The sequence below is a fragment of the Coleofasciculus sp. C1-SOL-03 genome (genome assembly GCF_040220555.1).
GTDB lineage: Bacteria > Cyanobacteriota > Cyanobacteriia > Cyanobacteriales > Coleofasciculaceae > Coleofasciculus.
Genome location: NZ_JAVJUO010000077.1, coordinates 1 through 57,671, shown reverse-complemented (window position 1 = coordinate 57,671; position 57,671 = coordinate 1). Strand labels below are relative to the sequence as shown.

At 45.9% G+C, this 57,671-nt stretch carries 49 protein-coding genes (1 of these 49 running past the window's edge); 22 read left to right on the top strand and 27 right to left on the bottom strand.

Annotated features, from left to right (window positions below):
• From tilS to RIE73_RS13300, 6 genes are all read right to left on the bottom strand, one after another.
• On the bottom strand, positions 1–309 hold the start of the coding sequence (gene tilS, locus RIE73_RS13325; protein ID WP_446401632.1) for a tRNA lysidine(34) synthetase TilS. Its footprint begins 702 nt before the window's first position; 309 of the gene's 1,011 nt are visible here — the first part of the coding sequence; it begins with the start codon at positions 307–309; its stop codon lies beyond the left edge, outside the window.
• A 153-nt stretch (positions 310–462) separates the two neighbouring features.
• Positions 463–1,491 (bottom strand): KGK domain-containing protein, encoded by a 1,029-nt coding sequence (locus RIE73_RS13320; protein ID WP_446401631.1) that lies wholly within the window; start codon positions 1,489–1,491, stop codon positions 463–465.
• Positions 1,492–1,613: 122 nt separating this feature from the next.
• Positions 1,614–2,687: a c-type cytochrome biogenesis protein CcsB gene (gene ccsB, locus RIE73_RS13315; protein ID WP_446401630.1), complete on the bottom strand. Its 1,074-nt coding sequence runs from the start codon at positions 2,685–2,687 to the stop codon at positions 1,614–1,616.
• A gap of 434 nt (positions 2,688–3,121) precedes the next feature.
• Positions 3,122–4,858 (bottom strand): DUF3352 domain-containing protein, encoded by a 1,737-nt coding sequence (locus RIE73_RS13310; RefSeq protein ID WP_446401629.1) that lies wholly within the window; start codon positions 4,856–4,858, stop codon positions 3,122–3,124.
• Between the two features lie 452 nt (positions 4,859–5,310).
• Positions 5,311–6,483: a molybdopterin-synthase adenylyltransferase MoeB gene (gene moeB / locus RIE73_RS13305; protein WP_446401628.1), complete on the bottom strand. Its 1,173-nt coding sequence runs from the start codon at positions 6,481–6,483 to the stop codon at positions 5,311–5,313.
• A 209-nt stretch (positions 6,484–6,692) separates the two neighbouring features.
• On the bottom strand, positions 6,693–7,199 hold the full coding sequence (locus tag RIE73_RS13300; protein ID WP_446401627.1) for a Mov34/MPN/PAD-1 family protein: 507 nt from the start codon (positions 7,197–7,199) through the stop codon (positions 6,693–6,695).
• 195 nt (positions 7,200–7,394) lie between these two features.
• Here RIE73_RS13300 and RIE73_RS13295 point away from each other — a divergent pair, with 195 nt between their 5' ends.
• The 3 genes from RIE73_RS13295 (at position 7,395) to RIE73_RS13285 (ending at position 11,063) form a co-directional block, all read left to right on the top strand.
• Entirely contained in the window at positions 7,395–8,540 is a 1,146-nt protein-coding gene (locus RIE73_RS13295) for a hypothetical protein (RefSeq protein WP_446401626.1), read from the top strand.
• 218 nt (positions 8,541–8,758) lie between these two features.
• A complete protein-coding gene (locus RIE73_RS13290; protein WP_446401625.1) occupies positions 8,759–9,160 on the top strand; it encodes a hypothetical protein in 402 nt (133 codons plus the stop codon).
• Between the two features lie 310 nt (positions 9,161–9,470).
• Entirely contained in the window at positions 9,471–11,063 is a 1,593-nt protein-coding gene (locus tag RIE73_RS13285; RefSeq protein WP_446401624.1) for a hypothetical protein, read from the top strand.
• A gap of 62 nt (positions 11,064–11,125) precedes the next feature.
• On the opposite strand, the gene RIE73_RS13280 is transcribed toward RIE73_RS13285, so the two are convergent.
• The 10 genes from RIE73_RS13280 to RIE73_RS13235 form a co-directional block, all read right to left on the bottom strand.
• Positions 11,126–11,323: a hypothetical protein gene (locus tag RIE73_RS13280; RefSeq protein WP_446401623.1), complete on the bottom strand. Its 198-nt coding sequence runs from the start codon at positions 11,321–11,323 to the stop codon at positions 11,126–11,128.
• Between the two features lie 125 nt (positions 11,324–11,448).
• Positions 11,449–13,044: a hybrid sensor histidine kinase/response regulator gene (locus RIE73_RS13275; RefSeq protein WP_446401622.1), complete on the bottom strand. Its 1,596-nt coding sequence runs from the start codon at positions 13,042–13,044 to the stop codon at positions 11,449–11,451.
• Positions 13,045–13,290: 246 nt separating this feature from the next.
• Entirely contained in the window at positions 13,291–14,790 is a 1,500-nt protein-coding gene (locus RIE73_RS13270) for a glycosyl hydrolase family 57 (protein ID WP_446401621.1), read from the bottom strand.
• A 131-nt stretch (positions 14,791–14,921) separates the two neighbouring features.
• Positions 14,922–15,422 (bottom strand): hypothetical protein, encoded by a 501-nt coding sequence (locus tag RIE73_RS13265; protein ID WP_446401620.1) that lies wholly within the window; start codon positions 15,420–15,422, stop codon positions 14,922–14,924.
• Positions 15,423–16,205: 783 nt separating this feature from the next.
• Positions 16,206–16,712: a type IV pilin-like G/H family protein gene (locus RIE73_RS13260; protein WP_446401619.1), complete on the bottom strand. Its 507-nt coding sequence runs from the start codon at positions 16,710–16,712 to the stop codon at positions 16,206–16,208.
• Positions 16,713–17,556: 844 nt separating this feature from the next.
• Complete coding sequence (locus RIE73_RS13255) at positions 17,557–18,615, bottom strand: chemotaxis protein CheW (RefSeq protein ID WP_446401618.1); 1,059 nt, start codon at positions 18,613–18,615, stop codon at positions 17,557–17,559.
• Complete coding sequence (locus RIE73_RS13250; protein ID WP_446401617.1) at positions 18,612–19,724, bottom strand: CheR family methyltransferase; 1,113 nt, start codon at positions 19,722–19,724, stop codon at positions 18,612–18,614. The genes RIE73_RS13255 and RIE73_RS13250 overlap by 4 nt, the downstream gene beginning before the upstream one ends.
• Before the next feature lie 18 nt (positions 19,725–19,742).
• Positions 19,743–20,810 carry a chemotaxis-specific protein-glutamate methyltransferase CheB gene (gene cheB / locus RIE73_RS13245; protein ID WP_446401616.1) on the bottom strand — a complete coding sequence of 356 codons (1,068 nt, stop codon included), beginning with the start codon at positions 20,808–20,810 and terminating at the stop codon, positions 19,743–19,745.
• A 90-nt stretch (positions 20,811–20,900) separates the two neighbouring features.
• Positions 20,901–25,082, bottom strand: coding sequence for an Hpt domain-containing protein (locus RIE73_RS13240; protein WP_446401615.1), 4,182 nt, complete (start codon positions 25,080–25,082; stop codon positions 20,901–20,903).
• A gap of 172 nt (positions 25,083–25,254) precedes the next feature.
• Entirely contained in the window at positions 25,255–27,147 is a 1,893-nt protein-coding gene (locus RIE73_RS13235) for a methyl-accepting chemotaxis protein (RefSeq protein ID WP_446401614.1), read from the bottom strand.
• Between the two features lie 1,212 nt (positions 27,148–28,359).
• Here RIE73_RS13235 and RIE73_RS13230 point away from each other — a divergent pair.
• The 4 genes from RIE73_RS13230 to msrA all read left to right on the top strand — a co-directional run bounded on the left by RIE73_RS13230 (position 28,360) and on the right by msrA (position 30,555).
• Positions 28,360–28,713 (top strand): hypothetical protein, encoded by a 354-nt coding sequence (locus RIE73_RS13230; protein WP_446401613.1) that lies wholly within the window; start codon positions 28,360–28,362, stop codon positions 28,711–28,713.
• Positions 28,714–28,897: 184 nt separating this feature from the next.
• Positions 28,898–29,464, top strand: a complete 567-nt coding sequence (locus tag RIE73_RS13225) for a Uma2 family endonuclease (protein ID WP_446401612.1) — start codon at positions 28,898–28,900, stop codon at positions 29,462–29,464.
• A 238-nt stretch (positions 29,465–29,702) separates the two neighbouring features.
• Entirely contained in the window at positions 29,703–29,963 is a 261-nt protein-coding gene (locus RIE73_RS13220) for a hypothetical protein (RefSeq protein WP_446401611.1), read from the top strand.
• A gap of 133 nt (positions 29,964–30,096) precedes the next feature.
• Positions 30,097–30,555: a peptide-methionine (S)-S-oxide reductase MsrA gene (gene msrA / locus RIE73_RS13215; RefSeq protein ID WP_446401610.1), complete on the top strand. Its 459-nt coding sequence runs from the start codon at positions 30,097–30,099 to the stop codon at positions 30,553–30,555.
• Between the two features lie 254 nt (positions 30,556–30,809).
• Here msrA and RIE73_RS13210 read toward each other — a convergent pair whose 3' ends face one another.
• Entirely contained in the window at positions 30,810–32,480 is a 1,671-nt protein-coding gene (locus RIE73_RS13210) for a Ppx/GppA phosphatase family protein (protein ID WP_446401609.1), read from the bottom strand.
• Between the two features lie 152 nt (positions 32,481–32,632).
• Between RIE73_RS13210 and RIE73_RS13205 the strand changes: the two genes are divergently transcribed.
• The 3 genes from RIE73_RS13205 (at position 32,633) to RIE73_RS13195 (ending at position 34,986) form a co-directional block, all read left to right on the top strand.
• Positions 32,633–33,517, top strand: a complete 885-nt coding sequence (locus RIE73_RS13205; protein WP_446401608.1) for a 4-hydroxybenzoate solanesyltransferase — start codon at positions 32,633–32,635, stop codon at positions 33,515–33,517.
• 166 nt (positions 33,518–33,683) lie between these two features.
• Positions 33,684–34,016, top strand: coding sequence for a hypothetical protein (locus RIE73_RS13200; RefSeq protein ID WP_446401607.1), 333 nt, complete (start codon positions 33,684–33,686; stop codon positions 34,014–34,016).
• 184 nt (positions 34,017–34,200) lie between these two features.
• Positions 34,201–34,986 (top strand): DUF3891 family protein, encoded by a 786-nt coding sequence (locus RIE73_RS13195; protein ID WP_446401606.1) that lies wholly within the window; start codon positions 34,201–34,203, stop codon positions 34,984–34,986.
• A 254-nt stretch (positions 34,987–35,240) separates the two neighbouring features.
• On the opposite strand, the gene RIE73_RS13190 is transcribed toward RIE73_RS13195, so the two are convergent.
• From RIE73_RS13190 to RIE73_RS13170, 5 genes are all read right to left on the bottom strand, one after another.
• Complete coding sequence (locus RIE73_RS13190; protein ID WP_446401605.1) at positions 35,241–36,308, bottom strand: TIR domain-containing protein; 1,068 nt, start codon at positions 36,306–36,308, stop codon at positions 35,241–35,243.
• Between the two features lie 80 nt (positions 36,309–36,388).
• The gene (locus tag RIE73_RS13185) at positions 36,389–37,864 is read right to left on the bottom strand and encodes a TIR domain-containing protein (RefSeq protein WP_446401604.1); all 1,476 of its coding nucleotides are present in this window, start codon (positions 37,862–37,864) and stop codon (positions 36,389–36,391) included.
• Between the two features lie 181 nt (positions 37,865–38,045).
• Positions 38,046–38,432 (bottom strand): type II toxin-antitoxin system HicB family antitoxin, encoded by a 387-nt coding sequence (locus tag RIE73_RS13180; protein WP_446401603.1) that lies wholly within the window; start codon positions 38,430–38,432, stop codon positions 38,046–38,048.
• On the bottom strand, positions 38,398–38,673 hold the full coding sequence (locus RIE73_RS13175; protein WP_446401602.1) for a type II toxin-antitoxin system HicA family toxin: 276 nt from the start codon (positions 38,671–38,673) through the stop codon (positions 38,398–38,400). Before RIE73_RS13175 ends, RIE73_RS13180 begins: the two co-directional genes overlap by 35 nt.
• A complete protein-coding gene (locus tag RIE73_RS13170) occupies positions 38,661–38,816 on the bottom strand; it encodes a hypothetical protein (RefSeq protein WP_446401601.1) in 156 nt (51 codons plus the stop codon). The genes RIE73_RS13175 and RIE73_RS13170 overlap by 13 nt, the downstream gene beginning before the upstream one ends.
• Positions 38,817–38,823: 7 nt before the next feature.
• On the opposite strand from RIE73_RS13170, the gene RIE73_RS13165 reads away from it, so the two are divergent.
• From RIE73_RS13165 to RIE73_RS13145, 5 genes are all read left to right on the top strand, one after another.
• A complete protein-coding gene (locus tag RIE73_RS13165; protein ID WP_446401600.1) occupies positions 38,824–39,168 on the top strand; it encodes a hypothetical protein in 345 nt (114 codons plus the stop codon).
• Positions 39,165–39,593 (top strand): HNH endonuclease, encoded by a 429-nt coding sequence (locus RIE73_RS13160; protein ID WP_446401599.1) that lies wholly within the window; start codon positions 39,165–39,167, stop codon positions 39,591–39,593. Before RIE73_RS13165 ends, RIE73_RS13160 begins: the two co-directional genes overlap by 4 nt.
• Before the next feature lie 123 nt (positions 39,594–39,716).
• Positions 39,717–40,343 carry a heme-binding protein gene (locus tag RIE73_RS13155; RefSeq protein ID WP_446401598.1) on the top strand — a complete coding sequence of 209 codons (627 nt, stop codon included), beginning with the start codon at positions 39,717–39,719 and terminating at the stop codon, positions 40,341–40,343.
• Positions 40,344–40,607: 264 nt separating this feature from the next.
• A complete protein-coding gene (locus RIE73_RS13150) occupies positions 40,608–41,381 on the top strand; it encodes a class I SAM-dependent methyltransferase (RefSeq protein ID WP_446401597.1) in 774 nt (257 codons plus the stop codon).
• A gap of 83 nt (positions 41,382–41,464) precedes the next feature.
• A complete protein-coding gene (locus RIE73_RS13145) occupies positions 41,465–42,133 on the top strand; it encodes a uridine kinase (protein WP_446401596.1) in 669 nt (222 codons plus the stop codon).
• A gap of 123 nt (positions 42,134–42,256) precedes the next feature.
• Here RIE73_RS13145 and RIE73_RS13140 read toward each other — a convergent pair whose 3' ends face one another.
• Both RIE73_RS13140 and RIE73_RS13135 read right to left on the bottom strand, forming a co-directional pair.
• Positions 42,257–42,880: a hypothetical protein gene (locus RIE73_RS13140; RefSeq protein ID WP_446401595.1), complete on the bottom strand. Its 624-nt coding sequence runs from the start codon at positions 42,878–42,880 to the stop codon at positions 42,257–42,259.
• Between the two features lie 163 nt (positions 42,881–43,043).
• Positions 43,044–43,664 (bottom strand): DNA-3-methyladenine glycosylase family protein, encoded by a 621-nt coding sequence (locus tag RIE73_RS13135; protein ID WP_446401594.1) that lies wholly within the window; start codon positions 43,662–43,664, stop codon positions 43,044–43,046.
• Between the two features lie 273 nt (positions 43,665–43,937).
• On the opposite strand from RIE73_RS13135, the gene RIE73_RS13130 reads away from it, so the two are divergent.
• The 7 genes from RIE73_RS13130 to RIE73_RS13100 all read left to right on the top strand — a co-directional run bounded on the left by RIE73_RS13130 (position 43,938) and on the right by RIE73_RS13100 (position 51,800).
• On the top strand, positions 43,938–44,435 hold the full coding sequence (locus tag RIE73_RS13130) for a TIGR00725 family protein (RefSeq protein ID WP_446401593.1): 498 nt from the start codon (positions 43,938–43,940) through the stop codon (positions 44,433–44,435).
• Between the two features lie 264 nt (positions 44,436–44,699).
• The gene (locus RIE73_RS13125) at positions 44,700–45,299 is read left to right on the top strand and encodes a superoxide dismutase (protein WP_446401592.1); all 600 of its coding nucleotides are present in this window, start codon (positions 44,700–44,702) and stop codon (positions 45,297–45,299) included.
• A gap of 116 nt (positions 45,300–45,415) precedes the next feature.
• Entirely contained in the window at positions 45,416–45,625 is a 210-nt protein-coding gene (locus tag RIE73_RS13120) for a hypothetical protein (RefSeq protein WP_446379114.1), read from the top strand.
• A 400-nt stretch (positions 45,626–46,025) separates the two neighbouring features.
• Positions 46,026–46,889 carry an Npun_R2479 family HD domain-containing metalloprotein gene (locus RIE73_RS13115; protein ID WP_446344811.1) on the top strand — a complete coding sequence of 288 codons (864 nt, stop codon included), beginning with the start codon at positions 46,026–46,028 and terminating at the stop codon, positions 46,887–46,889.
• A gap of 320 nt (positions 46,890–47,209) precedes the next feature.
• The gene (locus RIE73_RS13110) at positions 47,210–50,425 is read left to right on the top strand and encodes a TIR domain-containing protein (RefSeq protein ID WP_446401591.1); all 3,216 of its coding nucleotides are present in this window, start codon (positions 47,210–47,212) and stop codon (positions 50,423–50,425) included.
• A gap of 30 nt (positions 50,426–50,455) precedes the next feature.
• A complete protein-coding gene (locus RIE73_RS13105; RefSeq protein ID WP_446401590.1) occupies positions 50,456–51,184 on the top strand; it encodes a DUF928 domain-containing protein in 729 nt (242 codons plus the stop codon).
• Positions 51,185–51,212: 28 nt separating this feature from the next.
• Positions 51,213–51,800 carry a Uma2 family endonuclease gene (locus RIE73_RS13100; protein ID WP_446401589.1) on the top strand — a complete coding sequence of 196 codons (588 nt, stop codon included), beginning with the start codon at positions 51,213–51,215 and terminating at the stop codon, positions 51,798–51,800.
• 3 nt (positions 51,801–51,803) lie between these two features.
• Here RIE73_RS13100 and RIE73_RS13095 read toward each other — a convergent pair whose 3' ends face one another.
• From RIE73_RS13095 to RIE73_RS13085, 3 genes are all read right to left on the bottom strand, one after another.
• Positions 51,804–54,572, bottom strand: coding sequence for a CHAT domain-containing protein (locus RIE73_RS13095; protein ID WP_446401588.1), 2,769 nt, complete (start codon positions 54,570–54,572; stop codon positions 51,804–51,806).
• Between the two features lie 37 nt (positions 54,573–54,609).
• Positions 54,610–54,834 carry a DUF433 domain-containing protein gene (locus RIE73_RS13090; RefSeq protein WP_446401587.1) on the bottom strand — a complete coding sequence of 75 codons (225 nt, stop codon included), beginning with the start codon at positions 54,832–54,834 and terminating at the stop codon, positions 54,610–54,612.
• Between the two features lie 82 nt (positions 54,835–54,916).
• A partial coding sequence (locus RIE73_RS13085) for a beta strand repeat-containing protein (protein ID WP_446401586.1) occupies positions 54,917–57,671 on the bottom strand: 2,755 nt, incomplete at its 5' end.

Genomic DNA, 57,671 nt, shown 5'->3' with positions numbered 1-57,671 from the left:
CGCGGCTCCCTCACTCTGAGTCACATCCGTCGCGACTTCCAGATAAAAAGGAATCGCCCAACTCTGAGCCAGTTGTTGAATGTGATCCGCCAACCCTTGATCAGCGGGCCAACAGTGATCACAATGGGCGATCGCTAATTGCCATTTCCACTTTGGCTGCAAATCTAACAGCAGTTTCATTAAACAGAGGGAATCTTGTCCCCCCGATACCGCTACCAAAACAGGACGACTTGGCGCTAATAGCTGCCTTTGCCGTAGCGTCTGATGAAGACGGGCGTGAAGTAGCGTCCAATCTGAACGTTTAGACATTCTGATCACAGAAGGCTGCAAGGCAAGAAGCTGGTTACTGAATAGCAGCTACCTTGGCAGGTTAGAACATTCTTTACTGTTCCCTGTTCCCTGTTCCCTGTTCCCTATGGGGAGCAACTGATGTTCTTCGGTTTTCCACCAACCTACTGAACGTTACTGATTACTTTGCCAACCTTCTTGACTCATTTCTTGCCAAACATCATCGAGAAGGGAATCTGTCTCATTGTCCTCCTCTTCCTCTTCCTCTAAGGAGGAAAAATCACCTAAATCAAACTCATCTTCATCACTAGCAGAGGTTTCATTAAAATCGAGTTCCTCCTCACTTTCTGTGGAAATCGATCCCAAATCTAGCAACTCCTCGTCGTTGCTGGTGCTTTCCTCTTCCATCTCCAACTCTTCTTCGATGCTGCTGGAGAGTTCATCAAATTCATCATCAAAGCTCGCTGATGTCTCTTCCTCCTCAGCAATTTCATCGAAGTCATCACCAAAGCTGACAGGTGACTCTTCCTCCTCAGCAGGCATTTCATCGAAATCACTCTCAAAGCTGACAAGTGGTTCTTCCTCCTCAGCGGGAGACATTTCCTCAAAGTCGCTCTCAAAGCTGACGGATGGCTCTTCCTCCTCCTCAGTAGAGAGTTGATCGAAGTCGCTTTCAAAGCTAACAGGTGGCTCCTCTTCTTCTAGCCCCTCCATGGGAAAGCTTGTTTCCTCATCCATGAAGTCACCGAGGCTGTCTTGCTGTTGATCCTCAGCAGATAATTCATACTCATGATCCGCCTCATCTAGACTCATCGACGGCTGTTCTACATCAAAGTCCTCATCCATGCTGATTGAGGACTCTTCCTCAGCCAACTCATCCTCAGTCTCAGCGTCTCCACTGACGAGTGCTACTGGTGTCTCCTCCTCAGCCACCTGAGGACAAAATTCCAGATTGATTCTCACCTTGCCTTTTTGCCAGCCACCGGAACTAAATCGTAAGACTTCACAGGAGATACCCTCCTCACTAAACCAGGCATTTTTATCTTGAGTCCATTCACTCAATCCATGCTCAAGCTGCGTTTTGATCGCGTCCGCCAATTCGCTTACTCGAAAGGTACGATGCCCAATTAAGATTTGCGCTGATTCGTCAACGGATAAGACTTCACCACTAGCGAGTGGCTCAAACTGATTATCTACGCCCATTTTCCCCGATTAACGTTCTACTTTTGTGCTTAATCATGATGTACAAATTGGGTCATTCCCTGGATCACCTGGATCACTAGGAGTAAGCGATTTGGTCGTCGCGTTGATCAGTCCTGGAAGTCCTAGAAGAACCAGCCGTAGGAATGCAATCCTTTACCCAATAGATTCACCCCAAGATAACAAATCCAGACTACAACAAATCCTGTTGCCGCTAAAATTGCCGGTCGGCGTCCTTGCCACCCTCGGGTAATGCGAGCATGAAGGTAAGCGGCAAAGACGAGCCAGGTAATTAATGCCCAGGTTTCTTTTGGGTCCCAACTCCAATAGGACCCCCATGCCTCATTTGCCCAAACTGCACCAGCAATAATGCCAATTGTCAGCAATGGAAATCCTAGCCCGATAATTCGATAGCTAATATTATCTAATGTATCCGCTAAGTTGAGGCGTTGGGGAGAAAGGGTGGGAACGCTAGCCAACTCAGGTGCTGAGGATGGGGTAGAGGAGACAGGATTCAGAACGGCTGTACTTGTCGAACCTGACCTGTCTTGCCAACTCATTGCCATTGCCCCACTATCGCCTCCCTGGGGCTGAAGGTTATCCTGATTCCGTTTAAGTTGATAGGATGCCGTCCCCGTGGAGTCTTGTTTACGGCGGAAGCCACCTGTACCCACGGAACTCCCACGCAGTTCAACATTTTGACCGCGAGTCACGACTAAAAAGGCGATCGCTAATAGTGATCCCACCATTAATGTGGCGTAACTGAGCATCATCACGCTGACGTGCATCATCAACCAGTTGGATTTCAGCGCTGGAACTAACGGTTCCGCCTTTTGCATATCAGATGGTAGTGACAGGGCGGCAAAGGCGGTAATTCCCATGGCGACAGGGGAGGTAACCACGCCCACCCAACGACTCGCGCTCATTTTCTCGGCTACCAGATGCATCGCGGTGATGCCCCAGGCTAAGAAAAATAGGGATTCATAGAGATTGCTTAGGGGAAAATACCCAGCACTCAGCCAACGGGCACCGAGTAAGGCTGCAATACACAGGTTAGCGATGATCATACCCGTTCCGCCCAAGGTGGGCAGATAGGGAATGGTCTTAAAGGCTGCACCAACCCAATACAGCAGCATGGTAACTAGGAGAACTGCAAATGAAATATTATCTAAGCTGTTTTGGAGTGAAACTAGATCCATAAATGCGCTTCTCGACTTAATCGTTTCGACATGAATTGCCGCGTTTCTATTATCCTATCGGGATTGCTGCCCTTAACGAGAGGCAAAAAAGATAATGATAACGATTTTTTGGATTATTAGTCATTGGTTCTTTGTCCTTCGTCATTGGTCCTTCGTCATTTAGTCGGGGCGGGTGTAGTGGCGTGGCACACCTTAATTGGTGGATTAGAATTGTAGGGGCGCAAGGCTTGCGCCCGGTTTAACCGTCAAATCTATCCCACAATTTGAGCTGTGTCAGTCCGCCATCGTGCGTTCCCGTTCGCGCAGCGTTCCCGTTCGCGAAGCGTTCCCGAAGGGTAGGGTAGGGTAGCGTAACGCACCATTTCCAACGATAGTCGTGAAACCCGCCCCTACGCAATTTTCCCATCTCCCCCATCTCCCCCATCTCCCCCAAATCAAGGAGAGGGTATCGGAGAAGAAGGAACTGGAACTGGATTGGACGGTAGCATTGTTTCTAGCTTGACAAATAGGTCAAAACGTGTATTTCGCTGATCTTCCCCGGCTGTCGTTAAACCGATCGCCCGGATTGCCTGCATCATCTCATCCAGTTGAGAGGGGAGTTGAGGCAGATTTAAATTATCTCGATTTAAGAGACGCTCCACCTCAATGTAAACTTGACCATTGTGGGGGCGGGGTTGTGTCGGGACAATTTGCTGAAACAAGGGCGTTTGAGTCAAGGGGGCTTGGGGTTGAGGGACAATGGCATTAGCAATGGGTGCGCCGAAGGTGAGAAAGGCGATATTTCCTTCTAACCAGCCGTGGGTGGCGGTAATGCCTCCTAGGGGGGATGTCCACCGCACGACGGGTTGACTGTTGAGTTGGGTTTTTTCCACTGTTAACTGATAACGAGTTTCCATCACTTGATCAAGCTGCTGGAAGGCTTGTTCTGTCGCCGCGCGATCGCTCGATAGAATCATTACAGTTATACCTGCGCCTAGCATGGGCGGCGGCTGGTTTTCTGGGGGTGTGAGCAACTCCTCCGTCGCGGGAATCAGGGCGATTACCCATTCTCCTGCCATCCAGGGTAATAAATCCTCCTGTACATCTACACCCAGGGTTGTCTGTATCCCGGCACTCAGATTCGCTGGGGGAATGGGGATCAGGGGATTAGCGGAGGCGTTTTGGGCGTAACTCTGCCACAATTGAGCAAAATTACTACCACTCACCATGAAGCGGGTATTGGCAGGGAGGCGTCTGGGTAAACGGCTACTGGTATTTTCAATTGGATCAGCGTTTTGGCTATTCGGTTTCAGCCAAGACATCCCCCGAAACCGTATCCCATCCGACTCCAAGGAAATACTCGTCACCAACCCTTGCAGGGGTTGCCTTTCGGCTAACTGTTCCGGTGAGAGCGATCGCGCCGAGTTGGCGGCGGCGGTGGCGGTGAACGTGGGTAGGTTTAAGTACACTTGAGCAAACGCCTGGGTGGTGTCAATTGTCGCTAAAGCCTCAATATATCCGGGTGTAGATGCTACAGAGGTTATTCCTTTATAAGTATCAATCACCTCCTCCATAGTTTGGGGATTTGATGTCACCACGACAAACCGTTCCAAAACCGTAACTGAATAGTTTTGGCGATTCGGCTTTTGAGTTTCGCGAATCTGAACGCCGCGATAGGTTCTCTCGCCAAACTGAGTTACTTTTTGAGTTTTGGTTTTCGCTAAAATTTCTTTAGCGTGGGCAGGATTATCAATCGGTAAGATAATTAAATCGGGGAGTTTGATAAACGGTAGCGTAACCGGAAATGTTTGCTCGGATTCCGTTTCTGGAGCAGATGTACTATCTCCCTGATAGGCAATCATCACCGTTTCCCCTAACCACGGCTGGATATCATCCTCGTAATCGTAGCCATTCTCGGTTAGCAGGCTTTCCTCAAGCTGGGCGAGTTGTCTGACAAACGCCGCTAGAGTATTGGGTGTGCCATATCGCTGCAATTGCCGCCATTTGCCGCTCTCTGTAGACACTATTGCTGTAATTAGGGTGTCTTGAGGAACCAGTTTTGTCCCGGCTGGTGCTTTTGCTAACCAGAGATTATGTTGTACGAACAGAGAATAGGCGATGACACTTCCGCCCATCAGGATAACAATTAGGGCTAATGTTACCCGTAGAACCAGTTTATTTTTTTTCAGCATGAATAGTCGTTATTTGTCATTTGTCATTCGTCATTGGTAAAGAGATAAATATAAAAGCTTGGACTTTATGCAGCAAGCCCTAAATAAATTAATCGTATTAGTAGCGAGCAAGATGCTCGTACTACAATAATTGTGCTGGGATTGACAATAACCTTTAAATGACAAACAACTTAACTTTGGGAAAATACCAATAATTCGACTAAACTCATTCTGTCCTAAGAAATTCAAGCTTTTCCGACTATTGCACCCAATCCCCTGTCCCCCATGTTTCGCCAGTTCATTGGGGTCTATGGTTCCCTACTGCCTATGGGTGTCAACTTAAGCCGAATGTCAATGACTGGTATGCTGGTGGGCAATGTGGTGGGCAATGCCCACCCTACGGTATATCAAATATTTCGGCGATTCCCTAATGCAAATTTTCAGTGCAATTAAGCTTAAGTTGACACGAATGTTTAATACTCCGGTACGGACGGGTCAATTTCCCGACTCCAAGCGGTAATTCCGCCTTTGATATTAATCCCTTCAATGCCGGATTCTTTGAGAATGCCCAAGGCTTTAGCCGAACGTCCTCCCATTTTACAATGGGCAATTAAGCGATGACCATTGAGGAGTTGCTTAACTTTTTCGACACCTGAACCCTGTTCAATATCCGGTAATGGGACTAAAACAGCACCGGGAATTTTAGCAATCTCGTATTCATTGGGATTGCGGACATCAACGAGGACAAAATCCTTGGTGTCACTATCCAACAATTGCTTGAGTTCTTGAACAGTCATTTCTTGAATTGCCATTAACCGTTGCGCCTCCTGTTCTTTGGCTTGGGGAATACCACAGAATTGTTCGTAGTCTACTAATTTTTCGATAACCGGGCGTACTGGATTAGGTCGCAGTTTCAGTTCCCGGAATGTCATATCCAGGGCGTTGTACAGTAATAACCGTCCACTCAGCGTTGTTCCCTTACCGAGGATAATTTTAACGGTTTCCGTGGCTTGGATGAGTCCAATAATTCCAGGCAAAATACCTAAAACGCCACCTTCAGCACAGGAGGGAACCATTCCGGGGGGTGGGGGTTCGGGGAACAAGTCGCGGTAATTGGGTCCATCTTCGTAGTTAAAGACGCTGGCTTGTCCTTCAAACCGCAAGATGGAACCGTAGACATTAGGTTTACCCAGGATCACACAGGCGTCATTGACGAGGTAACGGGTGGGAAAGTTATCCGTTCCATCGACAACCACATCATAAGGTTTCACGATATCCAGCGCATTCTCTGATGTCAGCCGGGTTTCATAGAGATCAACCTGACAAGAGGGATTAATTTCTAGAATTCGGGTTTTTGCTGATTGAATTTTCGGTTTCCCTACCCAGGAGGTTCCGTGAATCACTTGACGTTGTAGGTTGGAACTATCAACGATATCGAAATCCACGATCCCGATACGTCCGATTCCGGCGGCGGCTAAGTACAGTAAGAGGGGTGAACCGAGTCCCCCGGTACCGATACAGAGAACACTGGCTGCTTTCAGGCGTTTTTGTCCCTCTAGTCCAACGTCTGGCAGAATTAGGTGTCGAGAATATCGTTCGTATTCTTCTTTGGTTAGCTGGATTTCTTCCAGATTGGGATTTAACATGGCAATTTGGTATGATTAGCGATCAGCGATTGGGGATTAGGGATTGGGGAATTATTCCAGACCTAGCATACTACGTCTTGAAGTTCGTGTAGGGGCGGGTTTGACTATTATCGTTTATTGTTCACCTAGATGCGACTAAACCCGCCCCGACCAAGTTTTGAGTTAACTGCCTCATTTCCCTCATCTCCCAGACGCGCCATGGCACGTCTCTACAGTATCGCTTCCGTGAGAATCTCTTCCGGCTGAAACTGGTGATGATGATCGAGAGTCCAGCTTCTCAGGTCAGAAGCTATACCCTGTTGAACGGAAATTATAATATACGAATAACGCTGCCATGCGATCGCCCGATCAAATTCTGAGGGAATGGCGGGATGGTCAGGATGAGAGTGATAGATCCCAATGATATCTAATTCGCGATCGCGTGCCTGCTTCTGCACCTGCAACATCACCTCTGGGGCAATGCTAAACTGATTGCGTTTTGTCCCGGATTGACGCTGTGACCCGTTTACCCCTTGAAATGCTTCAGCCGCCTGAGTATCCCAAGCGTTTTCTGTGGGGATGACTTCAACCAGCGTTTTTACCTCTCCCTTAATTTGACCTAATAACAAACCACAGCATTCTTCTGGATACGTGGTTTCGGCGTGAGTGTTCATCGCCTGAACCTGATCAGCGTTAACCTTGACTAAATTGGTCGGGAAATGCTCTGGCTTTTCCATAGATTTCCAAGTAGACACAGCTTGATTTAATGTGAACAGGACAACAAAATCCTCGCTCTTAAGCGATGCAATCGGGACAGAGATCAATAAGAATTGTGTATATTTTGCCGTTTGACTTACCTCTAATAATCCTGGTTTACGCTAAACTGAAATCAGGTAATACTGATTTATAATACTTTTTAATCTATTTCAATTATGGCAAAAGCACTCCCACCCCAAAATCCAGCTTATACGGCTTTCCTCGAAGAGTTTACCAACTATACGACCGAGGCTTTACGGCATCAAAATCCGACAGTTAGTGATTCATTGAACCGGAGGCAGATTCCTCCTAGCCAGGTACGCCCTCTGGAGAGAGCTTACCAAATTTCCTTGAAACTCGGTAAGGATTTGCCGCTTACCCCCATCAAAAAACAGATTTTACAACAAATTGATGCCGTTGTCTATTTTCTCCGAGATTTTCATATTGGGGTACTGGGTCAGCGCACCAGTCTATTTCATCTTTATGAGGTTGAGATTCAAGTCGAATCCCATCTGCGCTATCAATTAACCTTTGAATCGGGCAAACTATTGATTCAAATCCCCTACTGGCAGATGGCAGTTTTGGATCGCTACCTGCCTGATCAGAAATTAAAATATCGCTGGCATCGCGGCAACCATTTACCCAGATTTTCGCACATTCGCAAAATTTGGTGGTTAGTTGATCCGATTGGAGAATTACGGTATAACCTCCGCTCCATGCTGGTGTTGGGGATTCAAAAGCAAATTTTGGGAATTGACGAGCTTTTTGTCAAATTCAATTTACTGGATAACGGGAACCAAAAACATCGAGCAGTTCAAGGTGATCCTCAAGACCAAACAGAACTTAAGAATCACGCGATCGCGTTCCTTAAGGCAACAGTCAAGGAAGAAAAGTTGGGCGTGAATCTCGATCTCGTGCTTGAGAATCAGGATGACGCTACAATCGCGCAGTTATTGGCAGTCTACAAGAAAAATTTGGCAGACATAGAACAGATGGAGGAATTAATTGAAACAGGGGCATTTACCTTACAAGAGAAGTTGAATGAAGAAGAATCGCAAGTCGATGTCAAGATGTTTGGCTTTGTCAATGTCGGCAACTATCATCGGATTGATGTGGCAGTCAATGTGAGTAAAGATTATCTGAAAAAATATGTGGATGTCATTCCTCGCAAAACTGATATTAAAGCCGTACAGTTTGGCTTTGTCAATGTTTACACGATAGATGATATTACCGTAAAACCAAATTTTCACGGGGCGCTGACGCTCAATTTTGAAACAGCGGCGTTGGAGAGGGCATTAAAGGAATTAGAATTAGTGCAGTAAGCTGTTCGGCATATAAACCTGAATGTCAATAATGGCGCAATCCTTGTCGTAGTAGTGTGAGCATCTTGCTCACTACTAATACCTAATTTAAATGCATAACAGCTTAGTCGATAATGTAGGGGCGGGTTTCACTATTATCATCTATGGCTTCATCCAAATGCGACTAAACCCGCCCCGATTAAATGACAGAGTTTAGAAATATATAGAACAAAAATAAAATGGAACGAGGTTTACTCTGGTTACCCTTACTCGCTGTATTTATTTGGCTAGCGTGGTCAGGTTGGAATGAATATCAAAAAGTTGAGGCATATCGTGTATGGGCAGAACAATTTGAACGGGCAAAATATGATATTTATGCGGTACTGGGACAAAAGGAGAAAAATCTGACCTGGGGCAAACCAACTCGTTCGGGTCCGGTGGAGTTAGACACTTTTTCACTGAATGATGTCCAAAGTATTAAGTTGGTAGTCGATGGGCAACCTGTTCCCTTAGAAAATCCACCCAAAAAAGGTCGCGCGATCGCACTAGAATTTCTCCTGCCAGAATCTACAATTCAAGTGCCGTTTACTGAAATCCCTCTAGCCGTGGAGTGGGGCAATTTTCTCCGGAATTATAAATAGAGGCTGCTGAATAAGGCTTGTGGTGAGGAGAGGGAATAGGGAATAGGCTTTCTTGCAATGGTTTCAAGTCTCTGTTGAGGTAAAATTTGGCGCTTAGGTCGGCGAAAATCCTAAGATTGATCATGTCCTGACTATTGCCCAATGCTTGTATCAATATTTGTTAATTTTTTCCGGTTGCCCATTTCCTGTCTGGTGACGTAGCTTACTTCTCAAGGAAAGCGAGTACGACCAATGACCAATGACCAATGACCAATTGGAACGTTAATCCCAGAAATTCGTCTTGAGAAATAATAGTTCTGATACTTTTTCGATGAAACCTATTTTACCTATTATTACAATTATCGGATTACTCCAGAGTTGCACCGCCCCGGTGAACTTTTCCTCTCAAGCGATCGGCAATCCCGCTAATTGCCCTAGGCAAACGGAACCCATACCGATCGCGTCGCCTCAGAATCAGGGACGGTATCAGCAATTTGACTATCATATTCGCGATATTATTACCGATGCGGATACAATTACATTCCAAACCCAGCAATATGATATTGTTTTCTGCCGATTTGATCGCACTTGGACGGTAGAACCGGGAACCTTAGTCAGTGAAGCCGAGACAGCCGAGAATCCGGAACAATTCCAAGAAAACTTGCAAAATCCTCCGTATCAAACCATTGACCTAAACGGACAATCCTATCAATATCGCGTCATTCTCGAACCCAATCCTTTTGGCAACGAAGCCCAACAAATTGAACCAGAAACCGTTGTTTTTGAACTGATTCCTCCCAACAGCGAAGAACCCCAACGCCACCCCCTCTATACCTTAGACCAAGTGAGGGAGGCTGAAGTTGGATTTTCCTTGGGAGTCCCGCGAATTACCTCTGCCCTCAGTTATGCCGATCGCCTATTTTGGTCAGTCGCTTCAGAACAAGGGGAAGGATTTAGTGGTATCGCCACGATGGTGGGTTACAATCCCGACATGAATGAGGTAGTGGTGATTCAACCAGACGAAATTCAAGGGCAACAAATTACTGATTTCGTCATCGCTGGTGATCCCAGTAATCCGGTGTTTTGGCTGGGAACTCAGATGAGTGGTGAAGGGAATCCCTATCTACCCGGAATGGGATTAGTCGCCTATCGTCCTTCTCCTCCTTCTCTAAAATCCGGCACAATCACCTCCTACACCGTCCACAATAGTCCCATAATTGGCGCAATTCCCGATCAACTCCACTTACAAGGCGATCGCCTCTGGGTGGGAACCGGAAATGGGGTTTGCCAAGTTCGTTGGCAAGGGGTCAATAATCCCGGAAATTGGTCTTGTTGGCGATTTGCGGCAATGGCAAAACTGCCGAGTCAGGGATTGCCGATTTACCGCCGTTTATTAGCGGAGACTCCCGCCGCGACTCTTGACCCAGATCAGGGGGGAGATACGGTAGAGGTGCTATGGTGGTCACCGTTGGACTACCAAAGCCAAGAAGGACGGTATGAGGTCAGATATGAGGATGGCTTTACCGTCAGCTTAGATCAGGGGGTGAGTTCTTGGTCCGAGAGGTATGGATCAGCATGGCAACCTCGCCCCTGGCAACCGCCTCTATACTGGGTTGGACACGAGTGGCATTGGCATGGCGATCGCTTTGTACGCGGGTTTGATCAAGTTGCCCTGAATTTCTTTGGCGGTGGATCTTTGGGAATTGTATCTGATCAGGATCAATGGACAGGGGAAAAACCTGCCAATATGAACGCCTTGCGGGGTGATTTAGAAGTATTGGAGTTAACCAAAACCACAACAAAGCTGAATTATTATTCAGGTTGGGTGGAGGACGAATTACTTAATCCTTATTTCACGGTTGTCCCCCATAATCGCCCCTTCAATCCTCGTCCCAATCCTTTGGATGAGATGGCACGATCATAATTAGGACACATCATTTATGTAGAGACGTTGCATGCAACGTCTCTACAATGATGCCGAAAGTCCTAATCGATGTGTCTACTGCTATAACGGTTGAGATTAGGAAGGATCAGGGAACAGGGAACAGTAATATCATGTTCGCCTAAACAGTCATTATTCCCTTGTACCTTGCAACCTTCCTCCTTCCCTTCTGCCCTCTGCCCTCTGCCTTGTCTCAACCGATAGTGTAAGTATTCCACCGGACATAATAAGTGGGTGGACACAATTAAAGTTAACGGTCGAGATTAGGGAACAGGGAACAGGGAACAGGGAACAGTAAGGGTTTGAGGGTGATTTACAAAACTTAATACAGTACCGTTTTCTTTTGTCCGACTACTTATCAATCTCTTCACTGATTGATGGGTAGGGTGACAGTAACGGTTGTGCCGACGCCGACTTCACTCTCAATTTGGATTTGACCGCCATGTAAGTCCACATATTTTTTGACAATGGCGAGTCCTAATCCAGTGCCACCAATGGTGCTAATATTACTCCCTCGGTAAAACGATTCAAATAATCGGGATTGGTCTATGGACGGAATGCCAATTCCTTCATCTTGAATCTGGACGGTTACATTATCTGAGTGACGGGATAACTTGAACGTAATCATGCCTCCTTTGGGTGAAAATTTGACAGCATTGGAGAGTAAGTGATTCAGTAATTTCCGTAACATAACCTCATCGAATATGCCGTTAATGGGAGGGTTTTCAACGGAAAGGTTGAGAGTATATCGCGGATCTAGATTAGATTGGAATTCGTCGATCACGTTATGACATAAATCTGCCACATCTAGGGGAATAGGATTAAACTTCAGTTGTCCGGCTTCCGATTGACCAATCAGAATCACATCATTCAGAAGTTGGGTAATATGATCGACACACCAGCCGATTTTTTGGAAATGTTTTAGCTTTTTGTCTTCCGTTAATTTTTTATCGTAAAGTTTCAACAATTCGCTAGAGGATTGAATCGTGGTTAGGGGAGTCCGGAATTCATGGGAAATGGTGGTAATGATGTGAGATTTCAGTTCACCCAGTTCTTTCTCTTTCTCTAAGGCTTGGCGAATCATCGCCTCGCTGCGCTGGCGTTCAATTATTTCTGTTTCTAGGCGGATTTTTTCTTTTTCTAAGGCAGCGGCATAGATCCGTTCGGTGATATCCTGCAAAATACCAGAAAGACCCGTAAATTTGCCGTTAGTAACCTGTGAGCCATGGGCATGAATTTCTAGCCAACGAGTTTCCCCGGTTTTGGTGACGTATCGGATTTCCCGGTGAAAACCAAGGTTTTTCTCGGTTAAGATAGATTGCCATAGTTCTTGCTGGAGTTGGCAATCATGAGGATGAACATAATCGAGAAAAGGCGTTCCTAAGGTTTCTTCTAGAGTAAACCCCATCAACTTTGTCCAAGCCGGACTGAGAAATTCCCAGTTACCATTGGGGTCAATTTGAAAAATAACTTCTTTAACATTTTCTACGACGGATCGATATTGTTGTTCGCTACGTCGCAGTGCCTTTTCTGCCCAACTTGCGGCGAGGAGACGGCGAATACGCTGGAGTAAGACGGGGACATGTAAAGGTTTAGTTACATAATCGATCGCGCCAGCAGCAAATGCCGAATCAATTGACTTTTGATCCTCAAGCCCGGTAATCATTAGCACCGGGATACCCAGCAACGCGCGATCGCTCTTTTGGGCGGGAGTCTGTGTCAAGGTTTGCAGGTTTTGGCAACAGGTAAAGCCATCCATCACTGGCATCAACGCATCCAACAGCACCATATCTGGCTGGTACTGCTGATACGCCGCTAAACATTTTGCTCCATCTTCTGCCTCGATTACCTGATATCCCTCTTTTTCCAGCAGTTGACGCAGCATCACTCGTGTGAAGCGATCGTCATCAGCAACGAGGATCAGTGGCGATTTTTGGGCATCATTCCCTGTTGCGGTTAACATCCTTGGACTCCTATTTAGCACGCAGACAAATCTGGACTCAGTATTCCCAAGGATGGTTTATCGGTAACATTCGCTTCGTAGAGACGTTTCGGTGGAACGTCTGGGAGATGGGGAAGATGGGGTTGTAGAGACGTAGCATGCTACGTCTCTACCTTACCTGTTCCCTGTTCCCTGTTCCCTGTTCCCTGTTCCCTGTTCCCTGACAAATGACAATCCCCACCGTTAACTTGAATTGTCCCCACCTACTTAACCCTTAATAACCGCTTCACCGCGTTGGTAAAGTTCACGGGCGTAATCTGTCCACATTCCTTGTCCCCAATAGCGAAAACAACTGGTCTCCAGTAACAACGTATACAATAACGCTTGCTGATAATCACTCCGCTGTGTCACTGATGGATCTTGCTGCACTAAGGGGTCATACTTCAGATGAAACGCCGCACTAAGTTGATTCATCGGTTCTAAGACATTTTCATAGCCTTTGACCCAACTTAAATCATTCGTCCATGATGCCCCATCAACATGGAATTGATCATCCGTGGCTGTCAACTCCGCGATCGCATTCGCGACGGCATCAGGTGTAACATTATCCAGATCGACTCGTTGCCAAATCTTATGCTGACCAACGGCTTGACAAGGGGGATACTCTTCTGGATTAACACCTGCTGCTTCTAGTAATTCTAAATACTCCGTCCCATTCATCGGCACAACACCCGTTTTTCCGCCGCCTTGGTCGCGAATTTCATAGTAAATGCGAAACAAATCACGGGGATATTCGTTCATCATCACGCCCCCATTTTCGCCATCGGCAATTTGGGTGACTAAGGAGGGAATCGAATGATTGCCAATTGACTGCTTACCCCGCCCCTTTGCTTCAAAATAGGGCTGCATTTGTGCCACTAATTTGGTATCTGACCCTTGTGTTTTAACCAAAATTGTGATATAAATTGTTTCCCCCTGAGAATTGCGAGCCACTAAACGATTGGGGACATATTTCTGATCCTGCGACAATCCCGAACCATCCAGATTTTCCAGAGAATGTTCCTGCACCATCAACCAGCGATAGCCACAGTCTTTCAGGGCTTTGATGTATTCATACAAACTATCGGGGTGATTGGGTAAATGCATCTCTGGGGGTGAGAAGCCTTTGACTCGCTTCAGCGCATCGTAACCAAACATAGCAGCAAAATGATGTTGCCATGCCTGAATATGCAGTTTAATATCAGGAATTGGGGTAGAGGGAACAACCGCATGACTCCACATTGTTCCTAGCCATTCCACATAAGGCTGATAAGCGCGATCGCAGGTAATCCGCTTAAGATTATTCAGGATATCCTCCCGCCCCATTTGCTGGAATGCCCACAACAAATTCCCCGAATAGTCCAGCATAATCCGAGGATTGCACCCCTCAGCCACCAGTTGGGGAATAAAATCACCCATACGACGATAACACCCGGCGAAGGGTTCGGCATTATGGTTATCCCCTTCCTGGGGATGTTCAAACATGTATTGGAGATTGCTAATCAATTCACCATTCGCCCCGGCGGGAACCGTGGGTTGGTGCATGTGTAAGGCGCAAGCGAATCCTGACGTAATATCCTCGAGGCGCAGATTGGTTGTCGGTAAAAATACAGGTTCGTCTTGTTGCACCACTTCCCGAATGTTTTCTTCCCACCCGCAAATATTGGGTAATCCTGATCGTAATTCCGCTAAAGCGGGTTGATTCGGGGTTGAGGTTACTGCACTCATGATCCTTTCCTCGATAATTGTGCTATTGCTAGCATACACAAGGGAGTTAGTCGTTGGGAATAATTTAAGCTTTTTTCTTCACTATTGCCTATTGCCTATTGCCTATTGCCTGGCGCGTAGCGCTATAGAGATTAATCAGCTAGTTTCTGTGGTGGCATACCCAGGAATTGGCGAATTAGGTTGACTGTCTCTAGCTTCTGCTGTAGGGGTTTCCCGTCTGATTTAATAGACAAATGTTTCCCTGATTTCAAAATAATCGCGATTTGATAGTTACTTGTCCGATCCTGATTCCAGCTTGTGGATTTCAGTTGCACCTGGAAAATATCACTCAGGGGATATAAGCTGAGTTTGGTTTTAAACAATCCCCGGCGTTTAATCAAGAGACTGTTTGTCTCTTTGTCAAAGTGATAGATAAAAATACGTCCGGCACAAACCAGTAATAGAATACCCGCCACTAGATTAAATGCGAATAAGGCATACAAGCCTAACATATAAACAATCCAAGGTAGGACTAAGCTGACGAGAACAATGAATAAAGGAACGCTAAACACTAAGCATCCAGAGAGTTGCCAAATAAAATAGGGGCGATGTCGAAGTTTCAGTTGGGTAGAGGTTTTTTCCAAAATAACCATAGTTCAATCCGTCATGGGAGTTCAGTCTAAATGTAGGGGCGCAAGGCTTGCGCCCTTAAGCTGAATGGCACTGACTTAAGCCGATTTCGTAGTAGGCACGAAGCGTGCCATAAGCGAGTCGAGCGCTGACTACAAACTCTAAAGTCAGTGATATTGCCCTTAAGCTGTCATGCATTTAAATTAGGTATTAGTAGCGATAAATTGGGTATTATTAGCGAGCAAAATGCTCGCATTACACGGCTTTCGCTATGATTGACATTAAGGTTTAAATACCGAACAGCTTATCTAAATACTTCATTGAAAGCATCCTACGCTACTTGCATCTGTTCCAGTTTTCCTACCCATGAGATTAGGTTTTAACTCTACACCTTGATTAAACCAGGTAACTATTGGAGATCATGACTGAGAACTCATCGACTTCTCATCGACTTTATTTTAAGATTCGTAGCGTTAGCGCCAGCGTAACGCACCTAGCCAGGTAGAATAGCTAACACACTCGACTGGATTGACACCGCTAAAAATGTGAAATAGATTTGACGTTTAAACTGGGCGCACGTCGTCATAAATTGGGCGCACGCCATGCGCCCCTACAATTTTAATCCATCAATTAAGGTGTGCCAGCCGTAGGGTGCGTTAGCCAAGCGTAACGCACCAGCCAAGGTAAAATTACATTTTATTTTTAGGATGTTATAACCATAACATAAGTTTCATATAAAGATAAAACCGTGAGGAATGCGATCGCACAAATCCTCAAACGGCTTTCCTATCAGCTACTATCCTTGATCAGCTTTTATTTCTAAATAAAATCGTTGTCCCTTCACCGCAAACCAGTTCACCATTTTGATAAATTGGCGATGCAGGCTTAATTGTACCCGGTGTATCAGCTTCACAGAGAACAATAACTGTGGTTATTTCATCTGATGCAGCATCAGAACCGACTTCAGTTGCGCTCCTGACCCAAACAGCACTAACATAACTAAACAGTGCCTCATGACGAGATATTCCATAGTTAAATGCAGTATTGTCAGTTGTCTGAGTTGAATAGAGATAGTGTGTCGTTTCAGTCTTGATACCCAAACCTAGATCAACAATGTTATCGCTAAATCTTTGTTCATCTACATAGTAATCTTTCTGGGCGCGGCTCATTGCAGCAACATAGTGTTTTGCTTCTATTTGTTTAACAGGAGGGTTTTGACTAAAAGGTTTAAAGTAAATAAACCCTCCGACAAGCAACATCAATGCAATAAAGCATCCTAAGCCAGTTGCATCTGTTCCGGTTGTCCTCCCCATGAGAATATATTTTAAACTCTACATCTTGATTAAACCAGGTAACTATTGGAGATCATGACTGAGAACTTTCAGAACTCATCGACTTCGTCGGGTGCGTTAGCGCCAGCGTAACGCACCAACCCAGGTAAAATTGCTAACACACTCGACTGGATTGACACCGCTAAAATTGTTAAACAGATTTGACGTTTAACCCTGAATTTCAACAGGCTCAATTGCCGCGAAGTCAAAGGGTTAAACCGGGCGCACGCCATGCGCCCCTACAATTTTAATCCATCAATTAAGGTGTGCCAACCGTAGGGTGCGTTAGCGCCAGCGTAACGCACCAGCCAAGGTAGAATAGCTAACAAACTCGACTGGATTGACACTAAAAATGTGAAATAGATTTGACGTTTAAACCGGGCGCACGCCATGCGCCCCTACAATTTTAATCCACCAATTAAGGTGTACCAGCCGTAGTGCCGTGACCCAACTAAAATGGTGCAATAGATTGGGTACGTAGTGAGGGATGCGAACCCTCTCCAGCTAGGCGGAGCGAGAACTAAAGTTCTCACTACAAACAAAGTCCTATTTTAGCTGTGTCAGTCCGCCATCGTGCGTTGAGTGAGCGCTCTCCAGGCGAGCCAACGAATAAACAATAGAGTTTTTGGTTACTCCCTGAGTAAAGTTCAATTTTTCCCGACACCCTACACCCTACACCCAGTAGTACCCTCAAGTCCCTTGTCACCCCCTCAGGGTCTACTTTCCTTCCTTGTCTCACCTGAACCCCAATCTGAAAAACCTACCCTTGTGAGCGACTTTGGACAATATTAGTACGGCTTTTGGCTTTCACTTCCTCTTGGAGTAATCAAACCACTTGCTCAACGATTAAGCCACCACTCAAGAAAATTTTCGCGAGATCCAGAATGCTGATCATTTTTTCCCCATAGACCGCTTCTCCTTGCAAATAGTCATGATTTATGCTTGTCGTTTCAGGAGTCACGGCGATAATCTGAAGCGGATTCAGCAGAAACATTGATTCACGCACATCATCCACAATCACACCCGCCAAAATCTCCTCCACCTCCACAATCAGCGCTTTGGAACTGCGGGTTATCGCGGTTAAGGGCAATTTCAACACTGGGCGAATATCGACTAAGGTGACAATTTCCCCGCGCAGATTCATGTTTCCCACAATATGAGGAGGACAACAGGGAATCGGTGTCACCTGTTGGATATCGGTAAACTCCCGCACGATACCTAAATCAATCCCCAATAACTGCTGATTTATGGCAATAATCGTTAACGGTTTGACACGGGTTAAGTCTTGACTCTCGAAGGGAAGCTTGAGATTATTGGCTCGTTCTCGGAAAACCTCTCGTTCTTCAGGTGTCGCATTGGGGGCAAATACAGCGTGTTTGCTGGGAATGTCTGCACTCGATTGACTCAAGTTCCTGTCTTGGCTGAGATAGTTCTCCACTAATTTAAACGTGTGGCTATCTATCGCACTTAACCAATTCTCTGGATCACTTAAAATAACGATATCACCTGCATGGCGGCTGAGTCCACCAATAACGCCGTTTTCGCTAACGGTTTGATTCGGCTCAAGTTCAGTAGTAATTTCATCCGGGGCGATTGCTAGGACTTCACAAACCTGATTGACGATAATCCCAACTTTGGTTTTTTCCCGTCTTAACACGATCACACTATCCGTTAAACGGTAGTTGGAGGAGTCTAAGCCCAAACTGCGATTAAAATCGATAACGGGTATCATTTCTCCGCGCAAATTGACCACGCCAATCATTTCACGCGGCGCTTCCGGAATGGAGACTAATTCTGGGAGAGGAAAGACTTCCTCTACGTAAGCTGTACTGATACCATACAGCCGATCATTTAAACCAAAACTAAAATAGGTGTTGTCTGTCATGGGGAGTCGGGTTCGATACTATTTAAGGAGGATTGAAGTTGTTTGATCAGTTCAGATGGCGTCAAATTGCCTAATTTTGGCAGGGGAGTATTGGGCGGTAACTGTTTGAGCAGATTTAAGGCGACATGCTGCATCTTAATCGTGTTTTTTTCTAAGTCATGTTCGATGGTTTCCGGATTAAAGGCTAAGGTGTAATCATCGTCGGTATCCCAAGTCAATGGACTGGGAACGTCGCCGACAGGGGTATAAACTAAACTCTCGGTTTGACGTTTATACACCAAGGATTCGGGAAAAACCGTGGTTTGAAACTGCTTGAGAACTTGACCATAGAGTTCAGAATGCCCAGTAATCAGATAGCCTAAGGGCTGAAGCCCATGGTAAAACTTATCCAAGACTTGGGCTATGGCGGCGGATTCAAAGTAGATAAAGACATTTCGACAAATAATTAAATCAAACTCCTGTAAATCTAAGTGAGGTTGGGGGAAAGGATCTTTGACTAAGTTTATTTGTTGCCATTTCACCAATGCTTTGATTTTGGGTTCGATGTGGTAGTGATTGTCAATGCCGTTAAAATAGTTCTGTTTAATCTTTGGATCAATACTTCTTAATGACCAAGCCCGATAAATCCCTTGTTTGGCTTTGTCTAGTGCCTCTTGATTAATGTCTATGCCAACAATTCGTAAATCCCAGGTTTCAAGGTCAGGAATTAATTCATTCAGCATAATCGCCAGGGAATAGGGTTCCTCTCCGGTTGAACATCCCGCACTACAAAGCCGCAGGGTTTTGTCCACCTGATGACGCTGAATCAGTTCGGGTAATATTTTAGTTTTGAGCAATTTACATTGTTCTTTATCCCGAAAAAAGTAACTTTCGAGATTGGTGAGTAAGACAACCAATTTTTTCCACTCTTGCTCGGCTTCTCTGGTTTGACAATTGAGCAGCAGGTAATAATCCTCCGGAAAGGTTAGTTTAATTGCTTTCATTCTGGCGAAGATTTTGTCTTGTAAATTGGCTTGATCTCGCTCTCGAATCACCAAACCCGTATGTTGAGCAATTAAGCGGATAAAGGATTGTTTTATTTTAGGACTTAACTCATTTGGTGTTGACACATTCATTACCTAATCAGGTTATCGTACAATCGACTCTTTTTGTAAAAGTTCCAGCAACATTGGCGCGATCGCCCTCAGAGGTAAGACTTCTCTAGCGCCCCCTAACTCAATCGCTTCCTTGGGCATTCCGAAGATGATTGAGGTGGCTTGATCCTGAGCAATCGTCAACCCTCCAGCTTGGGTAACGGTTAACATTCCTTTGGCGCCGTCTCTGCCCATTCCAGTTAATAATATGGCGGTCGTTTTCTTGGCATAAACGTTGGCGACAGACTCAAATGTTACCGTTATTGACGGGCAATGTCCATCGAAAGGCACGGTATTTTCGCAGACAAATTTGCCCTGACTATCTAATTCTAAATGATGTTGTTCTGGCGGAAAATAAATGATGCCTGGTTGCGGTCTATTTCCCGATTCGGCAATTCTAATCGGCAATTTACAGGTTGGCTCTAACCAATCAATTAAGCCCTGTAAAAATCCATTACAAATGTGTTGCACGCAAAGTATAGGAACCGAAAAATTGGCAGGAAGTTGGGAAAAAATTTCCTGCAACGCCGGAGGTCCACCCGTTGATGTGCCAATGGCAATGATTTTAGGCTTCGGGTATGATTTGGTGGGAGCCGTGGTCAGATTGTTCAGATTAACGGCTTGGCGTTGCAGCGAATAGCTACGTTTTCGTTTGAAAACTCTAACCCCAGAAATTACACTAATTTTATTAACTAATTCTCGTTTAAACTGTTGGTTTTCTGTGGTTAAGCCAGCCAATGGCTTGGGACAGATATCGACGGCGCCGGCTTCGAGGACATCAAAAATATGATGGGTATCTTCCTGTTGTACCGACACACTTAAGACTAAAATGGGTATAGGATTATGGCTCATGACCTCAGTGGTCAATTCTAAGCCATCCATCTGCGGCATGTGTAAGTCGGTACAAATTACATCGGGTTTAACTTGAGGAATTAGGCTCAAGGCTTCTAACCCATTTTGCGCTTCTCCAACCACCTCAATTTGGGGGAATTCATTGAGGATGCGTCTGAGAATAACTAGGGAGATTTTGGAGTCTTCTACTAATAGAACTTTAATCGTCATTTTTTTTATTGTTTGTTGATATCTTAAGGGTTTGTAGTAAGCGATTTAGCGCTTGTGGCACTAAAGTGCCGACTACTTACGAACGGTCAATTAAACCAATCGGCTGATGGTTTCTAATAGAAACGCTTGGTTAAACTTACCTTTAATAATGTAAGCATCTGCCCCCGCTTCTGCACCCCGTTGTTGATCAGCTTCTGAATCCAAGGTGGTTACTAAAATAATTGGTAACTCTTGATATTCGGAATGCTGGCGAATCGTGGCGGTTAGCGATAACCCATCTAAATGAGGCATTTCCACATCAGAAACTACGGCATCAAAATGACGGCTTTTAAGTTTGGTATAGCCATCTAATCCATCAACCGCCACCACAACTTCATACCCCGCCCCTTCTAAAAGTCGTCGTTCTTGTGTCCGCACCGGGAGAGAATCTTCGACTAAGAGAATTGTCGGTTTGGTTTGCAGAACCGTCTGAGATTTAACCGAAACCGTTGCTGGCGTTTGTTGTTGTCCCGATTTGACTAAATCTGCCGGATTGAGAATCATACAAACATCCCCAGTGGGGAGAATTGTTGCACCCAGAATATTTTTAACCCGCTTTAATAACACAGTTTGCGGTTTGAGGGGGACTTCTTGGGTATCTAAAAGCTGATCCACTAAAAATCCCGAAATTTCCTCACCAACTTTGAGCAAAATACACGATCGCAACTCAGATAGCGGCGTTTCTTTTTTAGCCGCCAAGGCGTAGCCGGGAGAATTGGTGAGTTCCAAGACATCGGCGAGATTGGCAATCGGAATCCTTTTCCCCATCCAATTCAATGTTTCCCGCCCATCAATAGTTTCTATTTCATCCGGGGAAAGGAGTAAACTGGTTTGGACAAATTCAATCGGGAGGGCTTGCACAATTCCTTGAACTTCGACAAATAAGGCATTAACAGTGGCGAGAGTGGTGCGAAGTTGGATGCGAAATGTACTGCCTTGATTCGGTGTTGATTCAATCGCGATCGCGCCTTTGAGTCGTTCAATGTTTGTCCTGACTACATCTAAGCCAATTCCGCGACCGGAAATTTCGGTAATAAAGCTGCGGGTGGAGAATCCGGGGGCAAAAATTAGGTCATAAATTTGACTCGAACTCATCCTCTCTAGTTCATCGGGTTGGTAAAGCTTCCGTTTAATTGCGGTTTGCTTAATTTGGTCGATATCCAGTCCTCGCCCATCATCAGCGACTTCAATAATAATTGTATTCCCCACCAGACTCCCCCGCAGCCAAATTTTTGCCACAGGTGGTTTCCCTAATTGTTCCCGTTCTGCGGGTGTCTCAATCCCATGATCGATCGCGTTACGAATTAGATGGGTTAAAGAGTCTTTAATATCTTCCAGAATATTTTTATCCGCCGTCGTCTCTCCCCCTTCAATAATTAACTCCACCTGTTTGGATTGTTTTCGGGCTAAATCCCGCACCATACGCGGAAATAACTGGAATATTGTAGATAGAGGTAATTGGCGTAGGGTTTGAATTCTCTCCCGTAAATCCTCTGCAATTAAATCCAGGTTAGAAGTATTTTCCTGGGTGGCGCTGCGTAAAGCGGTAATCTTTTCATCTAAGCGTTCTTGGAATGGGTTAACCTCTGTGGCTGTCGCCTCACCGGATTGACGATAAAAGGCTTTCCACTCTTGCCAAAGTGTAACTAATTCCTCAATTTCTGACGCGGCGTAAGCGATGCGAAGTTTAGTTACATTTAATTCCTCCGCTTGCGCCATTAACGCATCTAAATCACGAGTGGGAACCCGAATCGTATCAATCCGGTAGGTGTCACTCAGGGCTGGGGTTTTGGGGATTGGAGGTTGGGCGGGAGTCGGTACAGTATCAGGTAAGCTAGGGAGAGACACTTCCAGTAACTGGTTGAGAACCTCCCTGGTATTCACACCCTGAGGTTGACCCGTCACTGCTTCCTGTACCAGCTTACCCATCGCATCCAATCCTCGATACAAGCGATCGCTAATATCTGGAGTTAAAATTGTCGGCTGGAGTTTAATCCCGCCTAAAATCGCTTCAACATGGTGGATTAAGGCTTCCACGGGTTCAACGCCCGCGCTTCTAGAGTCGCCTTTTAAACTATGGGCTTCGCGCAGTAATGCGTCTAAGGTGGTTAGGTCATCCGGCTGCTTTTCTAATTGCAGTAATCCGGTTTCTAGTGTCTGTAACCGTTCCTGGCTAGCCAGTTTATATACCTTCCGCATTTCCTCATCGTCAATAAACGTGGCGCTGAGGGGAGGTTCCGACGGGACATCGGGTAAGCCGACAATCGTAACAGAATCCGGACGAGAGGATAATGGCGTCGGAGTTTCGGAGACAGGTATCACCGGGGGAGATTGGGTTGACACTTCAATCGCTTCGATTAATTGATTCAGCACTTGCGCCGTATCCACACCCTGAGATTGACCTGTTACCGCTTCCTCAACTAAGCGACGAATGGCTTCTAATGCATCATAGAGGCTTTCACTGACTTTGACGGTAAACCCAAGCTGGTGAGATTTGATCCGATCAAATACGTCTTCGATCTGATGGGTGAGGGTTTCCACGGATTCGACACCAACGCTACGGGAATCGCCTTTGAGACTATGGGCTTCCCGCAGTAATTGATCTAAAGTCGCTGTATCATCAGGATATTTTTCTAAATGCAGCAACCCGGCTTCTAAAATCTGCAACCGTTCACTACTGGCGAGTTGATACACTTGGCGCAGTTCATCATCGTCGATATAACTGTCTGCGAGTTGTGGCGGGGTGGGTTTAGTTCCGTTCGGGGTTATCGGTTCCAGGTTATCCGTAAAACCCATCCCTACCAGTTCTGCATCGTCTGAAACAGGAGACGCTACAGCCGATTCTTGACAATGTTCCAAGACTAGCATCAATTGTTCCAGCACTTCGGTCGTATCCACCGCACTGGGTTGACCCGTTATCGCTTCTTGGACTAATTTGGCGATCGCTTCGACTCCCTGATGTAAGATTTGGTTAATCTCTGGGTTAAAAGTAGGGGGGTGAGATGTGCAGGTTTCGATAATTTCTTCCAGAGGATGAGCCAGAATTTCCACCGTTTCCACGCCAACGCTGCGAGAATCTCCTTTGAGACTATGAACTTCCCGGCGTAATTCTTCCCAGATGGCTTGGTTGTCGGGATTTTGGGCTAAATCATGTAACCCGGTTTCTAGGCTGTGTAATCGTTCACCACTGGTGAGTTGATACACCTCTCGTAATTCATCATCATCGATATAACTGTCTGCAAGTTGGGGTGGGGGAGACGGTGGTGATGGGGCGAGTTTAGTCAGGTTAGGGGGTATTTGTTCCAAGTTATCGGTAAAACCCGCCCCTACAAGTTCTGTATCTTCGGAAACGGGAGACGCAACCGCCGAGGATTGGCAATTTTCCAGCACCAGCATCAATTGTTCCAACACTTCGGTGGTATCTACTGGACTCGGTTTACCCGTTACCGCCTCTTGGACGAATTGCGCGATCGCCTCTAATCCTTGATGTAAAGTTTGGTTAACCTGGGAGGTAAATGCTGTGGGTTGGGATTTGAGGTTCTCGATAATTTCTTCTAGGGGATGAGCCAGAATTTCCACAGTTTCCACACCAACACTACGAGAATCGCCCTTAATACTATGGGCTTCCCGGCGCAACTGTTCCCAGATAGCTTCATCATCTGGATGTTCTGTCAGATGATGCAACCCAGTCTCTAGGTTTTGCAACCGTTCACGACTAGCCAGTTGATAAACCTCTCGCAGTTCATCATCATTGATATAGCTTTGGGCTACTTCAGAGGATTCAGCGCTCATTTTCTTCCTCTCTAGACGTTCCAGCGAAACATCTTGATCTGCTGCATTTGCTGTTGATTCAACCGCCACTTGTTGAAATTGATCCAGTATTTCCGCTAAATTGACACCACTTGGCGTCCCGGTTACGGCTTCGACGACGAAAAGACGAATAGCATTTAATCCATGATCCAGACATTGACTCACCGACGGCGAAAAAACTAGCTTTTGGCGTTTAATCCGTCCCAGAGTAAATTCCATGCGATCGGCAAGGGTTTCGACAGCCTTAACCCCTAGACTTTTAGAATCTCCTTTTAAGCTGTGAACGTCTCGCAGCAACTGTTCTAAGGTTGCTTCATTCTCTGGATTTTTTTGTAGATGCTGCAAACCAACCGTGAGTTTCTCTAGACGTTCTTCACCCGCCGTTTTATACAACGTTCGCAGTTCTTCATCGTCTATGATCATGATTCGTCATTCGTCTTATGTCCTTTGTCATTCGTCTTATGTAAAGTCGGGGCGGGTTTAGTTACATCTGGGTGTAACCAAAAAGATAGTAGTGAAACCCGCCCCTACACAATCTCCCTCATCTCCCCCATCTCCCAGACGTAGCATGCTACGTCTCTACATCCCTGCACCGTTAAACCATCTCTTGCAATTCCAGAGAGGTTTCGTTCAGTTGCTGGGTACCAATCTTGGTTTGATTAATCCCTGTGGCGGTTTCTTTTGCTCCCTTATTAATGGTTTCCATCGCTTCGACGACTTGTTGAATCGCATCGACTTGCTGTTTCAAGTTCAGGGAGATTTGTTGGTTGTTTAACACCACTTTATCCACTGCATCGGCTACCCCGGTAAACGCTTCATTGGTTTTTTGAGCAATTTGCACACCGGATGCCACAGTTTTGGTTCCTTCATCCGTTACCATGACGGTTGAGTTAATCGCACTTTGAATTTCCGAAACCAAAGTCCCAATTTTATCTGCCGATTGTTGACTTTGATCCGCTAATTTACGAATTTCATTGGCAACCACCGAGAAGCCTTTCCCATGTTCGCCCGCACGCACGGCTTCTACCGAGGAATTAAGCGCTAACATGTTGGTTTTATTGGCTAATTCAGACACCAACTGTGAAATACTACCAATTTGATTTGCCTGTTCAGAAAGACGAACAATTTGCTGGGCGATCGCGCCAACTTTATTTTCCAGAGTGTACATCCCTTCCAGGGTTTCACCGACAGCTTGAGTTCCTCCCTGAGTCAGGTTTAGTGCTTTCTGGGCGGCGGCGACAGCAGCCTTGGCTTGTTCGGCGGATTGGCGGGAGGAGGCTTCTAGTTCATCCATGGTGGTAGTGGTTTCATTCACTGAAGCCGCTTGCTGACTCGCCACCCGTTCTTGTTCTTCTAAGGTGGAAAAGATTTCTTGGCTAGCGGTGGAGATACGAGTCACAATTTGTTTAATTAAATCCGCCAGTTGACGAGTTCGGAAAACGCCTACAGGTAGCACGGCGGCGAGAGAGATTAAAATAATCAGCGTCGCCACCACTTTAAACGCCGTCACCGAGGCAAAAATAGTGCTTTTCGGAACAGTACGGATCGCGACTAAAAAGCCAGGTTGATTCGGTGCTGGATCAACAGTAGCGTAGCTGATGAGTTCATTGCTTCCTGTCCCGATTAATCCCTGTCCACCTTGGAGAATTTGCTCCACAATTTGGTCAGGATAATCCTTCGCCAAGGTTTCATTTGTATCGATGTCAAAGCCCCATTCTTTCTCATCATCGGGATGAGAGAGATAGTAGCCATCTGCATTCACCAATAGGGCGGTTTCTCCCTGACTTAATTTCGCCTCTTCGATATATCGCAGGAACTTTGTGGCAAACACATTGGCAATCACAATCCCCTGCTTATTCCCGGCTGCATCAGCAACAGGTGTGGCGTAGCGAATCACGGGTTTAAACGGGGTTTCGATTTCTCCGCGTTCTTGGTTCAAGTTAACCGGGGAGACATAAACCTCTCCAGGTTCCAGTTTCATGGCTTCAACAAAATAGCCGCGATCGCCTTTATTTTGTAAGTCGGCTTCCGGGATAACTGTTGTCGTTGTTCCATCGGAATCAACCCTGACTATTTCCTGACCCTCTTCATCAATAAAGCGAAGCTGCATATATTCAGCCTTCGCCTGCATGAGACTGTCAAAAATGGTCTGGGCTTGGTCTATCCAAACATCAGTGGGTTGAGCGCTTTCACCATCAGTAGCACCTCCCGTTTCTGAGCGAATAATTCCTTGAATCGCAGGCAGTTTGCTGAGAAACAAAACATCTTCATTAAGTCCCTCTAAAACAGCAGCAATATTTTCGGCATCATCAGCAACTCTGTCCTCTAGTTTAGTTTCCGATACTTCTGATAAGGCGGTGGTGGACGAAAAAATTCCGTAAAGTCCGACAACTGAAACCGGAATAAGACTGCTTAAAAACAGCAGCAATAGGATTTGATTTTGAAGTTTTTTCTGGTTGGATAAATTTTTGAGAAAAGTCCTCAACATGGCTGGTTACCTACCACTCTAGATTCCGTTGAACAACCCCATCGCCTTGGTGGAGATGGGAGGCGACAAAATACAGTCTATTGATTGCCTTGGAGAACCCCCCTAGTCCTCTATTTTGCCAGATTAGGGGGGATGGTTTTTTACCCGAATCGTCTTAGCACAGGGATAAAATTGGTTACATCTTTACCGATCAATTCACTCAGGGCATTTTTCCTGAAGGATAAGCCAAACGTATGCTGCAAAATCGTAAGTCTGTCAAAGTGTAGGTCATCACAGGATACTTACCGTTTAGTTGAGTTAAATCCAAAGAAAGCTCGTTCAACAAGGTATAGGATGAATCAACAATCAAGTTCCAATCATAGATAACCCTGGTTTGCCCAATCTTTAGGACAGAAGCCTATCATCGTTTTCGGCTGAATTTAGAATGGAAACCCCGCCTGTTAATAAATGCTGAGTTTGATCAAGGTTTAATCCAAATAACCTGATTAGGTATTGGGTTTAATTGACATACATTCCATAGAAGCGCTTAACCCCGATCACGATAGACACCCCGCTTTTTTATCCTAGCAGACTGTTGCCTTCATCATCCCTATGCTATTGCACTGGATTGATTTTCAGCAACAATTTTACAAATTCTTTATAAAATATGGGCAAAAAATAAAAACCATTATTTAGGTTAATATTTTTTCTATTTATAAAATTAAAGTTTCATCTTTAAGCCGACAAAGCTCTATATAAACCCCTGACTGATTCAGCGACAATTCAACTCCAGCATCGCGAATTGTCATACCAAAAAATGACATACAGCGTCATACATTTAGGCGCAATGTATTACGATAAAAACTATTGGGACGAAACCTACAGCAGATTTCAGGTTGATGAGGTACAGCCTTAAGCAAGATCCCCGACTTCTTGGAGAAGTCGGGGATCTGTCTATGCCAAGGCGGAGTGAAAGTTCCAGACAACCTCGACAGGGGCGTCAATGAGCGTGGACTTACGGTAGTGCAGCATAGAACTATTATCACAGATTTGTTGGGTTGATTCCCACCAGGTTGAACTTGGCACGATCTAGGGTATCGTGATGTCAGATGCATAAGTTTTATCTAAGTTCAGTATCAACTTACACAATACGTCAACGCGATCGCTAACATCTCGTTTCCATACTGAAAACAGCACAGTCAACAGCGTTGAAAACAGGGAATTGGGGGATTTATGACAGGGAATTTGACCAAGCTGCAACTGATGAACATCGGCTGGACAGATGGTTTTGCTATTTGGCGAGTCCGAAACCTGAATGATATCGATATTTGCTATAACTGGGATGTTTATGAAACCGGTCAGGCGGGTCAGGGGATTGCTTTAGCCAAATACGATGTATTTTTCTACACGTCTTTAGTCAGAGGACCAAATACAGCGAGAGTATTAGTCAATGGGGTTCAGCAAATGGTAAAATCAGCCCATTTAAACTATGCATTTTATCACAGTATTGAACCCCTGCCTGAACCCATTCCTCCTAGTTTAGAACTCCAGAGTCTTGACCAAAAACAGCTTTGTGTAATGATTTAAGTGGTAACAACTAAAGTTAACGGTAGGGAGCGTCATACTCAAGGAAGCGCCAAGCAAGCGACGTCTTATGTCATTCGTCATTTAGGCGAAAAGGAAATGAGAGTCGTGAAACCCGCCCTACCAACCAGGTTCCACTAGGGAAGCGAAGAAAAAAATATCAAATCGCTAATCACTCATTATAGCCATGCAACAGTTAGAGAAGACGCTAACACTGGAAGAATTTCTGGCAATGCCAGACTCAGATGTAACTCATGAATTAGTCGAGGGCGAAGCAGTACCAAAAATGTCACCAAAACGATTTCATGCTAGGGTAACTGGCGCTTTGTATACGCTTTTGAACCAGTGGTGTCAGGAATGGGGAGAAGTGAATCCCGAATGGGCGATCGCGTTAAAACGTCGGGGTAAAGACTGGGTTCCTGTGCCAGATTTAACCTATATTTCTTATCAGCGACTACCGACAGACGTGATGGAAGATGAACCTTGTCCAGTTCCCCCAGAATTAGCCATTGAGATTATTTCCCAGGGACAAAGATTTGGCACGTTGATGGAGAAAGCCGCCGATTATCTGAAAGCAGGAGTCTTACGAGTTTGGGTTGTCGATCCCCACGCCAGAAGTATCACCGTTTTCTATCCTGATGCACCACCGCGAACCTATACGAAAGATATGGTGATCACCGATTCGTTGTTTGAGGGATTAGAATTGACACCGCAGCAGGTTTTTGGCGAAGCGAGATTACCTGAGAAGGACTAATCTGCTTTTGAAATCCCTTTTTATAGCTTGGGTATTTTTTCCTTCTGCCCTCTGCCTTCTGCCTTCTGCCTTCTGCCTTCTGCCTTCTGCCTTCTGCCTTCTGCCTTCTGCCTTGTCTCCACCTAAATGTGAGTATTCAACCGGACATAATATCCCCAGGCGGTTGGGTAAACCTCACTCCCCGACTCCAGGAGTCACGCTAGGATCTTTACAGAAGTTTACAATCTTAGCGTAACTCATGATTAATCTCATCGAATCCACCAAAGACTACTGGAGAAAGCTTGACGAGTTAGAAGCCGCCTACAAGCGAGGCGATGTCTCCATTGAGGAAGTTGATGTTAGAGTGGCTCAACTCATGGATGAACTTGGTCATGAACGTAGAGTAACCTTACGTTCCCTAAGGCAAAGTATACTTCGGCTTTGGCAAGACCAACGCGAAACTCTCATTGGCTTCGCGTTTCTGGCAATTTTGACCTATGCTTGGTTCATCTTCAATTAGGCTAAGTTGGTGGAGAAACTTAAAGTGAATGATACTGACTTAAGGCTGGTGGGCAATGCCCACCCTACGGCATGTCCGTTGATTTCCACCACTATATTTATACCCAGTTATCGGAAAAATAGGTGAATATCTCATGGAAAAAGCGACATTTGGAGCAGGCTGTTTTTGGGGAGTAGAGGCGGCATTTCGTCGATTAAATGGCGTTACTTCTACATCCGTCGGCTATATGGGAGGACATTTTGAGAACCCTTCCTATTTGGATGTTTGTGCCAGAATTACTGGACATGCAGAAGTGGTGCAAGTGGAGTATGATCCGTCTCAGATTTCCTACGATGACCTGCTGAATGTCTTCTGGTCAATTCATGACCCTACCCAGTATAATCGCCAGGGACCCGATCGCGGCGAACAATACCGCTCGGTTATATTTTTCCACAATCGGGAGCAAGAGAAAGCCGCCAGAGACTCAAAGCGCAAGCTTCAGATGTCTGGTAAGTATGACCAGGATATTATGACCGAAATTAAACCCGCTTCTGATTATTATTTAGCTGAAGACTACCATCAGCAGTATTACGAGAAGCAAGGACGACCTTAATTGTCATTGGTCATTGGTCATTCGTCATTGGTCATTCGTCATTCGTCAGGTAATAATTGGGTCCGTAGTAGGGAACCTTAGCCCTAGATCCTGTTGGGTAACAAGCGTCACCCCAACCTACAACCCTATTCCACCATTTTAGCTGTGCCATACCACTACGGTTGCTAGAGTTAACTGGTTTGGTTTTCTAGTGCAGCGCAGCTTCAAATACTAACCAGTTAACAAGCTGCTTAAAAGCAGCTACATTATGTTCCTTATAGCCTTCTGCCCTCTGCCTTCGGACTTCTGCCTTCTTGTACTAGCTGGATGACGACTTTAACATGATACTCCTCTTCAAACGCGACTTTTTTATCCTCTAAACTCCAAACTTCTAAGGCACAGGTATCATTGGGATCTGTAGGTGTCAGACGCAAACACAACTCTTTGTCCTCTGGTATATAGTGGCAGCGGATCTTGGAAATTGCCCCAATCTGTCGGCGATCTAGGGCAACCGCTAAACGTAATAAAGGGCTGATTTCTTTGACTAGATGCCGATAGTATTTGTTGGGTAAATTACTGTAATTGTCGTGCTTTTTCTTGGGTGAACTCTTGCGATGGTAGCGAGCCAAGTTAGCGATCAATTCAATCTCAATATCGGTGAAACCCAGTAATTCTCCGTTGCGAATCAGGTAATAGGAATGCTTGTGATGTGCAGAATGACTCACATACAGACCACTATTATGCAAAATTGCCGCCGCCCACAACAATTCTCGTTCTTCATTTCCCCAATTGTGTAGCTGTCCTTTGGTTTGGTTAAATAAGCTAACGGCAAAGTTAGCCACCCGTTCACTAGAGGCTAAATTAACGTGATACTTTTGCGCGACTTTAATGATATTGCGTTTGCGAACTTCGCCTTGATACCGCAGTCTGTCTTCAATTAAGCCTTGGGAAAGCATCCAGTCTACGATGACTCCCTCTCGCAACGCGCGTTCCCCGACGGTGAGAGACTGAATGTCTAACATCGTCATGGCTTCTAGTAAAATAATCGCCCCGGCAACGATAATTTCTGCCCGTTTCTCCGAAAGTCCGGAGAGTTTTTCCCGTTCAGCGCAGGTGAGGGAGGTGAGTTGTTTGACGATATCTTTGAGGTCATTGCGGTTGAATTCGTAACCATTCAGGGGACTGGGTATTTCACCGAATTTGTCTTTGGCGTGAAGGGCGGCTAGGGTTTCAATTGTCCCCGATGTGCCGACTAAACGGGGTTTTTCTCCGGGTTCGATATTGGCTAAGATATCTTCAACGGCACGTTCGATTCGTCCCCGAATATAGGCTTGCAAGTATTGAAACTCGCGATCGCTAATCGGATCAGTGGTAATGAATTCGCGGGTCAAGCGTACTGCACCGACTTTGGTGCTAGTGAGGGAACGGGGGGCGTGACTGTCGCCTAAGATTAATTCCGTTGAACCGCCACCAATATCGATGATGATATGAGGCTGGTTGTTGAATTCCATTCCTGACAAGACGCCCAGATAAATCCGCCGCGCTTCTTCTTGACCGGAAATCAGGTTGACAAATAACCCCAACTGTGAATCAACTTGCTGTAAAAAGGCGCGTCCATTGGGGGCTTCCCGTACCGCACTCGTCGCCACAGCAACCAGGTGATCGGCTTGGAAGCTTTTCGCTAACTCCTGACAACGTTGCAACGCCGCGATCGCGCGTTTGATGGCTTGGGGAGTTAAATTCCCAGTGTGGGGATCACGTTCCCCCAGTCGCACCGTATCTTTTTCTTTCGCGATAATCGTAAACGAAGGAAGCGTCGGGTCAATCCGGACGATGACCATGTGAATCGAATTCGTGCCAATATCAATGGCAGCCAGAATGCGATCGTTGTCGGTGGTTGGAGTCGAAACTCCTGCTGAATTCCCTTGAGCAGCTAAATCGATCATTCTTGTATTCGGGATTACAACTCTAGCCGTGATGCTACTGATAAAGATAACTTTAAATCTGCTCAAATCGACAGTAGCAAAGTGTTGCGTTATCTTAACGATATAGATTTACACCTAATTTGGTGAAGACCCGATAAAAGACCTGAGCATCGATGCTGACCGACCAACACCCTCCCTCAATACCAACTTGGCTAGCGATCGCGCGGCTGTTGCGCTGGGATAAACCAGCCGGACGCTTAATTTTAATGGTTCCTGCGCTGTGGGCAGTTTTCTTAGCCGCCCAGGGTACACCTCCGCTTCCCCTTGTCGGTGTGATTATTCTGGGAACCTTAGCTACCAGTGCGGCGGGTTGTGTAATCAACGATTTGTGGGATCGAGATATTGATCCCAAAGTCGAACGCACCCAAGAACGTCCCTTAGCCTCTCGCGCCCTATCTGTACAAGTGGGCGTGGTTGTGGCATTAGTGGCGATGAGTTGTGCAGGTATCCTCGCCCTGTATCTCAATCCCTTCACCTTTTGGCTGTGCGTCGCCGCCGTTCCCGTGATTGTATTTTATCCATCCGCAAAGCGCGTTTTTCCGATTCCTCAGTTGGTATTATCCATCGCCTGGGGGTTTGCTGTTTTAATCAGTTGGAGTGCCGTTACTGGGAATTTACAACCCGCCACTTGGTTTTTGTGGGCAGCAACGGTAACGTGGACGTTAGGCTTTGACACTGTTTATGCGATGTCAGATCGGGACGATGACCAGAAGCTGGGGGTTAATTCTAGCGCCTTGTTTTTTGGAGACTACGCCCCAGAAGCCGTTGGTCTATTTTTTGCCGCTACGGTGGGATTTTTGGCGAGATTGGGGTTTGTCATGCAGCTACACTGGGGTTTTTGGATTGCTTTAGGTGTAGCCACGATAGGGTGGATTTGGCACTATACGCGACTGCGCCAACCTGATATTCCCAAGCCCGTTTATGGGGAAATTTTCCGCCAAAATGTCTGGATTGGTTTTGTTCTATTGGCAGGGATGATTGTGGGTTTAGTTTTTTAGAGATAATTATACCAAAAGGTAGAAGACAGCAGGTGATTGATGACTGATAAGCTGATGTGCATTGAAATTGTATATCATCTGTTCCCGGTTCCTCGTTCCCTGTTGCCTTTTAAGTCTTCAACCGGACATGATATCATTCACATCAATAGCGCTCATTTAAGAAATCATGAAAAACATCCAGACCCTATCGGCGGTAATGAGTACCTTAGTCCTGGTACTTATGAGCGCACCTAGAGGAAATTCGCAAACGCCTGATGTGACGCCCCAAGAACCGACGAATACCTATCCTCCTGAGATGGTTCAAATTTATATCGAAAACTGTGTTGGCGATCGCCCAGAGGAAATCAGGGTATTTTGTACCTGTACGATTGAGAAGATTCAAGAGACTTACACCCTAGACGAATTCATGCAAATTGGTCAAGACTTGCAAGCGGGTCAGCCCGAACCGGAGGAGTTTAGGCAAATCATCACCTCTTGTGTACCCAATCAAGTTAATTAGGGTTTACTGAATAATTATAGAGGTGAGGGCAGGGAATAGGTGTCACAGGGAACAGTTTTCATAACTTCAACCAAATTACTCTACGGTATCAGTGGCGGTGTGGCACAGCTAAAATAGTGCAAATTAAACCTATACTCAGGGGAATCAATTCAAAATTAGAATTCTTCGATTTTGAATTCAAATCATGCTACATCGCTTATCAAAAGAGGGACTTATCTGCATCACCCAACCAAACCACGCCTGGGTTTCTGGCGAATTAGCCCGGGCTTGGGGAAATGAACAGTTCGGTCAGTTTGTCCCACCCAAAGAACTCTGTCTCGCCGCCGAACAACATGATATTGGCTGGCTATTGTGGGAACAATCGCCCACTCTCAACCCCGAAACTGGCTATCCCTATCGGTTCACCGAACTCCCAACCCAAGTCCATATTGATATTTGGACGGGGGCGAAACAGCTAGCAATGCCTTGGGGGAGGTATGTGACGTTATTCGTTTCACTGCACGGTACTGGGCTATATGAGCGATATCGAAGTTGGCAGAAAAACCCGGAGTCTAGCCGAATTGTACAGGATTTTCTCAACAGTGAGTATGCCTTTCAAGAACAACTTATTGCTACGTTGAAAAACGACCCCCATTATGTCCCTTATGTGACACCAGACGTGATCAAGCGCAACCAAAAACTGGTAGCGACTTGGGATGCTCTTTCACTAATTTTGTGTCAGAATGTGTCAGGTGAACAGCAGGTTGAGCAGGTGCCTACGGCTGATGGTGAAACTGTTCTAAGGTTGACTCATGTGAATGATGATCCTCACCAGATAATTGTATCTCCTTGGTCTTTTCAGGAGAGTGAGGTAACGCTGGTTTATGAAGGACGGCTATTACGAGAAACGTTTACAGATGAGATGGCGATGCGAGAGGCGCTGAGGCGCGATCGCGGGCTAACCCTCACCACTATTTTGATACAAGAGTAAGTTTCAGGCATTTTTCCAGAGTTGACCCTGATAGTCGATCAGATTCTTGGGGCTGAGGTAATATCATGTCCTGACGATTGCCCCTAATTGCAATGCTTTAATAACAAGGGTTTCAGGCGTTTTTATTAGAGGTATTTGACCAGACATGATATAATTAAAATCCGCTTTCATAGCTCTCTTTTAGACTTTACCTGTAGGATAAGTAGCAACGCACGATAGAGGTATATTACATTGAGTTTTAACCCGCTGTATCCTTACTTACTACAACTGTCAGCGCACTTACCAACTTGCGCCCAAACTTCCTTGCGAGGAAAATTAGAATCAACTCTTACTAAAGGTTCTAATTGAATAATAACGAGCTTCTCTCCAGGTTTAATTAAACCCACACTCTCTGGTAAATATGGCTTTGGTCTATATTTCCTTAAGTTCACAGGGTTTTTTACGGTTACGACTTCTCCTATTGATGGAACACTAAGAGCATCAACACTAGGAGCGAATCGAGGATTTGAAGATTGAATCAGTTGCTCTTTAACAGATAAACTATTTGAGGCATTATCAACAACACCTATTCTAATCCAGCCAATTGGATTTATGTTTTCTATTGAATTAGAAGTTGCAGAAGGTACTAATGAAGGTATCCCTGATATATGGGTCAGGTGATTGATTGCGGTTACACTTGCGAGAGCAATTATAGCAGGTACGATAATAGTCTTTATGCTTGCCTTCTTGTGCCAACGAGACTTCACTTTTTTAGAGAAGACAAAAGCATCGACAGTTGGTATAGATGCCAGATTTCTTACAACAGAAGTTGCACCTGCCCTAAGCCATGGATGAGATTTTAGAGAAAAGGGAGAAGTGCTTTGTTCTTCAATTAAGCGCCTAATACCTTTAGCGATATTTTCAAAGGCGTTATCATAAGGTTTCCAATCGGTTACAGGTTTTTCCCCTTTAGGCAAGGCTTTGATATTAAGATTGTCGAACGCACTCTTCCAATTATCAACTCGGCGAAGGAGAATAGGAATGACAATAGCTTTTCTAGCTTTATGCCTTTGTTTAGCCGTTTCCAGAACGATGTTCCAGTTATAGTCTGAGGCAAAAAAATCCGCACTAATCAGCAACATAATTATATCAGCCGTTATTATTTTTTCATATATCTCATTTTTCCATTCTTTTCCCGCACCAATCAGTTCTGTATGCCAGGTATTAATAAAGCCCTGCCGCTGCAAAATATTGAGCTGTTTGTCTAATCCTTGTAGCATTTTTTCATCATCTTTAGAATCAGAGCAACAATATAAAACTTTGATAGGTTTAGCGGGTGACATCAATTTCCGTACCTCTAATTCAATAGTAAATATAGCTTGAATTTAACATCTACAGACCTTATTATAGGACAGCCATTTGTTTATAGGCTGGCAGCCAGTTCTTCAACTGCCGCACGGATACCTTGAGCAACACTGCAAAATGCTTCGTCACGATTTCCCCATTTGCTTATAGGTTTGCCATCTTTAGGTAGTGGTTTAAGCTTCCCGAAAGGTGTGTTGTTCCTCCAATTATCAGTAGGGTGGAGAATCACAGGAATAACACGGGCTTTCTTCGCTTCATGTCTCTCCATCGCACGCCTTACCTCCACATCCCAGCAATAATCTGAGGCGATAAAATCCGCACTAATTAACAGCAAAATTACACTAGCTGTATCTAGATGTACATTTCTTTCATTTTGCCATTCTTTTCCTGCTCCAATTTTACGATTGTGCCAAGTTGTAATCACGCCCTGCCGTTTCAAAATAATGAGGTGTTTTTCTAGCTCATCGCGCAGCTTTTCGTCTTGGCTAGCAAATGAGAAGAATACTTCAATTGGTTTAACAGACGTAACTTGGTTGTCTACTACATGCAAACTATTAAATAAATGAGAGCTTATAACTTTATTGCTGACGTCTATATTTTGGGGAAGAGAAGTTGATTCTTCTGAAATATATGCTAACGGTTTAGTTACTAAATTCTCTTCTTCTAATTCTGTAAAACTTTTACTTTTTCTAGAATTAAAGTCAATCTTAGGTAACTGTAAAGGTACTCTTAAACACTCATGAATAAACTTTTTGACTCCAAGATAGATTTGATTTTCCTTGGAATTAGGCTTACAGATGCCAATATGGTTATCGGCAATAGCGACAGGCTTCACCCCTTCAATACCTGGATTAGCGCTATCCGGGTCTACAACCAAGATGCCATGTATCGGCTTCGTCTCATAATAAACCTTTGTTTGAATTCCCAGATGACGAACATTTTCCCGATACCATTCATTTAGTTCACGCAACTGATGAGCGTGTGCTTTTAGTTCTTCAACGCTCACTGTGCTTCGCGCAAGAATGCCAATATTATCGATTAGTTGAGCTAGATGAGAACCGGTGTGTGGAGTGGCTAGAAACACAATACCCTTAGTCTGCTCGATAATAGATTGTTTGCCAAAAGTCTGAGCACTTCTCAGCATTGCTTTTACCACTAATCCACCCAAGCTGTGAGTAATAAAGATTAGCGGACGCTGACCAATATCACAAATTTCTAACCAATCGAGTAAGTTGCTAGCTTGGTCAAAAAGTGGCATTGTTGCACCTTTCCATTTAAAAGGTTCAGCCGCATATCCAAAAGACCATATCCCAATATCTAACAAGTCTGTTCCCAGCCAAGTCAGCCAAAAGTTATCATCGTATAGCTCTTGCGGATGCCAAGTACTCCAAGCATTCCCACCTAAACCATGAATAAAGATGACATCGCCACTCCGACTAGCATTTTCGCAACCTGATATTTTAATCAACCCCCTCTTGGTTTGCAAATTTTTATCGTATGAATGCGGCTTTTTACGACGCTTGAAAAAAAACATATTTGGCTTTACTTTGAAAACAGCGTAATTTCAATGTAACTATTCAATTAGTAATACTGGCTACTATGTTAGCTGTATTAACGATGATTGAGATTATTGGATGTGCCAGTTGAAAGAGTAGAACGCATTGTTAAAATACAATCAATGTGGGGTTAGTAAGAATAATCTAGAGATCGTACTCCTAACCTGATCCTCCCTGACTCAACACAGACACAATGTACTGATTGAGGCTCACATTTTCCCTGTCCGCTTTCTCAGCTAAACGACGATGTAGCGATTTCGGCATTCGCAGGAGTAGTTTACCACTGTAGGTATCATCCGTACTGGGTAAAGGAATCTCATCTCCAGCTTCATAAGCTGTCTCAATCCACAACTCCCGCGCCTCATTTATGTTTGCGCTCGTCTCATCCAGCGTTTCACCTTGAGTCAGACATCCAGGTAAGTCTTTAATCTGAGCCACATATCCCCCCTCTGGATCGGGGTAAAGTGTTACTGGATACTGAAGATTCAAATAATAGTCCAATGGCTGCTTCTCACTCAGCTTGTTTTTCTGGTTCAGTGTCTTCATCGCTCCATTCCTTTAAGTTCAATAGCTCAACGATTTGCTGGACATAAACTCCCTTAACCTTCTGTCCGCCTTTTTTGGGTACAGTAATTTTTCTACCTTGTGAATCTCGAAAACTATGGTGGCTACCCTTAGACCTTTTTTCTTCAAAGCCGAAAGCTTCCAGAAGGTAGCGCACGTCCTCAAACCGCACTTCTGGCGGTTTATTCAGGAATTGCTCTACTAATTTCTCTAATTTGCCCATCCAGCAATAGTATCACAGGTAGTATCATAGCAAGCATCTAAACGCACTGTTGTGCTTAAAGTACACTCTTTCACAGCCGAAGCAGTACGAGATGCGATCGCCAAACTCCCATAAGCTACGATGAATCCAAAGACCTTACACAAAAAACTCATGTCTGAGCAAGTGCGTTACATTACCAACGAGCAGGGGGAGCGAGTTGGTGTCTTATTAGATTTGGAAGTTTATAATCGACTGGCAAACCAACTAGCTCTGGATGAGGAATGTTTAATCGGCTTGAGCCAAGATGAACTACAAGCTTTAGCCAATAGTAGCCTAGCTCCTGCTGCACAACATCAATTGGACGATTTGCTAGTTCGGAATGCAGAATCCCAACTCTCTGCTGACGAAATTGCCAATCTAGACCATCTGCTCGCACAAGTCGATCAACTGACAATCCTCAAAACCCGCGCCAGGTATACCCTGCACCGCCTAGAAACCTTGGCGACAGTGGCGTGAGCGCATATATTCCTGTTGAGTTACAGCGACAAGTTCGCACCCATTTTAGACATTGCTGTGCCTATTGCCGCACGGCTGAAGCACTGACGGTTGTAATTTTTGAATTTGAACACATTATTCCTCGCTCAGTTAGTGGAGAGACAATTTTTGAGAATCTGTGCCTTTCTTGTCCTACCTGTAATCGCTACAAAGCCACTCTTCAAACCGGATTAGACCCCACAACCCAGCAGACGGTTCCTCTGTTTCATCCCCATCGGCAAATGTGGGAAAAGCATTTTACCTGGAGTGAGGATGCAACAGAGTTAATCGGGTTGACACCTGTTGGTCAAGCAACGATTGCTACCCTAAAGATGAATCGTCCCCAGTTGATTCGGGTGCGTCGGATGTGGGTCAAGCTAGGGGAACATCCGCCAAAATTTGAGTAAGCGTTGAGTCAGTCTTGCTTGGAGAGGGGATTGCGATCGCGCCATCGCACTTTGCCAGGAAGATATGTCTACCCCCCGGAAGAACTGCCCGATCTAGAATAGAAAGAGTTTCTGAGATGCCCTGTGAAGCTAAAGCACTTACTGTTACCCCTAGGAATTCTAGTCGTCGTTGCGATCGCCTTCTTCGCCTACGATGCAGCTACAGCTCCCTTGCCAGAAGGATTTCCGCCGCCAACACCAGAGGGAAAAATTGAGGTCAAACACTATCCAGCCTACCGCTCTGCCACAGTTCGCTATTCAGGAGAACTCTCAATGGCAGCCAATAGAGCATTTGACCCTCTCTATCGCCATATCAGTTCTAACAATATCTCGATGACGGCTCCAGTCGAAACCCGTTATCCAGTTAGTACCCTGGAAGCCAATCCAATGGGTACACCCGATGAACAAGGGGAAGCGCTGGTTTCATTCCTCTACCGCAGCACGGATATCTACCCCGACGAAATTAGCCAAAACATTGAAGTTGAAGATATCCCACCCATGACAGTCGTCAGCCTTGGCTTAAAAGGTAGTTACGATTACTCCAGCTATCAAAAAAACATAGAACGGTTACGAGAGTGGTTAGCACAGCATCCAGAATGGACTGTTGTTGGCTCCCCTCGCCGTTTCTTCTACGATGCTCCTTATGTCCCCGAACCTGCCAAGCGCAGTGAAATCCAAATTCCGATTCGCCGGGTAGAAAGAGAGAGTTGATCAAGTCGAACGTAACTGATGCTAAAGGCGATCGCGTAGCGTACTATAGGCTAGTCATTCGGCTTATGATCCATTAAGTCATGCCTCAGCGAGATGCGATTCATAAGGGAATCAGCAAGGCTTTAGCCTGGGTGTAGTACATCTGAATGAGGGGGACTTCAGTTTAATAGGGAGTGGACTATATCTAAAATTCCTTTCTTTACTCGACAGACTTGTCCAATGTATGATCAGGGCTAAATTTTTGGAGAAAATAAGGAAAACATTATGAACGAGGAAAATAAATCGATTCACGAATTCGATTTTCAATTAATCTGCGAATATTATTCAAGCCTAGAACGACAAGGACCTGGGAGTCCTGAAGTAACGATTAAAGCTTTGAGCTTTATTGATAATCTGACGAATGAATCACAAATTGCTGATATTGGTTGTGGCACCGGTGGTCAGACAATGGCAATGGCTAGTTGTACGTCAGGGTATATTACAGGCATCGACTTATTTCCCACCTTTATAGATATATTCAATGTTAACGCCCATAAACTGAATCTTCAGGATAGAGTCAATGGTATTGTTGGTTCAATGGAGAATCTTCCTTTTCAGAATGAAGAATTAGATTTAATCTGGTCAGAAGGAGCAATCTACAATATCGGGTTTGAACGAGGCATAAATGAATGGCATAAGTTTTTGAAGACAGGAGGCTTTATTGGCGTTTCAGAGGCATCGTGGTTTACCGAAGAGCGACCTGATGAAATCGACGCATTTTGGCAAGATGCTTATCCGGAAATAGATACTATTTCAAACAAGGTGGCACAAATGCAAAAAGCCGGATATATTCCAATTGCCACTTTTATCTTGCCCGAAACTTGTTGGACTGACAATTTTTATACGCCGCAAGTTTCTGCACAAAAAGACTTTTTGAGAAAATATGCAGGCAATAAAACTGCCGAAGAGTTCATAGAAAATCAAAGACATGAAGCTGAATTATATTACAAATACAAAGAATTTTATGGCTATGCTTTCTATATCGGTAAAAAGATTTAAATTGAACGATTGAATGTTTGATAGTTTGATCAACCCTTTAATACTCGCTTCAAACTGACATTTGTTTGATTACGGTTTTGGCTATGCTCAACAATCTCCCGCGAAAAGGCTTGATCAGCATTGAAGATGTAGCTGAAGCGATTGTTCGACAGCGGACAATTATTCCAGATCACCAGGCGCTTCTAGTCGCGATTTCAGGGATAGATGGTTCAGGGAAAGGCTATCTCACCGACAAAATTGCTACCCTACTTTTGAAACGGGGTCTCAATATCGCAAACATCAATCTTGATGGTTGGTTAAATCTGCCTGAAAAACGCTTTAGTAAAATCAATCCACCGGAACACTTCTACCGACATGGGATTCGTTTTGAAGAGTTATTTGGTCAACTCGTCTTTCCATTACGCAATCGTCGATCCATTTATCTTGAGGCAGATTTCACGGAAGAAACAGCTACGAAATATCGAAAACATATCTACAGCTTTGAGGAAGTAGATGTTATATTGCTAGAGGGAATCTACTTACTGAAGCATCAATTTCAGTCATATTACGATCTCTCTTTCTGGATTGATTGCAGCTTTAAGACAGCCCTAGAACGGGCGATTGCTCGTTCACAAGAGGGATTGTCTCCAGAAGAAACAATTCAGGCATATCAGACGATTTACTTCCCGGCTCAGAAGATTCATTTTGAGCTTGATCAACCGCAAGGATCTGCGATCGCAAGCATTAACAACGATCCCAGATTAGGAGGGTGAATACAATAAGAGAGTAGAGAAGAGCATGGATATAAATATACATAAGTTACTGGACATCCTTGAAGGCATTATTCGTTCGAGAAAATCCCAAGCCCCAATTGATTCTTCCATCGATGCCTCAACCTACGCGATCGCACCCTCAAAATATACTTTAAATGGTTCAGCAAGAATGCCTAATATTTGATCTAACTGGGTAATGAAATATTCAGTCAAATCAATTTTTACTATATGGTTTTCTAACATGATAAACTTCCAGTTTGTCCCCGTTGAAACTGCACCGTATACCACTGGCTGCTCCAGCCCATTACGGTCATTAAATATTTGAGCAGCAACCATTTGAGCGACACATTGTCCTAACCCAATGCGGATATCATTATCTTTCGCTTCAACCAATGTTAAAACCGGAGCAGTAACGAGAGATTGATTTTTTGATGCGCTTAAGATAAAGTCACAAGCACCTGTTAACCCTTTTGATTCGTCAACATTAAACGTATTACCCGAAAAATAGCCAATTTTATTATTAAACTTACGTCTTACTTCCAATAAAACCGGAGTAATAATTAATTCAGATCTAGCTTTTTCTGTACTGATACTTGCCGCCAAATCTAACGTTTCATCCAGTGTTTCCTTAAGCCGCTGTGAAGGTTCAATCGGTGCAATGTTGCTAAATAAATGAGAAATATCCTCGACGGTTAATTCGAGGGTAGAAACGGCTTGATCAATGGTTTTGAAATCACTGTATGACATATTTCCAGAGTCAGCAGCACTGACAATGCTACTATAATCATTGTGCCACACTCTATTCGGTCAGTGATAAGAAAAGTGCAATTGAGCGAAGCCCAGCGCCAAAGGCGATCGCCCTTACGTTGCTGCTCTTTTTATCGTAATGTTCCCCTCCCTCCAGTAATCCTCAGACTGGCTTTAGATCCAAGCTGCGCCACAAGTACCATGAGGCGATACTGCAATACGGCTTCCACCTTTGTCCGAAACGTTTTGTAGTCTTGCGATCAGGAAGTGCCTCAAGATTATACAGGTTCCGAATACCTGTACGTATACCCAAGTCATCCACAGGTAAAACATCCCATCGCTTGAGACGGAAAATCAGCAGCATCTGCACTGTCCAAGCTCCAATCCCTTTAACCTGCGTTAAAATCTTTATAATCGACTCATCATCCATAACTTCCAACGCTTCCAGGGTGGGCAATCCATCAATTGAATGACGTGCCAAGTCTTTAAGATAAGCAATTTTCGGGCGTGAAATCCCCACACCTCGGAGAACTTCATCAGGTGTGTCTAGGACATCCTGTGCAGTAGGAAACGGCGTGTCCGGGTAAACTTGGAGAAACCGACTGTGGATAACATGCGCCACTTTGGTAGACAGTTGTTGGTGCAGAATTGACCGGGATAAGCAAAAGAACAAATCTCCCTCCAACTCGTGCTGATTTAGCTGACATGCACCAATTCGGTCAATCAGTTGTCCCAGAATGGGATCACAATCCTGGAGAAAGTCAATGGCGATCGCGTAATTCATGAACTCTGTTGTTAGAACATCGATTCGGTAGCTACTGTAGGGGCGGGTTTAGGGACTAAAATCAGCTATTCACCGATAACGGAACAACAAAACCCGCCCTTCCTCACCGATAACGGAACAACAAAACCCGCCCTTCCTCACCGATAACGGAACAACAAAACCCGCCCTGATTCCCCAGTCACCGAAATAACCCTAATTAGAGCAGGACGTTGTGTTGCACAAACAATCCAAAATGATATAACTCCAGTAATCAGCCAATTATACTTTCAACCGATGAGAAAAATCGTTGTCGGAGTGATGGGACCCGGTAACGGGGCTACCGCCACAGACTTAGAACGGGCTTATGAATTGGGACAACGTATCGCCCAACAGGGATGGGTACTGCTGACGGGTGGCAGAAATGTTGGGGTAATGGATGCAGCAAGTCAAGGGGCAAAAGCCGCAGGTGGCTTAACCGTAGGTATTTTACCCAGTAGTGATACTCAGAATATGTCCGATGCTGTGGATATTGCGATCGCGACGGATATGGGGAGTGGGCGCAATAATATTAACGTTCTCTCCAGTGATGTGGTGATTGCTTGTGGTATTGGTGCAGGAACCGCCTCTGAAATCGCTCTCGCCCTTAAGGGTGGTAAACCTGTAGTATTATTATCCGACCATCACGAAAGTCAACAGTTTTTTACCAGTCTGTCGCCGGAGACTATTTTTTTGGCAGCCACCCCAGCCGATGCGATTGACGTTGTGCAGGCGATTGTCCAGAAAAACCCTTAACTGTGCGGAACCGGCGCTAAAGCGCAACTACAAACCAAGCGCAACTACAAATCGGCGTCTAACCCGTTTCGCCACGGCTGGATACCACAAACTCAATCATAGACGTAAGGCGATGGCTACCCCTCACAGAAAACAATCATATTGTTAATGGTTATTACAATAGCCGTTAATCCCTTAATATAGTAATACTTAACCTAAGGAATACATCTAAAGTCTCGGTTCGTTTTAAGCTAGAACACAGTATTTGAGAGGATAGAACACAATATGGCCTACGCACTTCCTGATTTACCTTATGCTTACAACGCGCTGGAGCCTTACATCTCAGCTAAAACACTAGAGTTTCATCACGACAAGCACCACGCGAAGTACGTCACTAAATTCAACGACATGTCCCAAGCCGCTGGTATGGCTGACAAGTCCATCGAGGAAGTCATTAAGGCTAGCTACAATGATTCGTCCAAGTCAGGGCTTTTCAATAATGCCGCCCAAGCTTGGAACCATACCTTTTTCTGGAACTCCATGAAGTCGGGTGGTGGCGGTGCGCCCAGTGGTGCAGTCGCTGACAAAATCAACTCTGATTTAGGCGGCTACGATAAGTTCAAGGAAGAATTCAAGAATGCGGCTACCAGCCAATTTGGTAGTGGCTGGGCGTGGCTAGTCCTCGATAATGGCACGCTCAAAGTAGTTAACACCGCCAATGCTGTCAACCCCATTGCTTTGGGAATGACACCCTTGTTAACCTGTGATGTGTGGGAACACGCCTACTATCTGGATTATCAAAACAAGCGTCCTGATTTTGTGGAAGCGTTTCTCAACAATCTGATTAACTGGGACTTTGTGAATCAGCAAATGGCTGCGGCTTGAAGATAATCCAGTGAAGTTGTCACGTCAGTAACAGTGACTAGCCCCGCCTGATCTGGATATCAGACGGGGCTTTTGGTAGTTTGGGTTCTTGATGTGCGATCGCGCCTATACCGAAAATGAACAGTAAAGACTTAGCCCAATACATTGAAGCGACAGACGGGATTGCCAAGCCTTGGCTGTTAGTGCAATTGCGTTTACGGAAACTCCAAGAGCGTAAAACAACCATGACACCAGATGCCTATACTCGTGAGCTAGCTGAGATTCATCAGGATTTGATGAATCTGGGTGAGTGGTGGCATGGTATTGAAGCGGAGGTGTTTGGCTAATCCTATTCAGATAAGCTCTAATTTCCTGTGCCTGTACTTCCCCAGCTTCCAGACGTAGCATGCTACGTCTCTACATTGCTTCCCCTGCTCTCCTTCTCCCAAAGCACATCTGTGGCTAATTGCAATCAGGTGATCCGTCTCACAGGGGTTACTTGAAAGTATCACGGTGAGCCAAAAAACGTCATCACAGCCTTTTCCAGTATTTTTATTACATTAGAAGTATCGAGTTTGAGAATTTTTCGCTATACCTGTCCTAGGCGTGAAAATCACCGCTGTTGAGCCAAGATGGATAAATGGCAAAGGATAGGATTACTCAACTCTCAGAGAGATTTATCATTATAGTCAACTACTAACTCATAAACTTCGATTGTCCTAACAAGTCCCCTTGAGGTAACCTTCCATGTTTGACACAACCCAAATACTCATCGACAACTTTGTGGATCGGATTCGAGAAGGCTACAGCCGAACTTACGGCGGCTGGAAGTCTGACTATGCCGACATTATCGGCTGGGCGGGCGCCATGGCATTAGAAAATATTGCCAATAGTGACGCTCTCTACCACAATGTTGAACACACCATTTTAGTCACCCTAGTCGGACAGGAAATTCTGCGCGGTAAACATATCCGTGAAGGAGGCATTTCCTGTGAAGACTGGATGCATGCGATTATCTCCTTACTCTGCCATGATATTGGTTACGTTAAAGGCGTCTGCCGACAAGACCGCTTAAGTGAAAACCGCTATGCCACAGGCGTAGATGGGGACAAGGTGAGTTTACCACCAGGGGCGACAGATGCCAGCCTCACCCCCTATCATGTTGATCGCGGTAAGCTGTTTATTGAAGAACGGTTTGGTGGCAATTTACTGATTGATGCCGAAGAAATTAAGCGGAATATTGAACTCACTCGTTTTCCCGTGCCAAGTGATCAAGATCACCTAGACACGAGCAATTGTCCGGGTTTGGTAAGATCCGCCGATTTAATTGGTCAACTCAGTGATCCACGCTACTTGAAAAAGATTAGTGCTTTGTACTACGAGTTTGAAGAAACGGGTGTGAATAAAGCCTTAGGCTATAGTCATCCAGGGGATTTGCGCCAAAACTATTCCAAGTTTTACTGGAGTGGAGTGTATCCCTACATTAAGGACTCATTGCGCTACTTAGAGTTGACGCTAGAGGGTAAGCAAATTGTGGCGAACCTTTATGCCAATGTGTTTGTGGTTGAACATGAACACCCCTCTCTCCATGCAACCATTAGCGCCGCTTAAAAGACGGTAGGGGTACGACATGTCGTGCCCCTACAAATGGTTCAACGGGAAAGCCTGGGTAAGCCTTGATATCCGAGTGTCTCCGTTACATATAGCATTACGAGGTACGGAAAGGACATCAGTTAGTCCAAGAGGGAACTGCTTAACAGGGAACAGGGAACAGTAAAGAATGTCCTAACCTGTCTTAGTACCGCTATAAAACCAACGATAAGGTTTCAGATTTTGAGAGCAAGCCCTAATTCGCGATCGCTGTTCGAGTCGCATTCAGGTTCTTTTGTTATAGTTGTGGATATTAGAAATAAATCTATCTCAAGAGTTAGATGTATGAACCGCGTCCCGGCTTTGACAATGGCTTTATTTCCTATGGAAGAGCCGATAGTAAAGCCTTTGCCCTTAAGCTCTATCAACACCTGACTGAGTACGGCTTAAAAATTTGGTTTGACTTTGAAAATATTCCTCTGGGCGTAGATTTTCAAAACCAAATTGATGATGGGATTGAAAAGGCGGATAACTTCCTGTTCATCATTGCTCCCCATTCGATCAACTCCGCCTACTGCCGTAAAGAAATCGAACTGGCAATTAAGTACCACAAGCGGATTATCCCGTTGCTGCATGTCGAACAGATTAGTCGTGATACCTGGCAACAACGGAATCCCCAAGGAACGGATGCTGACTGGGATGCTTACCAAGCAAAGGGACTGCATTCGAGCTTTCCCAATATGCATCCGGCAATTGGCAAAATTAATTGGGTGTATTTTCGTGAGGGAATTGACGACTTTGAGCAGTCTTTCTCCGGATTACTAGAACTATTCGCAAGGCACAAGGATTACGTACATCAGCACACGTATTTCTTAGATAAAGCCCTAGCCTGGGAACGGCAGCACAAGAGATCACAAGATTTACTCATTGGTGAGGAACGAAAGCAAGCCGAAGCATGGCTGAAGGTGCGCTTTAAAGACGAGCAGCCCCCCTGTACTCCCACAGATTTACACTGTGAGTTTATCAGCGAAAGTATCAAAAATGCTTATAACCTGATGACTCAGGTGTTCCTCTCCTATGCCTACGAAAATGAGGCAGTGATGCGGCAGATTCGCACCAGTCTGTGGCGTGCAGGATTTACGGTTTGGACGAATACCGCTGATATTCAAACAGGGGAAACCTTTGAGACTGCGATTAAGCAGGGTGTAGCCCAAGCAGATAACTTAGTCTATTTGCTCTCACCTGACTCCTTGAACTCCACCTACTGTCAGCAAGAATTAAACTATGCTTTAGCGCTGAATAAGCGGATTATCCCTGTGCTAGTGAGTCCTGTTGAGCCGGAGCAAATCCCGCCAGAATTGCGCTCGTTACATTATATTGATCTGACTGATAATCTACAGGAAGAAGATTACCGTCTTGATGAAAGCCAACTGATCAACATACTGGATCACGAGGCAGTATACTACCACGAGCATAAGATTTTCTTAGCTAAGGCGCTCAAGTGGCAGCAGCAGAACCGCAACCCCAGTATTTTACTGCGGGGGTATAATCTGCGCCGTGCTGAAGCTTGGTTGCAGGTGGCGAAAAAGAGGACTCAACATCAGCCAACAGCTTGGCACGAAGAATTTATCACTGAAAGTCTGCGACAGCCGCCGGAAGTGTCCCATGATGTGTTTATTTCCTATTCTGATGCTGACTCAGACTTTGTGCGTAAGCTGAATGATGCGTTGCAGATGCAGGGGAAAACGACGTGGTTTGACCAGGAAAGTATTTCTACCCAAGCGGACTTGCCCCAGGATAGAGCTTCAGGAAGTGACAGCATTGCCTTGCAGCTAGTCATTGATCAGGGTATTGAACGGGTTAAGGGTATTGAACGAGCTAATACAATTGTCGCGGTGATTTCTCTTCCTTTTGTTAACGATGCTGATGTGGCTAAGGAGTTAGCTTATGCCCAGACGCTGAATAAACGAACGGTTGCCATTTTGCATCAAGAAACAGCCACAGCCGAACTTCCCTTGGCTTTAGAGAACGCCCACTGGATTGATTTCCGTAAACACGGCGGTGAATTTCTACCCAATTTTGGCGAATTAATCCGGATGCTAGATAGTGATCCGGACTATACACGCACTCACACTCGATTGCTGGTGAAGGCGATGGAGTGGGCACAAAAGGGGCGGGATGATAGCTTTTTACTGCGGGGAAAAGATTTAGTTGCCTCTGAGCAATGGTTGCAGGAATCAGCCGATAAGCAACCGAAGCCCACGGCGCTGCAACTCGATTACCTGAAAGCTAGCCGAGAACTGCCTTGTCGCAAAATTAAGCGGCGTTCGGTGGTATTGATGAGTGCTGTTGTTTCGCTGCTGGTGGTTGTGGCTCGGTTTTTGGGGGGGATGGAGTCGGCTGAACTGAGAGTCTATGATCAGTTAATGCGGTTACGTCCCAGTGAACCTCAAGATCAGCGTTTTTTAATTGTTGAGGTAGATGCAGTGAGTAGCGAGGCGCTCCGGCAAGATATGATTGCGGAGCGTTATCAGCCGGGAATTGGCACAATCCCTGACAAAGCTCTTGATCAAGTGTTAGCCATCTTATCGGCACATCAACCCCGACTCATCGGCTTAGATTTTTACCGAGATTTTCAGGCACAACCAGAGTTAGCGGAGCGTTTTCGGCAAACCCAGAATCTGATTGCGCTTTGTAAAGCGAGTTATCAGGATGAACAGGGTAACCGGAGACAGGGTAATCCTCCGCCCAGTGAAGTTCCGATGGAGCGTATTGGATTTAATGATGTCTCTGAGGATGGTGAGCTAATGGTGCGCCGTCACTTGCTCTCAATAACACCAGACCCAGAGTTTTGCAACACACCAGAGGCATTTAGCTTGGTTCTAGCTCGTAAGTACCTGGAAGCCGAGGGAATTTCCTATACATCTCGCCGCGATGACGAAGGTGACTATCTGCGAGATATGCAGTTTGGCGATACCGCAATCCCGGAACTTCGGGGCGATGGCAGTCCTTACCAAGACATCTACAAACTGGGGGGCTATCAAACCTTACTCAACTACCGCGCCCACAAAGGTGACCCCAACCAGTTTGCGCCAACGGTTAGCCTAGAGGATGTTCTCAATGGCAAGGTATCTGCCGCAGATATTCAAGACCGGATTGTGATGATTGGTTACACGGATCTGGCGGATAAAAGTGCTGACCTTTGGAATACTCCCTACGGTAATATGCCGGGAGTGATGGTGCAAGCTCAGATGGCAAGTCAAATTATCAGTGCGGTATTAGATGAGCGTCCCTTAATTTGGTGGTTACCCTTTTGGGGCGAAACGTTGTGGATTTTTGGCTGGTCTACGGTTGGGGGTTTGGTTATCTGGTTTTGTTCTCGCTCGTTGGCGCGAGGGGCTGCTGGTGCTGTCGCTACAGTGGTCGGTTTGTATGGTGTATGCTACCTCATCCTTGTCAGTCAGAGTGGTTGGGTACCCTTAGTGCCTCCAGCGATCGCCATCGTGGTGACTGGAGGCGGTGTGGGTTATCTAACCTATCGACGGCGACAAGCTTAGACATCAATGTAGAGTTAGGAGTTAATGGAGATGAACGGGTTATCACGCGATCGCAAATCTGTCCTGATTTTGATTTTCAGTACGGTGTTGTTCCTGTCTATGCTACCCTTCGACAGTCCCCCAGCCCAGGCGCAGAGAGGGTTTTTGGATCTTTTTCGCCGGGAGCCTAAACCAGGCCGCCCCTCTGGGCGATCGCGGGGTGGAGCGATTCGGGATGAATTCTGTTTCGCTGGAACTAGCCAGCCTTTAACGGCTCTAGTCTCGAAGGAAAATCTGGGGACAACCGTTTCTGCCTATCCTACTCTTTGGTTTTACCTACCTTTGGATCATTCGGAGAGGACAAAAGCAAGATTCGTGCTATTTGATCAAAATCAACGCCTTATCCTTGACCAAAAAATGGCGTTACCGGATGCGCCGGGGATTGTTAGCGTGAAACTGCCGGAGACTGAAACGCCTTTAGAAGTGGGCAAACGCTACAAGTGGTATTTCCAAGTCCTGTGCGATGAGCAGGAACGCTCACGAAACCCATGGGTTAGTGGTTGGGTGGAACGGGTGGAAGCGAGTTCTGAGTTGGTTCGCCAGTTAGAAAGTTTACCTGAATCTGAGCAATATCGGGCGTATTTAGACCATGGTATTTCTCAGGACGCGCTGACGCAGCTAGCTTGGCATCGCTCTGTCCATGCAGAGGCTTGGATGAGTCTGTTGGACTATTTTGAGCTAGAAGAGGTTGCTGATGCGCCTGTTACTCAACTTAATTAGATTAGAACTATACTAGCCCAACCCAGTCATGACTCAGACTCCTGTCAAAAACCTAACCTTTGAAGATTATGTCACCTACGATGATGGCACAGATAACATCTATGAATTGGTGGATGGAAAGCTAGTCATGGTTCCACTACCAACTGCCGATCATAGGGATACGATTGATTTACTCTTGGATGTCTTCAGAGAACAAATCCGTCGCTATCGTCAACCCTGGAAAGCCAAGGACAAAGCTGGGGTGTACACGGGAAAACACCCGGTTACCGGAAAAGATCGTTCACGCACCCCAGATGTCTGTGTCATGACAGCAGCGCAGTGGGCTGAACTGAAAGCAGATAAGCGATCGGCGGCTGTGTTGAAAACGCCACCCCTTTTAGTGGTTGAAGTCGTTAGTCCCGGATCTAAAAAAATCGATTATGAACAGAAATTGGCGGAGTACAAGGCGATAAAAATCCCCGAATATTGGATTGTAGACTTACGCAACTCTCAGGTTTGTGTGCTGTTATTGACAGAGACAGGATATAAAACAACCGTCTTTACGGGATATCAGCGGATTATCTCTCCGACATTTCCCGAACTAGCATTAACAGCTTCTCAGCTATTGTCGGCTTGACACTCAAAACCAACTTCCCACTAAGACATAGGCAGCCCAGAAGAGGGGGGCTTGGTAGTTGTAGTTTATGTCTTGTAACATCGCCTGTTGCGCTCGTCGTAGGGCTTCAGCGCGAGACACTCCCGGTTGTCCTAAGTGTTGGTAGAAGGCTTCGGTGAAGGTAACACTGGAGAGATCATCCAAACTCCAGAGAGACGCGATCGCACTGCGGGTTCCTGCCTGAATTGCGGCTCCGGCAATTCCCAGTACGGCTCGATTGCTGCCTGTGGCGGTGCGGCAGGCACTGAGCAGGAGGAGTTCAATCCCTTGGGTTGTGGTGGACTGTTGGCGGCGAAATAATTGGCTAAATTGGTCTAAGGGGATCTTCCCGTCAGCGGCGAGAATAAAGGTGTCTTCTGGCTTTTCTCCAAATAGACCGTGAGTGGCTAGGTGTACGATATCGAAAGTCGAGCGCTCTAGGCGTTGTTCTAATGCGGTTTTGGTGAAATTTTTGTCTCGGATGAAGGTAACGGGAATGCCTACGGCTTTGATTTTGTCTAACTCGTCATTGGCTTTGTCTAACTTGGCGAAGTTACCCACCTTTGGCGGTGGTTCAGTTAGACTGGCGGCGAGTACATCCATCCGGTTTCGCTCTAGCTGATGAGAATCCCGTACTTCTAGCCCCATTAATAGGGCAGTGGCATAGGTTTGAACCAGATATTTTTCCCCGTCGTAAAGCGCTGCCATGGGAATGTTCCGCAGGGGTTCATCCAGGACAAAAATTAGGGTTTTGATCCCCTGGCGTTCCAGGTAGGGGCGTGCTGGTTTGATTAACCCGTTGTAGAGGGTTTGCCCATCCTCTTTGATAGCTGGGTTGGTGAAGGGATCTTGGAGATTGCTGCGGAATCGTTTTACAGTGGTTTCCACCTTTTCCCTGGATAAGTCAGGGGAGCGATAATGAACTAGATTGGCTTCGTCCGGTAACTTGAGGATGACTTCGATGCGGTCTTTGAGTACAATCGGGTAAATAATGGCAGCCGTTGGGTCTTTTTCATCGACTACTTGGTCAACTTGTACCGTTGAATCCAAACAGGCGGATTGAAAGAAGTTTTCTAGTTCTGCCACCTGTAATGCCTCGATCACCTGACGGGCTTGTTTCAGGTTCTCTTGGCTAGGTTCGCTGATGCCTTGAGGGGATAGGAGCAAATCTACGAGTTCCCGATAGACGGGTTCAACTTTGTCTCGGAACGTAAATTTGATATCGGGGTTGGCGGCAACTAAGTCTCCTCGCAGGAGTTTTAGGGTGTTGTAGGCGCTGGTGTAGGCGTTGGTGGCGGCTTGGGGTTTCTCCTGTGCTTTTAAGAGTCGTCCCAGTTGCCATTGCCATTGATAGGCGACTTCTGGGGTATTTTTGGCTTGTGCCAAGGCTTGTCGGGTGAGGCGTTCAGCGTCCTGCCATTGTTGGGCTGTTTCGTAGAGGTATCCCAGGTAGCCGAGGGCATAGGATTCGGCTACGGTGTCTTTGATGCGTTGTGCCTGCTGTTGGGCATGGGTGAGAATCTGGGCGATTTCTGGGGCAGATAGGGTGGGGTTCAGTTGAGTTTGATGGTGGGTGAGGGTTTGGGCAAAGTGAATTTGGGCATAGATGGCGGGGCGAGTGGTGGGTAGGTTTTGGGCGAGTTCCTGGAGTTGGGGGATTAAGGTAGTGGCGGGTTGCCTTTGGTTGGTTTCTAGGAGTAGGTCGAGTTGATTGACAGATGCCTCAAATTGTGCATTGGGGGAAATAGCGCTGGCAGCGGCTTGTTGATAGTAGTCGATGGCTTGCTCATTCTGCTCTTGGGACTCTTGGGAACGCGCGGTGTTGCCTAAGCCGAGTAAGGCGGCGCTGATATCGGCGGGGGAGTTGAGGGTGCGGGCGATATCCAGGCTTTTCTGGAGTGTTTTTTTGGCTTCTTTGGGGCTACCGAGGGAGCGGTGTAGGTTGCCTAAGTTGGCGTAAGTGGCGGCTTTCAGGGAATTGTCGGGTTGGGTTTTTAAGGTGGTTTGTCTCAGTTGCTCTAGGGTGGTACGGGCGCGACGGTATAGCCCTAAGGCTCGCAGGGCGAGGGCTTGGTTAATTTGGCTGCGAATGATCCCCGGTTCGTCGGGGATTTGGCGGTAGAGTTGGGTGGCGTGCTGCCAGGTTTTCAGGGCGTCTTCGGCTTCCCCTTGAGCCAGTTGCAGAGTGCCTTGGGTGTTGAGGGCTTGTGCCTGCACCCGGAGATGTTCTGGGGTATTGGCGGGGATGGTGTCTAGGAGGGCGAAGCTTTGCTCCATGGCTTGATTGGCTTGATCCGATTCTGCCAATTCCTGATAGGCGAGTGCCAGGTTACTCAATGTCATTGCCTGGTTGAGGGGTTCTCCTTGAGTCTGGTAGGCGGCAGCAGCTTGTTGCCAAGCGTCTAGGGCGGCGGCAAATTGTCCAGCTTGATAGTAGGTTTTGCCTTGTTGGAAGAGGGTGAGGGCGTTGTTGGAGGTAGGGAAGGGGGGAGGATTCAAAGCCTTCTCAAGAGCAGGAGAGAGGTTTTCCAGATCCGGTGAGTCAAGGGAACGAAGGGAGTTGGGGGGAATCAGGGAGGCTGAGGGAGAGGTTACATGAGTTGTATTGGGTGTCAGGGTGTCTGTCAGGGGAACAATGGCAGTAGCGGGCGTCCAGTCTAGGTAGAATCTCAGTAGAGTGAGACTGAGACCCATGCCAACGTAGCACAGGAGTTTGTACAGTTTTGGGCGGCGGGTTGGTTGGGATTTGGACATTTTATATCAAGTTGCCTTCCATCGAACAGGAGACGTTTCACGGTTGAACAGTAACGGTAAGGCGTTCGCGTTGAGCGGCAAACCAAAGACAAGCGAGGATGTCGGTTTGAGTCAGATAGGGAAAGTCTTCTAGAATTTCCTCTTGACTCATGTCGGATGCGAGGTATTCTAAAATATCGTAGACGGTGATTCGCATCCCTCGAATGCAGGGCTTACCGCCACGTTTTCCCGGTTCTAAGGTGATGATGTCTTGGTAATTCATGGGTTTTGTCGGGTTTTGCAGGTTGGTTGGCGTCTATGCTAACTGCCTATCCTGTAGAGACGTTGCATGCAACGTCTCTACATCAGCGCCCTTCCTGACAAGATGGGTGGGGTTGCCATGCTCCCTGGGAATTGGCGGTTGGGACATTGGCGACGAGGGTAACGTTACCTTGTTCGTCAATAATCCAGCCTTGGGCTTCTACGATGCGTTTGGGGGAAGCGGGGGGAGTTGGGGTTGGGGTTGGCTGGGTGGTGGTGCTGTTGATGGGTGTGCCTAAGTCGGCTAGCGGTTGTTCTGGGGTGAGAATATCGGTGGGGCTAGGGGGGAGTCCGTCGCGTCCAGTTACAGTAAATTCATTATTTCCGCTTCCGGTTGGGGAGCAGGTTTGGTCGAGTTGGGGGGCGGCGGTGTCGGTGGGAAGTTCGATTAGTCCCTGGCTGGGGTCAATCACCAGGGAATTGATAGTGATTTGACCTGGGGTACCAAACTCGGAACTGGCATCAATATCATTGGTGCGGTTACCGTCTATCGCTTTCCGTTCTTCGATGCCGTAGATACCAAGGGGGGCAGTAATGGTGATGTTGCCGCCAGTACCCTGGTTGGCTTTAGCAATGATGTCGCTACCGTTTCTGTTGGATGGTCGGGCAAAGAGAATGCCAGTGTTGGCGGTTAGGTTAATGGTGACGTTACCGCCATCGGCATCGCCAAAGGCTTCGGCAGAGATGAGGCTTTCATTCTCTAGGCGCAACAAATCTCTTAGGGTCAGTGTAATTTCAGCTCCCGTTTGGTTATCACTGCTGCCCGTTTGTGCCGTGATTCGTCCATTATCTAAGAGAAGGCTATTGGCGGTGATGTCGAGATTTCCAGCTTGTCCTTGGCGGCTGCTGACGGTTACTTGAGCGCCATCTTCAATACTGAACTGCCCTGTAGTAATGTTGACATCCCCAGCACGACCACCATTAGTCGCTTCCGCTAGGATACCACCACGACTATTCTGGTTTTCATCGGTAAACGTGCCACTCAAGTTGACAGACTCTGTTGCCTCTACAGTGACACTGCCTGCTTTTCCGCTTTGAGTTGATGTTGAAATTAAGCTATCACTGATTTGTAGGGTCTGTAGTCCCTGTAAGTTGATGTCTCCACCTTCCTCTGCTGAGACATTACTCGCTGAAATTTCAGCACCATTTTCTAGTCTCAGTTGAGAGGCATTGAGGGTAATACCACCAGCGTTACCACCATGGGTTGCTTCTGCTGATACCTGCATATTTCCTGCAATCCCCCCTGTATTTTTCCTGCTGTTATTCTGTGCAGACAATCCACTGCTGACAAAAGCACTGTCTGTCCGCGACACCTGAAGCTGATAATCTCCGGTTGAATTCTCTGAAAATGGCTTTACCTGAATAAAGTAAGTGCCAGGTTGACTAAAAGTGAAACTAAGATAAGAGTCTAAGAATTTATTTTCACTTCCTGATGCACCTAACTCAGGAGATGCGTCATCGTTGGACGCCAGTTCTTCGTCTTGCTGATTGAGAAGTGTCAGTACTGTGTCTACCTGGCTGTCAGCACTATCAATATCAAAGATGATGCGAGTTCCTGCTGATCCCACTTTAAAGCGGTATACATCGAAATTGTCCTTTTCTTCTAGCTTTCCGGAAATAGATACATAGGGAATCTGGCTGGAGAACTCGACGTTAGGATTTGACGGCTCACCTTGACTATCAAGGCTAAAATTAGCATCAATATTTTCTGCCTGCGCTGATTTGTTATTTGGTGTGTCTCCTTCATTAAAATTTGGGTTATCGGAGAGTTGAGGCGAAGGTGGCACACTGGAATTCGCGCCATTGATATTCACTGCATCTGCCTGGATCATAATATCGCCTCCCCCACCTGTTGATCCTAAAGCTACAGCAGTATTCACAGTACTGTTCCCTTCTAAGGAAATAGAGCCTCCAGCCTCTAGCATGACCGTTCCTGCATTTCCTTTGCCACCTGTAATACTGAAGATGTTGCTATTCGTTAATGAAATTGAATCTTTTGCTTCAACTGTCACGTTACCGGCATTTCCTGCTCCAAAAGTGGCTGTATCGATTAAGGAAAATTCGGTTAACTTAACAGATCGAGCAATAATTTTGATATCACCTCCTCTACCCATTGCTCCTGGTTCTACAGAGGTAAATAGACGGCTTGCCCGAAGTAAGACAGAATCCTTTACATTTATGTCAATGAAGCCTGCCTCTCCCTTACCTGTAATGGGGGTAATTAGATCGGAATTATCTAAAATAACTGACTCCGCTTCAATCCTGATATCACCTCCATTCCCATTACCCGTCCCCTTATCAGAAACGACACTGGTATTAATATTACCGTTAGTCGTGATGTCACCGCCGTCAGCCGTTAGAGAAATCGCTCCTCCATCTCCAGAGGTGGAGGAGGAGTCAGAAGATGAGGTGGAGGAGGAGTTAAGACTACCGTTAGTCGTGATGTCACCGCCGTCAGCCGTTAGAGAAATCGCTCCCCCATTTTCAGAGGTGGAGGAGGCGTTAGAGTCAGAGAAGGAGAAGGAGTTGAGACGACCGTTAGTCGTGATGTCACCGCCGTCAGCCGTTAGAGAAATCGCTCCCCCATCTCCAGAGTCAGAAGATGAGGTGGAGGAGGAGTTGAGACTGTCGTTAGTCGTGATGTCACCGCCGTCAGCCGTTAGAGAAATCGCTCCCCCATTTCCAGAGGTGGAGGAGGCGTTAGAGTCAGAGAAGGAGAAGGAGTCAGAGGAGGAGTTAAGACTACCGTTAGTCGTGATGTCACCGCCGTCAGCCGTTAGAGAAATCGCTCCCCCATTT

What these genes read in the sequence shown, in the direction of transcription:
- RIE73_RS13195 (WP_446401606.1), top strand. Translation starts at nt 34,201, where the DNA reads ATGCTACATCGCTTATCAAAAGAGGGACTTATCTGCATCACCCAACCA.
- RIE73_RS13255 (WP_446401618.1), bottom strand. Translation starts at nt 18,615, where the DNA reads ATGACAGACAACACCTATTTTAGTTTTGGTTTAAATGATCGGCTGTAT.
- RIE73_RS13235 (WP_446401614.1), bottom strand. Translation starts at nt 27,147, where the DNA reads ATGTTGAGGACTTTTCTCAAAAATTTATCCAACCAGAAAAAACTTCAA.
- RIE73_RS13290 (WP_446401625.1), top strand. Translation starts at nt 8,759, where the DNA reads ATGGAACGAGGTTTACTCTGGTTACCCTTACTCGCTGTATTTATTTGG.
- RIE73_RS13175 (WP_446401602.1), bottom strand. Translation starts at nt 38,673, where the DNA reads ATGGGCAAATTAGAGAAATTAGTAGAGCAATTCCTGAATAAACCGCCA.
- RIE73_RS13225 (WP_446401612.1), top strand. Translation starts at nt 28,898, where the DNA reads ATGCAACAGTTAGAGAAGACGCTAACACTGGAAGAATTTCTGGCAATG.
- msrA (WP_446401610.1), top strand. Translation starts at nt 30,097, where the DNA reads ATGGAAAAAGCGACATTTGGAGCAGGCTGTTTTTGGGGAGTAGAGGCG.
- RIE73_RS13285 (WP_446401624.1), top strand. Translation starts at nt 9,471, where the DNA reads ATGAAACCTATTTTACCTATTATTACAATTATCGGATTACTCCAGAGT.
- RIE73_RS13140 (WP_446401595.1), bottom strand. Translation starts at nt 42,880, where the DNA reads ATGTCATACAGTGATTTCAAAACCATTGATCAAGCCGTTTCTACCCTC.
- RIE73_RS13135 (WP_446401594.1), bottom strand. Translation starts at nt 43,664, where the DNA reads ATGAATTACGCGATCGCCATTGACTTTCTCCAGGATTGTGATCCCATT.
- RIE73_RS13200 (WP_446401607.1), top strand. Translation starts at nt 33,684, where the DNA reads ATGAAAAACATCCAGACCCTATCGGCGGTAATGAGTACCTTAGTCCTG.
- RIE73_RS13270 (WP_446401621.1), bottom strand. Translation starts at nt 14,790, where the DNA reads ATGAGTGCAGTAACCTCAACCCCGAATCAACCCGCTTTAGCGGAATTA.
- RIE73_RS13090 (WP_446401587.1), bottom strand. Translation starts at nt 54,834, where the DNA reads ATGAATTACCAAGACATCATCACCTTAGAACCGGGAAAACGTGGCGGT.
- RIE73_RS13300 (WP_446401627.1), bottom strand. Translation starts at nt 7,199, where the DNA reads ATGGAAAAGCCAGAGCATTTCCCGACCAATTTAGTCAAGGTTAACGCT.
- RIE73_RS13210 (WP_446401609.1), bottom strand. Translation starts at nt 32,480, where the DNA reads ATGATCGATTTAGCTGCTCAAGGGAATTCAGCAGGAGTTTCGACTCCA.
- RIE73_RS13310 (WP_446401629.1), bottom strand. Translation starts at nt 4,858, where the DNA reads ATGCTGAAAAAAAATAAACTGGTTCTACGGGTAACATTAGCCCTAATT.
- RIE73_RS13205 (WP_446401608.1), top strand. Translation starts at nt 32,633, where the DNA reads ATGCTGACCGACCAACACCCTCCCTCAATACCAACTTGGCTAGCGATC.
- RIE73_RS13220 (WP_446401611.1), top strand. Translation starts at nt 29,703, where the DNA reads ATGATTAATCTCATCGAATCCACCAAAGACTACTGGAGAAAGCTTGAC.
- RIE73_RS13230 (WP_446401613.1), top strand. Translation starts at nt 28,360, where the DNA reads ATGACAGGGAATTTGACCAAGCTGCAACTGATGAACATCGGCTGGACA.
- RIE73_RS13180 (WP_446401603.1), bottom strand. Translation starts at nt 38,432, where the DNA reads ATGAAGACACTGAACCAGAAAAACAAGCTGAGTGAGAAGCAGCCATTG.
- ccsB (WP_446401630.1), bottom strand. Translation starts at nt 2,687, where the DNA reads ATGGATCTAGTTTCACTCCAAAACAGCTTAGATAATATTTCATTTGCA.
- RIE73_RS13125 (WP_446401592.1), top strand. Translation starts at nt 44,700, where the DNA reads ATGGCCTACGCACTTCCTGATTTACCTTATGCTTACAACGCGCTGGAG.
- RIE73_RS13115 (WP_446344811.1), top strand. Translation starts at nt 46,026, where the DNA reads ATGTTTGACACAACCCAAATACTCATCGACAACTTTGTGGATCGGATT.
- RIE73_RS13105 (WP_446401590.1), top strand. Translation starts at nt 50,456, where the DNA reads ATGAACGGGTTATCACGCGATCGCAAATCTGTCCTGATTTTGATTTTC.
- RIE73_RS13145 (WP_446401596.1), top strand. Translation starts at nt 41,465, where the DNA reads ATGCTCAACAATCTCCCGCGAAAAGGCTTGATCAGCATTGAAGATGTA.
- RIE73_RS13165 (WP_446401600.1), top strand. Translation starts at nt 38,824, where the DNA reads ATGTCTGAGCAAGTGCGTTACATTACCAACGAGCAGGGGGAGCGAGTT.
- RIE73_RS13260 (WP_446401619.1), bottom strand. Translation starts at nt 16,712, where the DNA reads ATGGGGAGGACAACCGGAACAGATGCAACTGGCTTAGGATGCTTTATT.
- RIE73_RS13120 (WP_446379114.1), top strand. Translation starts at nt 45,416, where the DNA reads ATGAACAGTAAAGACTTAGCCCAATACATTGAAGCGACAGACGGGATT.
- RIE73_RS13295 (WP_446401626.1), top strand. Translation starts at nt 7,395, where the DNA reads ATGGCAAAAGCACTCCCACCCCAAAATCCAGCTTATACGGCTTTCCTC.
- RIE73_RS13320 (WP_446401631.1), bottom strand. Translation starts at nt 1,491, where the DNA reads ATGGGCGTAGATAATCAGTTTGAGCCACTCGCTAGTGGTGAAGTCTTA.
- RIE73_RS13100 (WP_446401589.1), top strand. Translation starts at nt 51,213, where the DNA reads ATGACTCAGACTCCTGTCAAAAACCTAACCTTTGAAGATTATGTCACC.
- RIE73_RS13185 (WP_446401604.1), bottom strand. Translation starts at nt 37,864, where the DNA reads ATGTTTTTTTTCAAGCGTCGTAAAAAGCCGCATTCATACGATAAAAAT.
- RIE73_RS13150 (WP_446401597.1), top strand. Translation starts at nt 40,608, where the DNA reads ATGAACGAGGAAAATAAATCGATTCACGAATTCGATTTTCAATTAATC.
- cheB (WP_446401616.1), bottom strand. Translation starts at nt 20,810, where the DNA reads ATGACGATTAAAGTTCTATTAGTAGAAGACTCCAAAATCTCCCTAGTT.
- RIE73_RS13275 (WP_446401622.1), bottom strand. Translation starts at nt 13,044, where the DNA reads ATGTTAACCGCAACAGGGAATGATGCCCAAAAATCGCCACTGATCCTC.
- RIE73_RS13240 (WP_446401615.1), bottom strand. Translation starts at nt 25,082, where the DNA reads ATGATCATAGACGATGAAGAACTGCGAACGTTGTATAAAACGGCGGGT.
- RIE73_RS13190 (WP_446401605.1), bottom strand. Translation starts at nt 36,308, where the DNA reads ATGTCACCCGCTAAACCTATCAAAGTTTTATATTGTTGCTCTGATTCT.
- RIE73_RS13265 (WP_446401620.1), bottom strand. Translation starts at nt 15,422, where the DNA reads ATGGTTATTTTGGAAAAAACCTCTACCCAACTGAAACTTCGACATCGC.
- RIE73_RS13110 (WP_446401591.1), top strand. Translation starts at nt 47,210, where the DNA reads ATGTATGAACCGCGTCCCGGCTTTGACAATGGCTTTATTTCCTATGGA.
- moeB (WP_446401628.1), bottom strand. Translation starts at nt 6,483, where the DNA reads ATGTTAAATCCCAATCTGGAAGAAATCCAGCTAACCAAAGAAGAATAC.
- RIE73_RS13095 (WP_446401588.1), bottom strand. Translation starts at nt 54,572, where the DNA reads ATGTCCAAATCCCAACCAACCCGCCGCCCAAAACTGTACAAACTCCTG.
- RIE73_RS13130 (WP_446401593.1), top strand. Translation starts at nt 43,938, where the DNA reads ATGAGAAAAATCGTTGTCGGAGTGATGGGACCCGGTAACGGGGCTACC.